Raw genomic sequence first — 57,671 nt, 5'->3', positions numbered from 1 at the left:
TATTTTCATAGGGTGACCCCTCCATTTGGCACTCATGTAGTCTCCGGCGCATCCATTCCATCATTCTTCGGAATGGCATGGGCGTTTCGGCCAGAGCGAAATAGTTCCGCCAACCGATAAGAAACTGATTCAGTTTCTTGATGCGGTCATCCATGGAAATACTCCACTTGCGGGAAGTAATAACCCGGATGCATTCTTTAGCTCGTTTGAAGGACTTTTTGTGAACCCGGATTCTCGAAAGCCCATTCGAAAAAGCAGTGAAGCTGAATCCCGGAAACTTTCCGGGGTCGGTCCACCGCGTTCTTCGTTTGGTTTACTTTCAACCGCATCGTTTTCTCCAGGGAATGCGTTATCTTCTGGAAAATGCGTTCCGCCGCTTTCCGGGACATCCAATATTTTGTTGGAAAGAAGAGGTCCCCTGCGGCGTCCCCGTCGTATTCGATGAAACAAGCCGGTTCCCATGATGCCGGTTTGAAGGTATTTCCGGATGATTCGAAAAATCCGCCCGTCCTGTATATGGTGGATTCATGTCCGCATGAGGCGGTCATGGTTGACGTGTCAAAGAGCTTCTCCAGATCAATACAACCACCCATTATTAAACTGAAATCTTTCCTTTGTTTATTATTCTAATAACTGCAATGATACCCCTGCATATTAACAATTTTAATACAATACTCGTAAATGAGTGATACCAATTCCACCCTTTTTTCCATGTAATTAATTTTGTTTTTTTGGCGGCAAAGGTTTCTAAGATTATTTGAAGGGTTGCTAATATAAGAACCTTCAAAAAAATTCCAATAGGTCTGCTGTTAAGTGTCCATTGGTTGTAGTAAAGTAAAACCAAGGGATAATGAATATAATCAAAAGGTAAATGGATTTTAAATTTTTTAAAAAGCTTATTTTTGTATTTTAAATACCCCTTTGATACCAAATAACTATCAGCAAAGTGATTACCGATAAAGCTTACAAGGTAAACAATTACCCAATCTTTAAATGAACGTTTTACGATGGCAGATGGTAATAAAACTAATCCAATTATAGTGCTTATGTTTAATAAATAATTTGGGAAATTCTTTTTTTTTATACTCATTGTTTACACCTCCATTTATCATCTTCCCCTTTTTTCGAAACGTTTATGTAAAACCTATATCTATTCAACTAACGGGAGCTTTAGTTGAACAAGACGATATAAAAAACAGAACGCTTGGTTACAAGCGTTCTTGTATGCTTAATGCTAAAGTGTCTGCGGTTTTGAACAATATTTCAACTGTTATTTTAGATTTTCATCACAGTAGGAATTACTTATCGGGATGGGACGGCATTTTTTACCAGTGAGTCTGCACCGGGGCGGCCCGTCCATTCTGCAGCCTCTTTTTCTTTTCCATTTTTTTAAACTGAACCAGCATAAATATCCGCCATGGAATGATCATGCCATAGGCCAGGATAAAAAACATCCCCGCCAGCTCTTCCACATTAATCGCATCTCCTATGATCAGCTTGAACACAATCCTTGCTGCCAATAGAAAAAACAGTAGAAATACGAAAGCTTTGGAGCGGACCATATAAATATCACCGCCCCGTATTTCAAAACGGGATGTTTTCATTAGAAGCAGGGAAAAAACAAGTCCCACCGAAAAGGCTTCTGCAATTTGTGAAGGTTCCAGGCGTGCCGGTTCATACACGAACATAAAGAAACCGGTGGACATAAAAAAGGGTGGAAGTATGATTTTTTTTACATTGGCCGGTTTTTTGATCGCCTTCATGCGGATAAAGAGGGCGGCAAGAGCCACCATCGCCGCTCCCACAGTTGATAACAGCAACATGCCACTCATGATTCAGGACAACTCCCACTTCTGACTGCCGTAAGCATCAGGGTTTTAAGTTATAATTCATTGGTTCTATCATACAACGGGAAAAAGCCAGGATGCAATGCGGACCCGGAAAAGGTACAGCTAAGGCTGCTTCCCGGGCGAAGGAATACTTTGTCCATCCACGGAAAACAGCCTCGTTTCTGTTACTTTTTATCCTGTTGTTTCTGCATTGCTTTCATCATCTGATTTATTTTCTTCTGCGATGGGTTCTGCCCCATCTGCATCATCATGACCCGGAGCATCTGCTCATTAATGGGGGGATTTTTCTTTAAGTAATTCATCATCGTTTTGCGGGCAATAAAAAACCCTAATGCCGCACCCGCCAATAGACAAACAACACCGACGAGTACAAACCAAAGCCAGTCCATCCCGTTCATTTCCTCCTTCTAATACGTTACAACGATACGTAGATAGTCGTTACTATGATTAACCTTCATAATTATAACGTATCCCCCGCGTCTTGGAAAGAGGAAGTCTTTTTTTACTTATAAAACGGAGTAGACTTTAAGCGGCTTAAGCCATCCATATGTTTCTTTTTTCATATTGACCGCAAAAAAGTACGGAGAGATTTTTTTAAGGCAGTCAAATACCTGCCATTCTTCTTTGGCCGGGCCGGCATGATCAAATATAATCTGGCGTTTTTTTAAGTAGATTGTACTGGCCGAACGGCGGCTCACATACATGTCCCGCTTTTTTTTATGAAAACCGGATTTTTTGAAATCTTCGTGCAGGGTACCGATAAAATACGGATACAGCAGGGGCTCCGTAATATAGTAGATCTGTTTTTTCAAGAGCGGCCTCGCCCATTCATAGGCTTCGTGGTAATCCAGAAATAAGCGGTAAAGCTTGTACTCTGCCTGGTAATACTGAAGAGCTACCTCTTTGGTAATAATTGTGAGTTGGAATCTTGTCATGGATATGCACTCCTTTCGTATCTTATCGGAAGCAGCTGAAGAAACATTGTTTAACAACACTATAACTGATAAGACGTGAAAGAGCTGTCATATTCTGAATATAAAAACAACTGTTTTTGTCGAAAGCGTCCTTTTTCTCGACGTTATAAGAAACGTACAGACTCCCGGAAGTCGGCATAGCGTGGAATGAGATGCCAAAAAAAGACTGCTCCTGCCGGGCGGACATCGTCCCGGAAGGAGCAGTCTTCTTTTATTCCGAATCCAGAAGGGTTTTTACCCGTGCGGTCACATGATCCACCGTAAACCCGAATTCCTTGATGTTGACGTCGCCTGGAGCCGATGCGCCGAAACGGTCAATACCGAGGACCGCGCCGTAAGCTCCGGTATATTTGTACCATCCGTGGGAGGCACCCATTTCAACAGCAAGGGCGGGGATGCCCTCAGGAAGTATTTCCCGCTGATAGGAAACCGGCTGTTGATCAAAGGAATGCCAGCTCGGCATGCTGATGACGTTTGCTTTCACGCCGTCTTTTTCCAGAGCTTCTGCTGCCTGTGCCACAAGAGACACTTCCGAACCGGAAGCAAGAAGAAGCACGTCCGGACGGGAGCTGCTTTTCACTAGAACATATGCCCCTTTCTGCACACCCTCCTCAGCGTGTTCGGCGGTTCCCGGCAGTGTTGGCACTCCCTGCCTTGTCAATACCAGAGCTGTCGGTGTATGAGTGCTCTCGAGTGCTGTTTTCCAGGCAGCCACCGTTTCATTTCCGTCTGCCGGCCGGATCACATTCAGATTCGGAACCGCGCGCAGCGCAGAAACCTGCTCGATCGGCTCGTGCGTTGGACCGTCTTCTCCAACTGCAATGCTGTCATGTGTAAACACATAGGTGAGCGGAAGCTCCATTAAAGCACTGAGACGCAGAGCCGGACGAAGGTAGTCGGAAAATACGAGGAAGGTGGACACATATGGATGAACCCCTCCGTGAAGTTTCAGTCCATTTCCGGCAGCGGCCATCGCGAATTCACGTACGCCGAACCAGATATTACGTCCTTGATAATCGTCTCTGCTGAAGTCCGTTTCTTTTTTGATTAATGTTTTGTTGGAACCGGAAAGGTCAGCCGATCCCCCAAACAGGGAAGGCACAGATTGTGATAAAGCCTGCAGCGCTTCGCCGGATACAGCCCGCGTCGCTGCTTTTTCATCCTGATAAACAGGAAGATTTTCATTCCAGCCGTCAGGAAGCTCGCCTTTGACAGCGAGACGGAACTGTTCTGCAAGTTCGGGGCAGGCTGCTTTGTATGTTTCAAATAACTGGTTCCATTCCTGTTCTTTACGGGCCCCTTCAGCTTTCAGAGCGGCAAAGTGCTCCGTCACTTCCGCCGGAATATGAAACGCTTCTTCATATCCCCATTTATAGTAATCCTTAACCAGTTTCACTTCATCCTCTCCGAGCGGAGCTCCGTGCGCCGCACTGGTGCCGCCTTTGTTGGGAGAGCCGAACCCTATTTCTGTTTTCACTTCGATAAGAGATGGACGATCGGCATTCCTTGCTTCTTCTATCGCCTTTTCGATGGCTGCAAGGTCATTGCCGTCTTCTACGAGTACCGTATGCCATCCGCAGGCTTCATACCGTTTCAACACATCTTCGGAAAACGCCTGATGAAGGTCTCCATCCAGCGAAACATCATTGGAGTCATAGAGCATAATCAACCGGCTTAGCTGCAGATGCCCTGCCAGGGAAGCGGATTCAGCAGATATCCCTTCCATCAGATCACCGTCTCCGCAGAGCACATACGTATAGTGATCGACAAGAGGAATGTCTTCGGTGTTATAAACGGCAGCGAGATGGCGTTCAGCCATAGCCATACCCACAGCCATACCAATACCCTGTCCGAGCGGACCGGTGGTCGCTTCCACTCCCGGTGTATCTCCAAACTCGGGATGGCCGGGAGTTTTACTGCCCCACTGCCTGAAATTTTTCAGTTCGTCGAGGGAAAGGTCATACCCGGACAAATGAAGGAGGCTGTATAAGAGCATCGAACCGTGTCCAGCCGAGAGAACAAACCGATCCCGGTTGAACCAGTCCGGGTTTCCGGGGTTATGGTTTAAAAAGGAAGACCACAGCTTATACGCCATAGGGGCCGCTCCCATCGGAAGTCCGGGATGTCCGGAATTTGCTTTTTCCACACTGTCCACGGATAAAGTACGTATCGTATTGACCGCCAATTCTTCTACATGATCTGCTGTCATTAGATTCCCTGCCTTTCTTTTATCACTTCTGTTATGTATCATATACTGCCTATTTTATCATAAACGGAAATGTCCGATAGCACAACCGGAGATGTCCGTTCAGCTCCGGGGACGGGGGCGCAAACATATAAAAACCCTGACGATCAACGGATCATCAGGGTTACCTTTATCTATAGGTTGAACGGATCATGCTGTCACCCGCGGAAATGAGGGTTGTTGCGCTTGGCTTTTTCCAGTTTTTGAGGTGTGACGTCATCGCCCTCCTGGTCTACTACTTTAACGGACTGGAGTTGACTTTTGAATGAAGAGCGGAACTTCGCCAGGTATTCATTACGCAGTTCATGCTGTTCCTCTTCTTCCTGTTCTGTTAATCCTGTGGTTTTTGAGCGGCGTGCCAGTTCATTAATCCGGTCAATCTTTTCCTGCGATAGCATAAGCCTTGATTAACCTCCCTTTTTCCTTGTAAGGTTCTATACTAAATGTAAATCAGGAAATTCGGGAATGCAAACAGGACTGCTCAGGATGAGAAAGGATGAAAAAGATTTCACTATACTGAAAAGCACGTTCATCAGAATTACTCCTGATTCGCCCCGTATGTATTCTGCTCCTCCATATAGGCCTGATACCTTCGATGAACCGTTGCCTTTGAGATGGAATACCCAAGCCCGCGCAGGGTGGCAGCAATATCATAGAAGGGAAGCTCCCTGTTTCGGAGTCTCACGATTTCTTCAATCGGAGCTTCTTTTTTCTTTCTTCCTCCTCCGTCATTGCCGGTAAGATTGTTCTCCGGGTGATAACCGGATGCAACAGCGCGCTTCATTCCCCGCTTTATCTTTAAATTATGAAGGCGCCGCTGCTGTTCCTCTACCAAGGACAGGATGTCCATCAGCATATTGTCGTTTTCTGAAAGCTGCATTTGCCCTTCATCCCTTACCGTATAAACGGGGATATCCAGAGCAGACAGCTGATGAAGCAGCGCAATCCTGGCGTTTCCACGGCCGAGCCGCGTTTCATCCTGAACGCAGAGCACATCTGCTTCGTTTCCCGAAAACCGCTCCATCATCTCAAGCAGTCCGTCCCTTTCCAGGGAATAACCGCCGGCTTCCTCCGTAATCGTCTGATATACCTGAAATCCCTGGTTTTGGGCTAACAGGAAAAGCTCTTCCTGCTGGCGTTTCAGGGAACTCTGCTGTGTTTGTTTCGTCGTGCTGACGCGGCAGTAAATAATGCAGCTTGTCATGTCATTCCTTCACTTTCTATTTGTAGTTGACTGTCCAGTCATAGGTCAGTATATCAGACGGCTCTTCCTCTTCTACAAGATTCATGTTTTTGTTGTATTCATCCGAAGCCTGCGACCATTCCACCACAGTAATCATCATAATAATAGACAAGATAAAGATTAGAAGAATCATCCATTCCTGTTTATTCAGCCTTTTGCATTTGGAAATCATACTACCCCTCCAGTAATGAGAATATCTGTTCCGTCTTTAGATACCACCAGTATATATAGAACTATTGTTCCCGTCAAGGGAAAATTAGAACGAGTGTTTGCGGACATATGTTTTCCATGGTACAATAAACTCAATAAATATTTGGAAAATGAGGTGCAGCCTATGCCTAAACTGTCCAGAAGACAACAGCAGATTCTCGACTATATAAAAGACGAAGTAAAAATGAAAGGCTACCCTCCATCCGTCCGGGAAATCGGAGAATCGGTGGGACTTGCTTCAAGTTCCACCGTCCACGGCCACCTAGCCAGACTGGAAAACAAAGGATATATACGCCGGGATCCGACGAAGCCGCGGGCCATTGAAGTCCTGGAACTGGAAGAAGAAAATGTTTCCATATCTGAAAGCCAGGCTGTTTATGTTCCGGTTCTCGGTAAGGTTACAGCCGGCGAGCCGATTACGGCAGTGGAAAACATTGATGAGTATATTCCTCTTCCTGATCGTATGGTTTCCGATGAAAAAGTATTCGTATTGACCATTGAAGGAGACAGCATGATTGAAGCCGGCATTTATGACGGGGATCTTGTCATTGTCAAACAGGAGCAGACTGCTGATAACGGTGATATCATTGTGGCGATGACAGAGGAACTTGAGGCTACCGTGAAAAGATTCTATAAAGAGGATCATTATATCCGGCTGCAGCCGGAAAATGCCGCCATGGACCCAATCATTCTCGATAACTGTACCATTCTCGGGAAGGTCACCGGGGTTTTCCGAACCCTGCATTAGATCATTTACCATGAGCTTCGGTAGTTCTGCACCTCAAAAAACCGCGGAGCTGTCTCAAAAGACAGTTCCGCGGTTTTTTTGATACCGGCGGATTCCTGCACCGTGAACGCTGGAAAGACCATACCTCTGTACTGGTAAGAAAAACGCAAGGGGCCCGCCTGCAAGATGTTCTTATGCTAAAAAAACCCTGCCACCATTACAGTGACAGGGCTTCTGAATGTTAGTACGTGGACATGAACTGTTCTCTTTCCCAAGGGTGGACCTGGCTTCGGAACATATCCCATTCAATCTCTTTTGCCTCGGCAAAATGCTCAATAGCGTGGGATCCAATCGCATTTACGAGAGTTTCATCGCCGAGAAGATTATCGAGCGATTCACGCAGATCAGCCGGAAGGTCTTTGATCCCTTCTTCTTCACGCTCTTCTTTCGTCATGACATAGATGTTGCGGTCTGTCGGCTCCGGAGCACTCAGCTTTCTCTTAATGCCGTCCAGGCCGGATGCCAGCATAGATGCCATAGCCAGATACGGGTTCGCAGCCGGATCCGGGCTTCTCACTTCAATGCGGGTGCTCATACCGCGGGAAGACGGAATCCGGACAAGCGGACTTCTGTTTCTCAGAGACCAGGCTACATATACTGGTGCTTCAAAGCCTGGTACAAGGCGCTTATAGGAGTTTACAATCGGGTTGGTCAACGCTGTAAAGGCCTGGGCGTGCTCCAGAATTCCTGCAAGGAACTGCATCGCTGTTTCGCTGAGCTGAGAATCGGTTTTCTTGTCGTAAAACGCATTTTCCTTGCCTTTAAACAGCGACATGTTGCAGTGCATGCCGGATCCGTTTACGCCGAACAGCGGCTTCGGCATAAACGTAGCGTGAAGACCGTGTTTTCTTGCGATCGTCTTAACAACCAGTTTAAACGTCTGGATATTATCGCAGGTTGTTACAGCATCCGCATATTTAAAGTCAATTTCATGCTGTCCCGGCGCCACTTCGTGGTGGGAAGCTTCAATTTCAAATCCCATGTCTTCAAGTTCAAGAACAATGTCACGGCGGCAGTTTTCACCGAGGTCGGTCGGCGCAAGGTCGAAGTACCCGCCTTTGTCGTTCAGTTCCATCGTCGGCTCCCCGTTTTCATCGTTTTTGAAAAGGAAGAATTCCGGTTCCGGTCCGATGTTGAAGTCTGTGAATCCAAGATTTTCCGCTTCCTTCAGAACGCGTTTCAATATGCCGCGCGGATCTCCTTCAAACGGCTTCGGTTCTTCTCCGACAGGGCCCGGTTCATATATGTCGCAGATGAGGCGCGCCACTTTTCCTTTTTCCGGCGTCCATGGAAATACAACCCATGTCTCCAGATCCGGATATAAGTACATATCAGATTCTTCGATGCGGACGAATCCTTCAATGGAAGATCCGTCGAACATCATCAGGTTATCCAGAGCTTTATCGAGCTGGTCGTACGGAATCTCCACATTTTTGATGATTCCCTGCAGGTCTGTAAACTGCAGACGAATAAATTTTACGTTCTCTTCCTCAGCCATTCTCATAATGTCTTTTTTTGTTGTGGCCATGACGTAAACTCCTCTCTTTTAAGTAAAATGGATATGAAATCTTCTACCGGCCGGCAGAAGAAGGTTCATCAAACTAATGAAAAAATCGTGAAAGCTGCCCCTGAATCATCGAAGTCCGTCCGTGTGCGCCCGCCATCATCACTTCCTTCTGAAGGTGGCGGCGGAGCTCCTTGTCACTCATACTTTCTGTGTTTTTGAGAGCTGCGGCCGGCTGCTCCTGTTCAGCACGCAGTTCAAATATTTCCTTAATGCCCGAAATATTCACTCCCCGTTCAATCAGACTTTTAATCTCCAGAAGCCTGTCAACATCGTTGAAGGAAAACTGGCGCTGATTACCTTCCGAACGGGACGGATGCACCAGACCGTGTTCTTCATAGTAACGAACCTGTCTTGCAGATAATTCCGTGAGTTTTTTCACGATACTTATGGGAAATAAAGGCATGTTACGCCGAATATGATCATTCATCTGGCTGCCCCCTTTCCTCATTGAAGTTATACTTATCCTACATGATGTGAGGTTTTTAGTCAATGACATGTTAACTATTTTTACATGGAAAATTACATAGACTGATCTTCCGGGAGAGAAAGCAGCTTTTCACGCAGCAGTACCTCAAGCCCGTAAGTGACGGCATATTTTACATGGGAAACGGTCAGCCCTCCCTGAACGTATGCCCGGTAAGGAGAACGCAGAGGCCCGTCGGCTGTGAGTTCAATACTGGATCCCTGGATAAATGTGCCTGCAGCCATAATGACATTATCTTCATAGCCGGGCATTGGCGAAGGCTGGGGCTGAACCATTGAATCTACCGGAGAGGCTTCCTGTACAGCCTGGCAGAAGCGGACCATTCTTTGTTCTTCACCGAATTCAACGGCCTGCACGATATCTGTCCGCCCCTCCCGGCTTGCTGGATAGGTTTTCAACCCGGCCTGCTCCATGAGAGCAGACGTGAAAAGAGCACCTTTCAGTGCTTGTCCTACAATGTGGGGAGCCATAAAAAGCCCCTGATACATTTCCGGAAGAGTGTGCAGCATCGCGCCTCCTTCCAGACCGATCCCGGGTGCGGCAAAACGCGATGAAGCCTGTTCCACGAGTCCGGCTTTGCCTGCTATGTAACCGCCGCTTCTGACGAGTCCTCCGCCGGGATTTTTGATTAACGATCCTGCGATTAGATCCGCTCCGGCATGGCCGGGTTCCTGTTCTTCCACAAATTCTCCGTAGCAGTTATCGACAAATATAATTAGATCCGGCCGCTCTGTCTTCAGATCAGAAATAAGGCGCCCCAGCGTCTGCATGGACAGCGAAGGCCGGTCATCATACCCTTTGGAACGCTGCAGGGCAACGACTTTTGTATTTTCCTGCAGGCAGGAGCTCAGAATACCAGGTTCCGGAAACCCATCAACACCGAGCGGAGCGGTGGTACAGTCGATTCCGTATTCCATCATGGATCCTTTTTCCGCCCCGTTGAGACCGATGGCTGTCTGTAATGTATCATACGGTGCTCCTGCATAGAGCAGATGTTCCCCTGGTCGCAGCACACCAAAAAGAGCTGCACTGATCGCATGCGTCCCTGAGATGAAATGCGGGCGCACCATCGCTGATTCTGTTCCAAATACATCAGCGTATATAGTATCCAGTATGTCCCTTCCGGCATCATCGTAGCCATAGCCGCTTGAGGCCTGCTGGATATGGATCGATGCAGCCTGGTGTTTCTGAAAAATCCGCAGCAGACGATACTGATTGGCTTCGGCCGTTGTTTCCACCGCTGCATATCCTTGTGATGCCGCTGTCTCTGCCTGTTCTTTCAATTGTTTAACACTTTCAGTTACGTTCATCCTTTGATTCCTTTCTATTTCTTCCATTGTTGAATCGTTCCCTGCACCGGATGATCCGGCAGAGCATATCCGGTGCAGATTACATACCGGCTGTCGGGACTGATTTCCTGGTTTTCCACCATGGTGAGACGCTGTATGTCGGCCAGGGATTTTCCTTCTTCAACCGGCACCTTCACTTTATAATACTGCATCTGTTCTTTCAGCACATCCTCCATCAGATACTGAAGGCTGTCGATATCCTGTTCGTTCAGCGCCGACATATACAGGACGGGATGTTCCGGCCTGGATAAAATAGGTTTATCATCCAACCGGTCGGCTTTATTGAAGACGGTGATAACCGGAATCGTATGGGCGTCCAGCTCCTTCAGCAGCTTGTCCACCGTATCCATATATTCCGGTGCTGACGGATCCGAAGAATCGACAACATGGAGCAGCACATCTGCTTCTTTGACTTCCTCCAATGTGGAACGGAACGCTGCAATCAGGGTGGTTGGCAGATTCCGGATAAACCCTACGGTGTCAGTCAACAGTACAGGATAGCCGGAAGGAAGCTGCATCTGCCGGGTTAACGGATCGAGCGTCGCAAAAAGCAGATTTTCCTGAAACGTTTCAGCTCCCGAGAGACTGCTCAACAGCGTTGATTTGCCGGCATTGGTGTAACCAACCAGCGCAAACTGGACAGCACTGTTTCTCCGTCGCTGTTTCCGGTAGCTTTCGCGGTGTTCCTTCACTTCATTTAACTGCCGCTTCAGATCATCCATACGTTTTAATAAATGACGACGGTCGGTTTCGAGTTTCGTCTCGCCGGGTCCGCGGGTGCCAATCCCTCCACCCTGCCGGGAAAGAGCTTCTCCCTGTCCGGCAAGCCGTGGCAGAAGATACGAAAGCTGGGCAAGCTCCACCTGAATTTTCCCTTCTTTGGTATGGGCCCGGTTTGCAAAAATATCAAGGATCAGCTGGGTGCGGTCAATGACGCGGACCGGGATGTCCCGGTCCAAATTCCGGATCTGGCCGGGAGACAGTTCATCCTGAAATACGACAAGATCCACCTGTTTCTCCTCTACGGCCTCTCTGATTTCTTCAAGCTTTCCTTTCCCGATAAACGTTGCCGGATCCGGTTTTTCCCGCTTCTGAATGAAGTGTTCCGCCACTTCTCCGCCCGCGGTATGAACAAGAGCAGTCAGTTCTTCCAGGTTGTATGCCAACTGCTTCTCTGAAACACCGGGAAATCGGCACCCTGCCACAATTACTTTTTCGGTCATCTTTTCACTCCTTCTTTGTCCAACGGCATATCAGACTCTTCCAGAGTCATTAATCTGTGCTTATTCATCGCTTCCCCTTCTTCCAGAAGACGAAGCGCATGACGCCGGATGATTCGTTCCACAAGATTTCTTACGTAACGGCCGTTCTGCCGAAAATCCGGTTCCCGCAGCAGATGAAAATGGCGGGAAAGCTGCTGCCATAATCTATCTGAAGCCTGGTACTGCTTTTCATCAATCTGTCTGCCGGCCAGCTGCAGCATATCGTCCTCCGAAAAATCCTGAAACGTCAATGTATTGGGAAATCTCGAAGGAAGACCGGGGTTTAGATGCAGAAACTGTTTCATTTCATCAGGATACCCTGCCAGAATTAAAATAAAATCATGCTGATGATCTTCCATTGCTTTCACCAGCGCATCCACAGCTTCCCGGCCGAAGTCTTTCTCCCCGCCTCGGGCAAGGGAATAGGCTTCATCAATAAACAGGATCCCGCCTTCGGCTTTTTTTACAATATCTTTTGTTTTCTGTGCAGTCTGACCAATATATTCACCAACCAGATCCGCCCGCTCCGCTTCGATAAAATGCCCTTTTTCCAGAACGCCCATATCTTTCAGCATAACTGCCATAATACGTGCAACCGTCGTTTTTCCAGTACCGGGATTACCAATAAAAAGCATGTGATAATTCTGCCGGGACGTTTCCATCCCCAGACTTCTCCGGCATTCATTCACGTAAACGAGCGCATACATTTCACGGATAAAAGTCTGCACCGGCTCCATACCGATCAATCCGCTCAGCCTCTTTTCCGCCTTCAAGAGCGGATAATGCCCCACACCGGAAAAAGGCTCTTCCGGATCTTCCTTCTTTCCGGTGTTGAGCTGTATCTGAATTTTTCTGCGGTCTTTCGTCTGCACCATCACAGCAATCCCCTCTTTCTGAGCACAAAATCCTGCGGGCGTTTACCCATACTATACGTTTTTGGAGCGTGATTGGTGATTGCAGTCTCTGCTATAATGTAAGCACCATTCTATGGAAAGGACGAACAGTATGCCGGAAAACAATCCGCTTCTTCCCGGACAAGCCCGGGATTTTCTCGAATTTTTAAGCTCCAGGGGAAGAAAAAAAAGTACCGTTCTCCGTTACCAATATGATCTGGAAGACTTTTTCCGATATATGGAGGTCTCCACCGGATACGAAGGATCCGAAGCCCTGAATATCATGGGAGCCGGTCATATCGAAGCTTATTTCTCCTTTCTGGCTGGGACAAGGCATTATCAGGCGCGTACGCAGAAACGTATTCACACTGTCTTAAAACAGTTTTTTGGATTTCTTTATGAAACGGGAACATTTTCTTCAAATCCGATAAAACATTTTGATCTGAACGATTTAATAACCGAAGAATTAACACCCGAAGACCTTATTCATCCATCGGAAGAAAAAACATTACTGGATTCCCTGCAGTCCGACGCCGGTCTCAGTGAAAAACAAGCAGCGGCACGCCCGCTGCTTGCTCCGAGAAATCTCGTCATCATCCGCTGGTTTCTCTGCTACGGCCTCCGTCTGCAGGAATTGACTTCTCTCTTCCTGAAAGATATCAATCAAGGGCGGGGGCTCCTTTATATTCCGGAAGAAACCGGTAATCCCCGTGTGGTTTCTTTATCAAAAAAAGATCAGTCTTTATTGTATCATTATTTTCAGGCGATTCCGAATCCAGTCCGGCCATTTCTAGAACATCACCCGGTATTTGCGGCTTTTGATTTTCAGCGGCGGACATACCGCTGGAGTTATGAAGAAGACCGGCCTAAACCGCTCACCCAGGTGGCGGTTCAGAAAATGATCAGGGAGGAGCGCAGGCGGGCGGGGATTGAACGGTCCATTTCATCCAAGCACCTCCGTAATACATGTATTATCCGGGCGTTGAAAACCGGAAAGAGTCCGGAGCAGGTTCAGGAAATGCTCGGTCTGAATACCGTCCTTACATTAAACAAGTACATCGACTATGCCGACCGGAACGGTTCTTCTTCCGCATCAACAGATCGCAGGCTCTGAGCCGGCATAAAAAAAGCTTCCAGGAAAGCCTGGAAGCTTTTGGTTACGTTTCAGCCGAAGAATCTGAAGATTCCGGCTCTATCTGCAGAGACACATGACGCTGCGGCGCAAACGTGGAAATCGCATGTTTATAAACAAGCTGCTGCTTTCCGTCACTGTCGAGCACCACCGTAAAATTATCGAAGGCCTTCACCTGTCCCCGGAGTTGAAAACCGTTCAGCAGAAAGACAGTGACAGGGATTTTCTCTCTGCGCAGGGTGTTTAGAAATTGATCCTGAATATTAACCGGCTGTTTCATGGAATAAAGTCCCCCTCATCATACTCTATATTGATACTTATTCGACAGCCGGTTTTATTTTCCTGCTGTCAAGCGGATCATTTTTTCTATTTTTTCTTCGAGAGATCCGTGTGTCATATCGAACCAGTGAACTTTCTCTTTGTTCCGGAACCACGTCAACTGTCTTTTTGCATAGTTTCTCGAATGTTGTTTTAATGTTTCCACCGCCACATCAAACGAACAGCGCCCTTCAAAATAAGGGAAAAATTCTTTATAACCGATAGCCTGCGCGGCCTGCACATGAGGGGAATAATAATCGTACAGCCATTTCGCTTCCTCCACAAGCCCCTGCTCTATCATTTGGTCCACCCTGTTATTGATTCGCCGGTACAGCACGCTGCGCTCCATCGTCAATCCGATCATTAAGTGATGATAGGGTGCTGATGCTTCCGATTCAAACGGCCGCTTTGTCTGTCCTCCGAGATGATGGATCTCGAGGGCACGTACGACTTTTTTTATGTTATTGGGATGTATCTCTGCTGCGCTCTGCCTGTCTATGTCCCGAAGTTTGTCATGCAGAGGCTGCGGGCCGTACTTCTCTGCGAACTGCTCCATTTCCCGGCGGAAATCAGGATCGGAAGGTGTATCATGAAAATCCAGGTTTCGGATAACCCCGCGGATATAGAGTCCCGTCCCCCCGGCAATAATAGGGAGTTTTCCACGTTCATTGATATTTTTAATCCGCTCTGCTGCTTTCTGCTGGAAATCAGCGGCCGAATACGTCTGGTCAGGAAACCGTTCATCGATAAAATAATGAGGAATACCGCGCCTTTCGTCCTCGGATACTTTTGCTGTTCCGATATCCAGACCTTTATATATCTGCATGGAATCTCCACTTAGAATTTCCCCGTCAACATGCGCAGCAAGCCGGACGGCCGCCTCTGACTTTCCGACAGCCGTTGGACCGGCAATGACAACGACTTTATCTTTGTTCATGATTGTTCTCCTTTTTGATATAAAGCATACGAAAACACCGAACCTGAACGCTTCCGCCAGGTAAACCCAAGATCCTGAAGAAAGGAGGGAAGCGTTCTTGTTTTTATAACCACCCGGCATGAAGCCGCGCGTACCGCTTCAAGCACCTCTTTTTTCCCCGGCTGCCGGTGGGTGGCAAATAACCGCAGCGGCGCCATATGAGGAGAATCTTCCACAGCTTCTTCAAACATCGGATCCATATACACGATATCATACCTGTTAGCAGCCAGTTGTTCCAGCACCTTTTCAGAGCTGCCGGACCTCACTTCAATGCGGCGCATCGCCTGGTTAAATTCATTCGACGATGATTCCCAGTTCTGCATTCCCTTCCCCACCAGATGGGCGGTATAAGGGTTCCATTCCACTGCTGTCACGTGCCCCGTCTCTTTTACTGCCAGACTGGCGGTAATACTGTCGGATCCAAGTCCCATCGTTGTATCAAGAACCGTCATGCCCGGATTCAGCGCCATCGCTTCTACGATCGGGTCCTGTCCACCCTTTTGTAGCCGCTGGTACCGGATCCAGGCCATGCTTGGATGAAATTCGAGCGGCTTTGCCGCAGCAGGATGATATAGTTTGTCCCCCCGGTCTCCAACCACATAAATAGGTTCTCCGGCCTGCGCCAGCCACTGCTGAAACGAACGTTTGCGGCGGGGTTCAAATACCAGGCCCCAGCTTTCAGCCAATCGCTTTGCTTCTTCTGTTTCTTCGGCAAGGGCCTTTTTCGCCGTTGTAACGATCACCCGGATCCCCCGCTTTCTATACTGCCTGGTTGATTACAGTAAAAAATCCCTTTATACGACAAAGGGATCTGCGGCAGTAAACGTTTTTAATGATCAGACTGTGATTGTTTCATTAGATAAACAGCCATGATGGTACTGATGAAAATAGCAAAGCCTGAAACGCTTAGTACGATGATTAAATCCAGCGCAGTCATTGGTCATTTCTCCTTCTCAAACCTTTTTTGTGTATTGTAACACACCGTTTATCTTCATTATCTCCGAATTTGTGACGAAGATGTAAACATTTCAGCTACATGACCCGTTTGAACATTTTTTCCATGTCATAGCCGGAGAAATGAATAAGTACGGGCCTTCCGTGCGGACAGGTGAACGGGGTGTCACATCGGCGCAGATCGGCCAGCAGCGACTGGATTTCATCGTGGCGGAGATGCCGGTTGGCTTTGATCGCTCCTTTACAGGACATCAATATGGCAGCTTCTTCGCGCAGCGCCGCCACACTGATCTGTTTATCCTCGAGCAGCTGCTGGATCAATTCACGGATGGTGCTCTCTTCCTCTCCTTCAGGAAACCAGGACGGGTGTGAAGATACGCGGTACGTACGGAAGCCGAACGGTTCAAGGTACACGCCGGCCTGCTTCAGCTCCGCCTCATAGGTCGATACCACTCTCTCTTCTTCCGGTGACAGCTCGATCGTAACCGGAACCATCAGTTCCTGCAGATGCCTGTTTGTATCGGCTATCTTCTCACGAAAATACTCATAATAAATGCGTTCCTGGGCGGCATGCTGATCAATAATGTACAGACCATTTTCATTCTGGGCTAAAATGTAAGTTCCGTGAAGCTGTCCAATCGGCTCGAGTGCCGGAACACGGTGATCCCGTCCTGAGGAAGTGCTCCGGCTTTCTTCTGCCGGCGGTCTTTTTGGTTTTTTATCTGTCTCTGAAAACGGAGCGTCCGCATTGTTTTGTCCGGATTCCGTCTGTTCTTGCGGGTACACTGCGTCCGGTGGTTCCAGTGTCTCTTCCGGAAAAACGGACGATGTTTCATTCCTGCTTCCGGTGTATAGAAAAGAGGGCTTCGCAGCTTCGGTGTTATCGCTCGTTCGGGGTGTCTCTTCCTCCAGTTCCAGTGCCGTCTGTTCCGAGCGCGGCTGTTTAGCACGGGACTGCTCCACTTCCGGAATAAACGCTTCTTTCTGCAAGGTTTCTCTTAATGCATGTTCAATAAGGGAGAGCAGTTCTTTTTCCTTGCTGATTTTCACTTCGAGTTTTGCCGGATGAACATTCACATCGATCAATACCGGATCCATTTCAATATGCAGCACAATCATCGGGTGCCGGCCGATCGGAAGGAGGGTGTGATAGGCATTTTCCACCGCCTTTACAATCGGATAATGCTTGACATACCGGCCGTTGATAAATGTAGAAATATACTGCCGGGACGCGCGGTTTACTTCCGGTTCGGCCGCCATACCGTAAATGGTATAGTCCATGGACGTTTGTTTCACAGGAAGAAACTTTTCAGCGGTGCGCCGTCCGTAAATGGAAGCCAGAACGGCTCTTATATCACCGCTTCCGTTTGAGAAAAGAAGCTGACGCCCATTATGGGACAACCTCAGAGCAACGGACGGATTCGCCAGCGCAAGGCGGTTTACGACATCACTGATGTTTCCGATTTCTGTATGGATCGTTTTCATATATTTCAGGCGGGCCGGGGTGTTAAAAAATAAATCCCGCACCGTAATATCCGTGCCTTTACGGGCTTTTGCCGCGGAAAGGGCGATCCGCTTTCCGCCCTGGTAACGGATAAGCGTCCCTTCTCCCTCTCCTGTTCCGGTCGTCATATCAAGGTTGGACACCGCGGCAATACTGGGGAGAGCTTCTCCGCGGAAACCAAGGCTCGCAATCTGAAACAGATCGCGTTCGGATGTGATTTTACTGGTTGCGTGGCGCAGAAAAGCAAGCTCAGCATTATCCCTGGTCATGCCGGTGCCGTTGTCCACGACCCGGATTTTCGATAAGCCGCCTTCTTCGACGTCGATATCAATCCGTGTGCTTCCGGCATCGACGGCATTTTCCACGAGCTCTTTTACGATGGAAGCAGGGCGTTCCACCACTTCTCCCGCCGCGATTTTGTTGGAGAGTTCGTCGGTCAGTTTTTTTACCTCCGCCATTACACATTTCCTCCTTACCGTTTCAGTTTCTGCTGGTACTCATATAGGAGTTCCAACGCCTGGAGCGGTGACATATGCAGTACATCAGCATTTTTCACTCCTTCAATAACCGATTGTGTCTCCTGGTCCCGCCTTTGTATATGTTCCCTATCTGAAGGAGGCGGATCAAACAATGCCAGCTGTTCCGCCTCTCCGGCAGAAGTACGTTCCGGAAAGGAATCCTGCTCATAAACGTCTGTATTTCGCGACGTTATATCCGCTCCTTCATTTTCAGTGGAGGCGCCGGCCTTTTCCTGTCCTTCAAACTCATGCAGCAATGTTTCCGCGCGCTCTAGCACGTTTTTGGGAAGCTCGGCCAGCTTCGCGACATATATCCCGTAACTGCGGTCGGCTTTTCCCTGTTCTACTTTGTGGAGAAATACGATGGATCCTTCTTCTTCCACGGCACGAACGTGAACATTGAATAATTTCGACAGCGTCTCCTCCAGCGTCGTCAACTCATGATAATGAGTGGAAAATAATGTTTTGGCACCGATCTCTTCATGAATATATTCCACAATCGACTGTGCCAGTGCCATACCGTCATACGTGGACGTGCCCCGGCCGATTTCATCCAGTAAAATCAGACTGTCCGGGGTTGCCATCGACAGCGCCTGTTTTGTTTCGAGCATTTCCACCATGAAGGTGCTCTGTCCGGAAGTTAAATCGTCTGATGCCCCGATCCTTGTAAAAATTTGATCAAATACAGGTAGTTCCGCGCTTTCTGCCGGAACAAAACAGCCTGCCTGCGCCATAATGGACAACAGTGCTGTCTGGCGCATATATGTGCTTTTGCCGGCCATATTAGGCCCTGTAATCAGAAGAATTTCCCTTTCACGATCGAGGTCCATATCGTTTGCGACATATTCTCCATGATCGAGCATCTGTTCGATGACCGGATGGCGGCCGTCGGTGATAGCAAGCCGCCGCTCTTTGGAAAACGCCGGGCGGACATACTGCATACGCTCACTTAATACAGCAAATCCCTGCAGGACATCGATTTCACTGATCACACGGGCTGTCTGCTGCAGCGGCTGCAGAAACTCTTTCACTTTTTCCCTGATGTCCAAAAACAACTGATATTCCAGTTCCGTGCTGTGCTGCTCCGCGCCGAGGATCATTTCCTCTTTTTCTTTTAACTCCGGAGTGATGTAGCGTTCCGCGTTGGTTAATGTCTGTTTGCGTTCATATCTATCTTCCGGAAGATAAGGGATGTTCGGCTTGGTGACTTCAATATAATACCCGAACACTTTATTGAACCCTACTTTCAATGACTTGATGCCGGTGGCTTCCCGTTCCTGTTTTTCGAGGCCCGATATCCAGTCTTTTCCGTTTTTGCTCGCTTCTTTGTATTCATCGAGTTTTTCGTGATAGCCTTCTTTAAAAAGTCCTCCTTCTGTAATCGATATTGGAGGGTCATCGGAGAGGCTGTTCTCCAACAGCGAGCGGAGGTCCGAAAAATCAGCGGCCCGTTCTGTCCACGCTTTCATATTTTCATTGGCCAGCGTTTCAAGCAGGGAAAAAAGAGCCGGAAGTTCCTGAAGCGAACGCCGCAGCTGCACCAGTTCCCGGGCGTTTACGTTGCCGTATGCGGTTTTGCCGGCCAGCCGTTCCAGATCATATACATACCGCAGCCTGTCCCTTAATTCCTCTCGTTCAAAATAATGAGCGAGAAAAGATTCAACCAGCGAAAGCCGGTTCTCGATCTCCTGCACATCCAAAAGCGGCTGTTCGATCCACTTTTTTATGAGGCGTCCTCCCATGGCAGTTACGGTTTGGTCCATGAGCCACAGCAGTGATCCTTTCTTTTTATGTTCCATCATCGTTTCTGTCAATTCAAGATTACGGCGCGCATGAATATCCAGCTGCATGCTGTCTTTCGGACGGTAAAGATGCATTCCCTGCAAATGTGATAAGGAACGCTTCTGGGTCCGGGCGAAATAATTCGTCAATAAAGCAAATGCTTTTTCCACTTTCCGGCCTGCGTTTTCCGGCAGAAGCGGCATGAATTCCTGTTTCAGTTCCGCATCTTCCTCTGTTGAACAGAGAACGGAAGCATACGGAATATCTCCCTGATCAAAAAAAGAAGGAACAATGAGCTCCTTGATACCTGTCCTCGTCATTTCACGCTGCCATTCCCTTGTATCTTTATCCAGTACCGATCCTTCGGTTTCCCCTGTTGTCAAATCAGCTTTTACAAAAGCGGCCGTTCCGTCCTCGCAAGGGTAGAGAGCGGCAGTAAAATTATTTTCGTCTTCCCGTACCGCCCTGCCTTCCATAATCGTTCCCGGTGTTATAACCTGAACCACTTCGCGCCTTACCACGCCTTTGGCCGTTTTTGGATCCTCCACCTGCTCGCAGATGGCAATCTTGTACCCTTTCTCGATTAAGGTGGAAATATATTGTTCCGCGGAATGATACGGTACCCCGCACATCGGTATGTGCTGTTCATTACTGCTCCCCCGTCTGGTAAGGGTGATTTCCAGTTCCCTGGCTGCCTCAACCGCATCATCGAAAAATAATTCGTAGAAATCACCGAGGCGGTAAAATAAAAATGTATCTTCGTACTGTGATTTTATCTCCTTGTACTGCTTCATCATTGGTGTTTCTTCGGCCACGTCTATTCCTCCACTGCTGAGTGATGTATAGTTATATTATATCATATGCCGCCCGAATAAAGGAAAAAGCCCGGTTTATGAACCGGACTTAACATCTTGGCTATTGATCTTTGTCTTCAAGAAAATCTGTATCAATCTTTTTCAGTTCTTCTTCCGAAACCTGTTCTTCCCATTTCACATTTTTATAATCATCGTCTTCGGCATCGGGATGTATTTGAATACATACTTTCGTTTCCCCTACCAGTTCCGCGGAAAACTCCTTTTCCACCTCCACTTCAACATCTTTACCTTTTTCTCCAATTGCCGCTTCCAGCGTATTCGGCTGTTTTATCACCCGTGCGATCACATCCACTTCATCGGAGATCAGTTCTTTCTGTTTCATTTTCAGCGGAACCAATTCCGTATACGTAACATTGCCCGTAGTCACATCGGTTTTCGTGTTGTCTTCGTAAGAGTACCAGACGTTCACATCGTAGCGGCCGTTCACTTCAATCGAATCTCCTCTTCGGTCCGCCTCATACTCATGATTTATGATCCAGCACCCCAGGATGCTGGAAGGTTTTTGAGGAGGTTTAATAACATGAGTATCCTTGCAGTGTTTTTTTCCTTTTCCACACACAGCCTTGGTAACAATTTCCCGGTATTTCGCATCTTTTTCCGACGGCATCGATGACCCTCCCTTTCCAACATAGGAGTGCCCTTAAGGCACTCCCTGTCATTCTTGTTTAACTATATGCAGGACAGCCGCCTAAGTTGACCATTTTATTTCACACAATAATAAGGTTTATGTTGTCTTACATATTAATACGGTACGTGAAATTTTTAATTCTTACGTCCGGATCTTCCTGACTGAACAGAAAGATCCGGGAAACATAGCCGTATTACTGGTTTTTTAAGTCCATAAATGGAGAAGGACCGGTCGTTCCTTTTAATTTGTCGCCGCCGGTGGATTCGATGATTTCATCGGTAACTTTATTGGAAATCGTCGTGGATACCAGCTGCAGCAGTTCATTTACATCTTTCTGACTCTGCTGGAATTCCTGCACAATGGGAATACTTTCAATCTCTTCATTTAAAGCAGCCAGTTCGTCTTCTGCCTGTTTCAACGCTTCCTTTTTTTCATAGTGCTGCAGATTCACGGCCTGCTTCTGCTTGTTTTTTATTTTCTGGATAAGCTCCTGTACACGTACATTACGGTTGATCTGGGCTTCGGCCCGCTTAAAAAAATCCACTTCTTCCGTTTCGGAAATAAGGCTTCCCAGCTCCCGCGCCTTGTCCAATACTTCCTGCCTGGAATATACAGATTCACTCATTATTTTTTCACCTCTGCTGTTTCCACCATCTCGCCGTTGAGCGACCAGGTTTTTGCTTCATGAATACGGGTATACACGATGTCTCCAATGGATGATTTCGGTCCCTCAAAGTTTACAAGTTTGTTTGTTCTCGTACGTCCGGATAAAATATCGGCATTTTTCTTGCTTTCTCCTTCCACAAGAACCTCCACCACTTGTCCTTCCAGTTCTTTATTCCGACGCGCTGAAATCTCATGCACGACGTCATTGAGCCTCGCCAGACGGTCCTTTTTGACCTCCTGCGGCACGTTATCTTCAAACTGGGCGGCAGGCGTCTTATCCCGCGGAGAATAGATATAGGTGAATGCACTGTCGTAATCCATTTCTCTCATTAATGAAAGAGTGTCCTGGAACTGTTCTTCCGTTTCATTTGGAAAGCCTACGATAATATCCGTTGTAAAAGACGCATGCGGTATCGCTTCCTTGATTTTACGCGCAAGTTCCACATATTCTTCTCTTGAATATTTACGCCCCATTAATTTCAGGACTTCATTGTTGCCGGACTGCACCGGCAGATGAATGTGTTCCACAAGATTTCCGCCTTGGGCGAGCACCTGCACAAGATGATCGTCAAAATCGCGCGGATGGCTTGTCGTAAAACGGATACGAGGAATATCAATGAGACGGAGTTGATCCATCAGATCAGCAAGACCGTAATTTTCTTCCAGGTCTTTTCCATATGCATTGACATTCTGCCCCAGCAGTGTAATCTCTTTATATCCTTGACGTGCCAGATCCCGCACCTCGTCAATTATATCCTCCGGACGGCGGCTCCGTTCCTTTCCGCGCGTGTAGGGCACAATACAGTACGTACAGAATTTGTCGCAGCCGTACATAATATTAACCCAGGCCTGTGTATTTCCAGCCCGTTTACGCGGCATATTCTCGACAACATCGCCTTCTTTGGACCATACTTCGATAACCATTTCTTTGCCCTGAATCGCATCCCATAGAAGGTCCGGAACCCGGTGAATATTATGGGTGCCAAATATCAGGTCAATATGCTGGTGTTTCTGCATAATTTTATTGACGACGGATTCTTCCTGTGACATGCAGCCACATACCCCGAGAATAAGCTCCGGTTTTTCTTTTTTCAGTTTTTTTAAATGACCAATTTCACCGAACACTTTGTTCTCAGCGTTTTCGCGGATTGCACAGGTGTTGAGAAAAATAACATCAGCGTCTTCCGCTTCCGTTGTTTCCGTGAAACCCATTTCCTCCAGGATCCCGGCCATGTTTTCCGTATCATGTACGTTCATCTGACAGCCGTATGTACGGATTAAATACCGTTTTCCGGCTCCAATGCTTTTCATATGCGGCGGAATGGAAAAATCGTAGTGGACTTCCACTTCCTCTCGTCCTCGTTTACGCCCTTTTTTATAATCGGGCTGGTCATTGATTAAAATGCTGCGGCCGCCGATTTTCATATACTGCCGACCGTCTTCTTTCTCTTCCATTTCCGCTCCGGAAAAATCAAAGTATTTACTGAAGTCTTTATTCTCCGCCGGGTTTCCGCCGCTGCTGGATTTTTGGTCCGAGGGCAGGGAACCGGCAGATGTCTGCCGGTTTTCTTCTTCGTTCATCAGAAAGTCACCGTTCCTTTCCAGTCTAAATGATGCCGCTTTATCTATATTCCCTTATTGAATGCCGGGACTCATGGTTCCCTTGAAATTATACCGCCTATAATGCTGGAAAACAACAGTGCGCTGCGGATGCAGCGCACGTGAAGTGTTTATTTTATCTGAAGCGGGCGGTAGCGGTTGATGGCAGCGGCCAGTTCATAGCGGCGCGGACGCGCCAGGTCTCCGGGATGCTGTCCCTGAAACGGGGAAACTGCATCCAGTCCATGCTCATCAAGTTCCTGTTCGATGAGAGACAGAATATCTTCAAGGGGAGCTTCTCTGCCCAGTTTCCGAACAGCGTGACGAATCATTTCAGCGACAGCATTGGTCTGGCTCGGATTGATCAGCTGTTCAACCCCGGAAACATCAATATTATCTTTGCCGTACATGATCGAATAAAGACCTTTTCCGCCGACTTTTTCCTTTTTTCCTTTCTGTGCCTGAAAACTGGTCAACTGCACCGTCCTCGAAGTAATATCACCAAAGGAGGACCCTGCTTCTTTTCTGCGGTCCGTTCCGAAACGGGAAGCGATATCTTTCGCCTGTGCGGTTACGTCTTTTGGAAGATACTCCTCCATCATGACGACACGGTCGGCAACGTCAAAGTAATCCCCGGCTCCACCGACAACAAGGATCGTAGATACGCCATGCTGTTCATAGAGCGCCCTTACTTTGTCAATAAACGGTGTAATCGGTTCTTTCTCTTTTGCGACAAGCTCCTGCATCCTGCCGTCCCGGATCATAAAGTTGGTCGCACTCGTGTCCTCATCCATTAACAGACACTCTGTGCCCGCCTCAAGACTTTCCATGATACAGGCCGCCTGTGACGTACTGCCGCTCGCATTATCTGTCGTAAATGTCCGGGTATCTTTTTGAATAGGCAGATTGGCAATAAAAGGAGAAATATTCACGCTGGAAACGCTTCTGCCGTCTTCGGCTCTCACTTTGCAGGCAGAATGGTTGGTTAACACAAACTCCCTGCCGTCTTTGGCCCGGTGATTGTATACCCCCCGCTCCACCGCTTCCAGCAGTGTGCTTTTCCCGTGGTAACCGCCGCCTACGATGATATTGATGCCTTCCTTCAGTGCCATTCCTCTGATCGGTTCCCGATGGGGCAGCTCGATCTCCACTTCCATGGATTCCGGAGACTGAAAGGAAACCACCTCGCTTCCCTGAAGCGGTTTGTTACTGATACCGCTCTGTCTCGGAAGAATGGATCCATTGGCGACAAATGTCACATACCCGTGGTCTTTCAGAAAACGGCGGATGGCTTCCTGCTGATCGGCAAGCTCCAGACAACGATGCAGTTCTTCTTTATTATACCGGCTGACGGCCTGGTGAATAATGTCCGGAAGATCTTTTGTCAAACGTTGTTCCGCCTGCTTTCCGAGAATGGTCCTTCCTTTGGCGGGCAGATGAATGGAAAGACGGATGCTCAAATCATCGTTTCCAAGAGCAGCAGCTGTCCTGTCCATCACCTCCTGACCGGGGCCATCAATCTCTATCGCTTTTTTCTGGTTATCTTTGTACAGCTGCTTCTGGACCTCCCTTGCGAAGTAATCAACCACAGCAATCCTTCTTGCTTCTGTCTCATCACACTCCGGGCCGAGGCCGAGGCTGTCTCTTTTCAGTACCACTCTTGCACGGGAAGGACTGGCAAATGGATCCGCCTGCACATGATCCAGATGGAACGTAAATGCGTTAAAAGCGTACGAGCCTTTCAGATCGTTGTATGCTTTATATCCTTTATTATCTATTCGTTTTAAAATATTGGTTAACTGCTGCATCGTCCGGCTCACTCCTTTATGTTTTCCTTTTTGCGGTATTTCCGGTTCCGCTTTCGGTTAAACACCGAAATGAACGGCCCCGCCCGGAATCCGTCCGAATATAAAAACCGGTTCCGTTGTGGTGCAGGCAGGAACCGGCAGGGCCTCGGATTACCGGGGCTCTATAATTAATTTAATTGCCGTACGTTCTTCACCGTCAATCTGAATATCGGTAAAGGCAGGAATACAGATCAGGTCAATACCGCTTGGAGCTACAAACCCCCGGGCAATCGCTATCGCTTTAATAGACTGGTTCAGGGCACCCGCGCCGATAGCCTGAATTTCGGCAGCGCCTCTTTCCCGGATAACTCCCGCTAATGCGCCGGCGACGGAATTTGGAGTGGATTTAGCTGATACTTTTAATACTTCCATTCGTAGTACCTCCTTGTTTGGTATAATGCCCCTCTTCCTTGTATATTCCAGCTGCTGCCTCCGTATTCCTGCTGCATGGTTTTCTTTCTTTATTTATTTGTTTTACTCGTCAAAAGGATGTTCCTCACTGATCTGGATGCGCTCTATTTTTCTGGTCCGGCCGGTTTTTGGATCAATATGAAACAAAACCCCATTTAATTGTTCCCGTCCGCCGGCCACTTCAAACCTTACCGGAAGATTCGTTAAAAATTTGTGAATAATATCTTCCTTTTCCATTCCGAGAATACTGTCCATCGGTCCTGTCATCCCGGCATCACTAATATAACCCGTGCCGTTAGGCAGAATCCGGTTATCCGCTGTCTGAACGTGGGTATGAGTCCCGGTCACCGCCGTTACCCTGCCGTCGAGGTACCAGCCCATTGCCTGCTTTTCGCTTGTCGTTTCGGCATGAAAATCTACAAAAATGTAAGGAGTCCTTTTCCGCAGTTCTTCGATAATCTGGTCTGCTTTTCGGAATGGACAGTCATTCGGCTGCATAAACGTTCGGCCGATAAGATTCACAATGCCGATTTCCAGATCATTGACCTTTAGAAGCAGATAACCCCTGCCCGGGTTATTATCCGGGTAATTCGCAGGGCGTATCATAGAGGAAGCACTGTCTATGAAGTCAAAAATTTCTTTATTGTCCCAGGTATGATTGCCGAGTGTTACCGCCTGGGCTCCCTGTTCGAGGAATCCTTTATAAATTTTTTCAGTAATTCCTTTTCCGGCGGCGGCATTTTCACCATTAATCACCGTCACCGTTGGTTTGTGTTTTTTCTTCAATTTCGGCAGATATTCCTGGACCATGTTCCGTCCCGGCCGGCCGACGACGTCCCCGATAAATAATAGTTTCATCCTTCTATCCTTTCTACTGTTACTATCGGATCCATTCCTATCCAGGAACCGTATCCACGGTATACAGCTGGTCTCATGCACCTCGCGGCTCCTTGAAAAAAACGGATCTATTAAAATAAAGCGGCAGTGCGCCGCTTTATTTTGCATATTCCACTGCTCTGGTCTCCCGAATCACGGTCACTCTGATATGCCCCGGATAATCCAGTTCACTTTCAATCTGTTTGGTAATATCGCGGGCGAGCCGGTGGGCAATCATATCATCCACCAGATCTGGTTTCACCATAATACGAACTTCTCGTCCGGCCTGAATCGCATAAGTTTTTTCAACGCCTTCGAATGATTCTGCAATCTCTTCGAGCTTTTCCAGGCGCCGGATGTAAGTTTCCAGTGTTTCCCTCCGTGCGCCCGGTCGTGCTGCAGAGAGCGTATCTGCCGCAGCCACCAGTGTGGCAATCACGGATGTCGCTTCCGTGTCACCGTGGTGGGAAGCGATACTGTTTACAACGACATCGTTTTCCTTATACTTCTGGGCAAGTTCCACCCCGATTTCTACGTGGCTTCCCTCCACTTCGTGATCGATCGCCTTTCCGATATCGTGAAGCAGGCCGGCCCGTTTTGCCAGCTGTTGATCTTCCCCGAGTTCGGCTGCCATCAGGGACGTGAGATGAGCCACTTCCATGGAGTGCTTCAGCACGTTCTGTCCGTAACTGGAGCGGAACTTCATCCGGCCGAGAATTTTAATCAGATCCGGATGCAGACCGTGAATACCCATTTCAAACGTGGTTTCTTCGCCGTATTCACGGATCGCATCATCCACTTCCCGTCTCGATTTTTCTACTGTCTCCTCGATTCGCGCGGGATGAATGCGGCCGTCCTGTACCAATTTATCCAGTGCCGTTCTTGCTATTTCACGACGGATTGGATCAAATCCGGATAAAATAACAGCCTCCGGCGTATCATCAATGATAAGATCGATCCCTGTCAGTGTTTCCAGGGCCCGGATATTGCGGCCTTCCCTCCCGATGATCCGTCCTTTCATTTCATCGTTTGGAAGATTTACAACGGATACGGTCGTTTCGGCAATATGGTCGGCAGCACACCTTTGAATGGCAAGGGAGAGGATCTGGCGTGCTTTTTTATCCGCCTCTTCCTTTGCCTGTTCTGTATATTCCTTGACCATAAGTGCCGAATCATGCTCCAGTTCCTGCTTCATATCGTGCTTGAGCATTTCTTTGGCCTCTTCCCGGGTCATGCCGGAAATTCTCTCCAATTCTTCCTGCTGTTTAGATAAAATCTCCTCCACTTTGCTGTTTTGTTCTTCCACCTGTCGTTGTTTATCGGCGAGAGATTCTTCTCTCTTTTCCAACGATTCTTCTTTTTTGTCCAAAGTTTCGCTTTTACGGTCGAGAATCTCTTCTTTCTGCATTAAGCGGTTTTCCTGCTTCTGGACTTCATTTCTTCGTTCGCGGAGATCTTCTTCCGCTTCTTCGCGAAGCTTGTGCGCTTCATCTTTGGCTTCCAGCATCGCTTCTTTCTTATCGGCTTCCGCCTGCCGGTGCGCATCATCGACGATCTGCCTGGAAGCCTGTTCCGCACTGGCTATTTTCGCTTCAGCTGTCGATTTACGAACAAAATAACCAATCAATCCACTCAAAGCTGCAACGACAATAAGCAAAATGGAGATGAGAAAGATATTATCCATGTCTTTTCACCTCCTCTTGCTATCTTTTTGTGCCCTTCTTTCCGTCCTCAGGAAAAAGGGATGGTTTGTTTTCGGAATCCATACCGCATAAAACATGAATGACATTATTGAATGAATGTTTCTCTGCCGTCGTGTCGGCCGTCAGCGTCCCATTGCTCAGGGTCCCGGCCCTTCTGCTTTTCAAATAAATAAGAGAACGCAAAAACGGTGAACATTACATCATGCTTGAAAAGCATCATTCCCTTTAATTGTATCCTTCCGCCTACACCATGTCAAGACTTGCCAGAGCGCGGTTCCGGACGCAAAAAGACGGAAACCTCCCCGTCTGGAGAGGTTTCCGATTATTTATCCGCGTTCTTCTTCGGTATCGAGCGGAAGACCTTTTTCCTCTTCTTCCGGTGCGGGCTGCGCTGAATCCAGCTCATAATGGTCCCGGATGTTCTGCTCGATCGCGTCGGTTACCTGCGGGTTTTCTTTCAGGTACTGCTTGGCGTTTTCGCGCCCCTGACCGAGCCGGTCTCCTTCATAGGAATACCAGGCACCGCTTTTCTGGATAATTTCGAGTTCCGCTCCCATATCGAGAACCGACCCTTCCCTGGAAATTCCTTCTCCGTACATAATATCCACTTCTGCCTGTTTAAACGGCGGAGCCACCTTATTTTTTACGATTTTAACCCTCGTTTTGTTGCCGACCATCTCATTTCCCTGTTTCAATGTCTCCGCACGGCGTACCTCGAGACGGACACTGGAATAAAATTTCAGTGCGCGTCCGCCGGTGGTCGTTTCGGGACTTCCGAACATGACCCCTACCTTTTCACGGATCTGGTTGATGAACATGGCAATCGAATTGGACTTGCTGATTGCCCCCGACAGCTTCCGCAGTGCCTGGGACATCAGGCGGGCCTGCAGCCCTACATGGCTGTCCCCCATTTCCCCTTCAATTTCCGCTTTTGGTACAAGCGCAGCAACAGAGTCCACTACAATAATGTCAACAGCCGCACTGCGGACAAGAGCTTCGGCAATTTCCAGTGCCTGCTCTCCTGTGTCCGGCTGGGAGAGAAGCAGCTCGTCAATATCCACGCCGAGGTTTTTGGCATATACCGGATCAAGCGCATGTTCGGCGTCGATAAAGGCGGCCTGGCCGCCCTGCCGCTGAATTTCAGCAATCGAATGCAGGGCAACTGTCGTTTTACCGGAGGACTCCGGACCGAAAACTTCTACGATCCTTCCGCGCGGGTATCCGCCTACTCCAAGCGCTACGTCCACTGCAAGCGCGCCGCTGGAGAACGTGGATACTTTCCGCTCGGTCTGTTCCCCGAGTTTCATAATAGAGCCTTTGCCAAACTGTTTTTCGATATTTTTCAGCGCCTGGTCGAGCGCTGTTTTTCGTTCACTCATCAAAATCTCTCCTTTTCGCACCCGGGAAACTGTTTTCCCCTCCCCGCCGCTTCGCTTCCCCCTGCGGCGGCCGGAAACAGTCCGTGTATGCAGATTATGTTTGAACGGGGACCGTTTTAACTTATCACCATGTTCATCATATCTTTTTTTGGAGCATTTGCCAATAGGATTTACGAACATTTATTCGTTTTTTCAGAAGAAATCCACCCGGTATTTTCCGGTACATGAAAAACTGTTCAACGGCAGGGCCTTGAACAGTTTTTCAGTGTTTTACCGGGAAGCCCGTTTTTCTTTGGGCCCTCCTGATTTTTTCGGGCGCGGCTTGGCCGGTTCCAGGTTGACACGCGCCCCGTTAATGCGGGAATAGCGGAGCGCTTCATATACGAACGGAGCCGACTCCTGCGGCACTTCCACAAATGTGAAGTTTTCAAAGATATCAATGCGTCCTACTGCTTTCTCGGAGATACCTACTGCTTCGGCAATCTCCTGGACGAGAATTTTCGGGGTCATCCCCACGTTGCGCCCGACATTGATAAAGAAACGGATCATCCCGTCGGCAGCACCGGTTTCCCCGAAGTGATAGCCGTCGTTTGTTTCATTCAGGGACGCAGAAAAATTCATGGTCATCAATGAACGGATAATGTTTTTTGCGTCATACTCCGCAAGCAGTTCATCAGCAATATCATCAAATAGCGAAAGACTCTGCTCATCCTGGAACTGGTCAACAACCATCTTCTTCCATGATTCCTGCTGTTTTTCCACCACTTCTTCAATGGTAGGAACGCTCTGGGTCGGAATAGTCATTTTAATTTCTGATTCAATCGAACGCAGATGCTTCATTTCCCTCGGTGTCACAAGGGTCAGTGCCTGCCCTTTGCGCCCGGCCCGTCCGGTTCTGCCGATTCTGTGGACATAACTTTCCGGATCCTGCGGAATATCGTAGTTGATCACGTGGCTCACGTTCTGAACGTCAATGCCGCGTGCCGCCACGTCTGTCGCTACGAGAAATTCAATAGTGCCCCGGCGGAACTTATTCATAACTTCATCACGCTGGGACTGGGTCAGATCCCCGTGCAGCCCGTCGGCGAGATACCCACGTGCCTGCAGAACTTCGGTCAGCTCAGCTACCCCTTTTTTCGTGCGGCAGAAAATAATGCCCAGTTCCGGATCCTGGCTGTCCAGAATGCGGCAGAGGGACTCCTGTTTGTTGCGTTCCAGCACTTTATAATAGACCTGGTCAATGGAAGGAGCGGTTACTTCACTTTTGTTCACCGAAATGGTTGTCGGGTCTACCATGTACCGCTTTGACAACTTCCGGATCGCCGGAGGAATGGTAGCAGAAAAAAGCAGCGTCTGGCGGTCCACATTAATCTGTTTCAGGATCGTCTCGATATCATCGATAAAACCCATATCGAGCATCTCGTCGGCTTCATCAAGCACCACCGCACGCACCCTGTCCAGCTTCAGCGTTTTACGGCGCAGATGGTCCTGAACACGTCCGGGTGTTCCGATGACAATCTGGACTCCCTGCTTCAAGGCCTTGATCTGGTGCCCGATCGACTGGCCGCCGTAAATCGGGAGCGTACGGATATTTAAATGCCTCGACAGCTTCTGAAGCTCCCCGGACACCTGAATCGCCAGTTCCCTTGTCGGCGTCAGGATCATGGCCTGAACATGATCTTCATCCGTGATCCGGTTGATCAACGGTATTCCGAATGCCGCAGTTTTACCTGTTCCGGTCTGGGCCTGGCCGATTAAGTCGCTGGACTGCAGAATTTCCGGAATGGCTTTTTCCTGAACAGGGGATGGTTCTTCAAATCCCATTTCGCGCACGGCCTGTTTTATTTCTTCTTTTACATCAAAATCGTCAAAGTACGTCATTCATTACCACCTTTTCTTTTTAAAAAGCCCAAGAAGTGCTGCGTCACGCAGCGAAAAGGGCGGGTTTTGACCGGCTGATTTTTGCGCCGGCTTTATTTGTTCAGTAGATACCAGCACCCGTAATATACCGCCATCCGGCGGATATGTTCACGGCTTCCTGACAGCTGAAGCCGGTGCGACGTCACGTTTCCGTCCACCGATATTCCGATCCAGACAGTGCCGGGCTCTTTTCCTTCAATGGTTCCAGGCCCTGCGCTTCCGGTAAAACTGATACCGGCAGCCGTACCGTAAACAAGACGGACCCTTTCGGCCATCTGTTCGGCGCATTCCCTGCTCACCGTGCCGAATTCCGCAATAACGTCCCGGTCCACTCCCAGGACGTTCGTCTTTGCTTTTTCGGTATAAACAGCTGATGCACCTTCGAACACGGCAGAAGCCCCCGGAACATCCACAAGAGCCTTGGAGAACCAACCTCCTGTTATACTTTCAGCAGCAGCTATGGTGTGCTGTTTCTGTTTCAGTACGGTAACGACCCGGGAAGGCAGGCTCTCCTGATCTTTTCCATAAAGATAGGTGCCTGCTTTCCGGGTAATATCGGCTTCCACTTGATCAAGCATTTCTTCTGCTTTCTTTCGATCCGGTGCTTTTGCAGTCATCCGCACCGTCACTTCCCCGTCTGAGGCGAGAGGGGCAATGGTCGGATTGGTCTGATGCTGAATCAAATCGGACAGCTGTTCTTCAAGGCTCGATTCCCCGATCCCAAAAAAACGGAGAACACGGGAATGCACCACCGCGTGTTCATCCATCCGATCCAGCAGATACGGCTTTATACGATGTTCAAACATATGTTTGAGTTCACGGGGAGGGCCCGGAAGCAGCAGAAACAATGTACTTTCCCAAACTTCTCCGATCCCGCAGGCAAAACCGGCTTCATTATAAAACACATCACTGCCTTCTGTATAGAGCGCCTGCTTTTTATTATTGTCCGGCATGATCCGCCCTTTTTCCGCAAAATAATCCTGGATTTTTTTTAGAGAATCATGGTGCGTACATAATGGTTTCCCCGTCAAACGGGCGAGCATGTCCTTGGTTAGATCATCCTGCGTCGGGCCGAGTCCTCCCGATACAATAACGACGTCGGCACGCGCGGAAGCTTCCCGGAAAGCTTCCAGAAGACGGGTTTCGTTATCTCCGACCACGGTATGACGGTATACATTGATCCCAACACCCGCCAGTTCTTCCGACAGATAGCGCCCGTTAGTATTGGCAATCTGGCCGAGCAGCAGCTCTGAGCCTACAGCAATAATTTCAGCATTCATGAATTTCCCCCATTCTCCGGCTGCATGGAACTGTTGAATACATGACGGTTTTTCACAAAATAGTCCACGCCCGACAGGATCGTTAACAGAACTGCTGCCCACATCAGCATCATTCCCACCGGAATATTCCAGGCCGCAAATGGGACGTTATGCAGAAGCAGCACAGCCATAGCCGCCATCTGGAAAACGGTTTTCCACTTGGCGAGACCGCTCGCAGCGATAACCGTGCCATCGGATGCTGCCACCAGCCTCATACCGGTTACGGCAAACTCACGGCTTAAAATGACGATGCCCATCCAGGCTGGAACGAGCTGCAGCTCAATGAGAGAAAGAAGAGCCGCTGTGACTAACAGTTTATCCGCCAACGGATCCAGAAATTTCCCGAAAGTGCTGACGAGCTGGTATTTTCTGGCCGCATACCCATCAAGCCAGTCGGTCGCTGCTGCGATGATGAACAGAACAGCTCCGGCAAGATGAGGATAGGGCAGGGAAGCCTCGTTTATTGCAATCTGTCCCGTTGAAAAAGGAACAAGCATCAATACCATAAATACGGGGATCAAAAGGATCCGGGCTATCGTTATCTGGTTCGGCAGATTCATCATGTTTCCCCCGCTTCTTTCTATTATACGTGGTGCCGGCAGAAATCCATTTTTCATTGTATCATACTGCCGCCGCAAACGAGACGGAGAAAACCTGGATTCTTTCAAAGAAATACCCGGGAACGCTGTCGGATCCCGGGCCTGCTCATTATTCTTCCGCCTGTTTTTCGAAAATAAGGTGCTGAAGTACACTGTCAACCGGGTATTCAACTACTTCCCCGTTAAACCTTACAGTGGCATTGGGGGAACTACCAATGATTAACCTGACATAATCCTGGTCACTCAGATCCATTTCAATACTGTTTCCCGGCTGAAGTCCGGATACATCCTCAAGACTGTTTCCGTCTTCATCCTGCACCGCAAGCCAGGAGTCTCCGTCTTCGGAAAGAGATAATTCAATGATCATGTCTTCCGCCCCGGACACATCAAAAACAGAGCGGTTCCCCTGGGTAGTTTCGACAAATTCCGGCGTTACGGCGTCTTCTGTTTCAGAGGAGCTGCCGGATTCTTCTTCTGAAGATGACGAATCCCCATTTTCCGTTTCACCGTTGGAACTGCTGTTTTCAGATGTATTATTCTCTGAGTTTTCCCCGGACGTTTCCGTTTCGGAAGAATCTGATGTTTCTTCGGCACTTTCCTCTGTGTTCGAATTCCCTTCATTCGAATCCATTTCAATACCCGGTTCTTGCTCAGGAGAAGCCCCTTCCTGACTGCCCTGGTCCGTTCCCTGCACGACAAGATACACACCGGCAGCAACAACCAGCAGAAAAAGGATGCCGACAAGCGCCGGGAGTACCGTCGATTTACGCCTCCGGTTTTTCTGGACTTTTGGTTTGGCCTTGTCCGCCCGGGATGGCAGATCCGTCGTCTGCTGCTTCGGACGGGGAAGTTCATTGCCGTATGTTTCAAATACGTCGTCCGGATTCAGGCGCAATGCTTCGGCATAACTTTTAACAAATGCTCTCGTATAGAAAGAGCCGGGAAGGGAATCATATCTCCCTTCTTCAATGGCAGTGAGATACCTTTTCTGTATCTTTGTCATTTCCTGAAGTCTTTCCATCGTGATGCCCTGTTCTTCTCTTTTCGTCTTTAAGTACTGACCAAGCTCTGACACTGTTAACACCTACCACCTAACTGATATCGAATGACGAAAAACCAGATTCCACCACGTCATATGTAATCTCTTCCGATTCTTTGTTCCGCAGTTCTATCATACAGTCAAAATCGTCCAGCGTATAGCGTGATTCCCGGACAAAAATGTCCGGATGTTCAACGACCTTGACCGCAGGCTGTTTCATAATATCATGGACCAGCTGCCGGTGGCCCTGTGATGCTCTCATCATCGATACAATGCCGTCGATAATATAGATATGACCCTGTTCCAGTTCATCTTCGGCAAGTTGATTCCGAACCGTCTGCCTAAGCAGCGTCGACGAAATAAATGACCAGCGTTTGTTGGCGCACACACTGGCAGCCACAAGGGATTCCGTCTTACCGACTCTCGGCATTCCCCGAATGCCGACCAGATAGTGGCGGTCTTTTTTAAACAGTTCAGCCATGAAATCGACAAGCAGCCCCAGTTCGTCACGGACAAACCGGTATGTTTTCTTATCATCTGCATCGCGCTCAATGTAGCGTCCATGCATAACCGCAAGACGATCCCGCAGCCGCGGTTCTCTCATTCTGCGTACCGTAATATTATCAATCGTTTCCAGTATCGCACCAAGACGCGCCACCTGGTCATCATGGCCGCTCCGGATCAGCATCCCGCGTCTCCCGTCTTCCACGCCGTTTATGGTTACAATGTTAATGGAAAGAATGCCGAGCAGAGAAGAGATGTCTCCGAGCAGTCCCGGACGGTTCTGGTGAATCTCATATTCAAGATACCATTCTTTTTTCTCTTCCATGCCGTTTTCCCACCTCTTCAAACAGCCAAATGTCTCAGATATATGTCATTTTACGCTATTTTGTTCTATTTGAATAGTGATATTCCAATTTTAAGAATAATGTCTACCCCACAGCGGGTTAAAATAAAGAAACGACAGGCTGCCGGCAGCACAGCCTGTCGCTTCTTTATTTTGAAGAATCGGATTGAACCAGTTTGACCATCATGTTGGCAATAGCATGCTGTTCCTGTTCGTCAGCCACATGCCAGAGATCGGAAAGAATCCGTTCCTGTTCGTTTTTCGGATCGACGGAATCGGCCAGATATTCCCCTACTTCATAGGCCACATCCGATACAACACCTTCATTCATTCCTTCATGTTTCGCCTGATTCAGTCTGCCGTCGAGAAACTGCTTCCACTGATCCCAGTTATCTAAAACCGACATCTCTATATCCTCCTTCCAGAACATTTCATTTCTAGTCTGCTCCGGAGAAAGAAATATATGTATGATACCGGCTGTCTTTTTACCACGCCCCATTGACATCCAGGATATGCCCGTTCACATAACCTGCTGCAGGATTCAGCAGAAACATCACAGCCTCAGCCACTTCTTCCGGCCTCGCAAACCGTCCTGCCGGCACTTCTTCTGCAAGGCCGCGCTGCTCTTCTTCTGTAAACTCCTGCATCATGGGTGTATCCACCATCCCGGGAGCCACCGCATTGACCCGGATGCCGGAAGGAGCTGTTTCTTTTGCAAGAGCCTTCACAAAAGCGTTTATTCCGCCCTTCATGGCGGAGTAGGCTGATTCGAGCGCAGCTCCTCTCTCCCCCCAGATAGACGACATCAGGACAATCGATCCGCTTTTATCCGAGATCATCGCCGGCAGCAGGTCATGAACGAGCCGCATGGCATTCAGCAGATGAAGATGAGCAAGTTCATACAGTTCTTTGTCTTCCAGCTCCTGAAAAAAACCGTACGATGGCGAGCCGCAATTATACACCAGCTGATTAATGGAGCCGTGAAGCTGCTGCATCAGATGGTCTGTACCGCCGGAAGCGGAAAGATCGGCTTCCACAAGGTATACGTTGCTGCCGAGCTGCTCACACTGCTTCTTCAACTTTTCCGCCGATTGTACGGAATGGTGGTAATGCAGAAACAGGGTGTTCCCTTCAGCCGCCAGGGAACGGGCAACAGCACTGCCTACCGCACCACTCGCCCCTGTAATCAGTGTCCCGGCAGTCACGACGTCTGTTCCTGCTTCTGTGTAATTTGAGAAACAGCCCGGTTTTCCGCCTGGAATAAATCCGGAAGCAGGGTATGCATTTCCTGTGCTGTGATATCTTCCAGCATGGGAATCACATCGAAAAGATGAAGATCAAAAAACGCGTATTCCGTATACTGGTTCGCAAGGAATTCCGGCGAATTCAGCTGTTTCAGAAATGCCCCGATTTTTTTACGGCGCACTCTTTCGATATTCTCCTGGTCCAGTCCACGGGAGACAGCGTCATCAACAGCTGCTGTAATACGCTCCGCCAGTTTGTCCGGGTCTTTCGTGTCCCCGCCGATGGCCGCAAATGAAAAAGAACGTTCAAGCATAAATTCAGACGAAAACGAATCATCAATCAGCCCTTCCCGGTACAGCGACTCGTAAATGTCCGAACCGGCTCCGAACATCGTTTCAAGAAGCATTTCAACAGTCAGGTCGTAACGAAGGAAATCCTTCCCCTGTTTATCCGGTACCGGCAGCTTATAACCAACCATGCATTTCGGTGTATTGACGCTCATCGGCACAGCCGATACTTCCTGTACCGATTCCGCCGGTTCATCTTCCACGATCCGCTCCACCGGTTCCGGCGTTTTAAATGATTTAGCGTTCTGGTTTTCTCTCACAAGCTCCATAATATGAGCGGGGTCTGCATTTCCCGCCACACAGAGAATCATGTTACCGGGATGGTAAAAGGTTTCATAGCATTCATACAAATCTTCCTTCGTGATCCGTTGAATAGAATCCACCGTGCCGGCAATATCGATTTTAACAGGATGGCGGTGATAAAGAGAGGCAAGCAGATTGAAAAACAGCTGCCAGTCCGGATTATCATCATACATCCTGATTTCCTGGGAGATGATGCCTTTCTCTTTTTCCACGGTCTCTTCGGTAAAATACGGATGCTGGACGAAATCAAGGAGCGTCGTTAAATTATTGTCCACATCCTGAGTACTGGAAAACAAATAAGCGGTCTTTGTGAAACTCGTAAAGGCATTCGCAGATGCACCCTGTTCCCCGAAGGTCTGGAATACATCCCCGTTTTCATCTTCAAACATTTTATGTTCCAGAAAGTGGGCAATTCCATCCGGTACGTTTGCCGGTTCGTTTTTTCCGATCGGAACGAATCGGTTATCAATCGATCCGTAATTTGTCGTAAACACCGCAAAGGTTTTCTGAAAATCCTGCTTTGGTATCACCAAGACCGTTAATCCGTTCGGCAGCACTTCTTTATGAACTGTTTCCTGCAACTGATCAAACGTAAGTGCTTCACTCATGCCTGTTCCTCCTCGTTTCTCAGAAAGTATACCGTATCCAGCATGGTTACAGCGGCACAACCGGTAACGTCCTCTCTTGTTACATTGTCGACGGCTTTGAGCCATTCCTCAAAAGGACGGGAGTGCCCGGCAGTGCGCTGCTGGTAATACAGTTCCACCAGTCCGCGTGGATGATCCATTGTTTCCAGCAGCTGATTTTTCACCATGATCTTCGTTTGTTCAAGGTCCTCATCCGTAAACGAGCCGCTCTGGATATCTTCCATCTGTTTTTTAATGATGGAAGATGCTTTTTCATAATCCGCAGTTTCAATGCCTGCCATCACCATCACAATACCTTTCTGGCTTTCGTAGCGGGATGCAGCGTAATACGCCATGCTTTCTTTTTCCCTGACATTAATAAATAGTTTAGAGTTTGGAAAACCTCCAAACATACCGTTCATCACCTGCATGGCGGGAAACCGTTCATCGGAAAACGTAACCGGCGTGCGGTAACCGAGATGCAGTTTGCCCTGTTGAATGTCATCCGACTCCTTCAGTTCCTGTTCCCGGGCGTCTTGTACCGGATGGTACTGTTTGGTTTCGGGTTGTTCCCCGTTAGACTCCGGAGAGACAGTAAACACAGATACGGCTTTTTGTGCTTCACCGGTCGTTACATTTCCGACGATATACAGGCAGATGTCATCCTGCTGAAGCATACGCCGGTATTCCTCCATAAGCTTCCCGGCCGTCAGATTCTCTACATCCTCCACTTCTCCATAAGGATGGACGGCAAACGGTTCCCCGCTGCACATGTTTTCAATCAGCCGTTTATTGGCATAGCGCATTTTATCGTCATAAATGGACTGGATTTTCTGGATCAGGGTCCGTTTTTCCTCTTTTATGACCTGCTCATCAAATGCGCCGTCCGGAAGATACGGGTGTTCCAGCACCTGCTGGAGAAACGATATACTTTCCCGGAACAAGGAAGGAGCTTCCCGAATATAATTTTCATCCGCTATCTCCATCTTAACGGCAATCACATGGTGTTCGCCTTTTTTCTGTACATCGGCGTGAAAGGAAGCGCCGTAAAGCTCATCAAGATAAAGACGGATTGCTTTCCTTGAAGGATGGGTATCGGTCGCACTCTGCAGAACATTGGCAAGCAATGCGCGGGGAGCTGCCGTTTCCCTCGTTAACGATGTTTTCATCTGCAGGACAAGCGTTGTCGTTTTATATTTTTTAGTCGGAATGAGCCGGACATCCAGAGCGCTGCTTTCTACTTTTTTTTCCTCAAGCATGATTTATTATCCTCCTTCTTCTCAAGCCCGTTCCCCCGAAGGCGGTTCTTCCCCGGATTCACGGGATGTACTGACAAGGACTTCTCTCGGCTTACTGCCGCCGTAAGGCCCGACGATGCCGCGTACTTCCATTTCATCAATCAGCCTTGCAGCCCTCGTGTACCCGATCCGGAACCTGCGCTGCAGCATGGATACAGACGCACTCTGCATATGTACGACAAGATCCACCGCATCCGGATACAGGTCGTCATCCACCTCATCCTCTGTTTCGGGCTGTTCCTCGGGTATCATTTCTTCCTGATAGGATGCTTTCTGCTGAGCTACTACGGCTTCCACTACTTGTTCCACCTCTTCATCCGACACGAAAGCTCCCTGCACACGGGTTGACTTGTTCGAACCTACGGACTGAAAGAGCATGTCCCCTTTGCCGAGCAGTTTCTCTGCTCCTCCGGTATCCAGAATCGTCCTCGAATCGGTCTGACTGGAGACCCCGAAAGCAATTCTGGACGGGATATTGGCTTTGATAACGCCGGTTATAACATCCACCGAAGGGCGCTGGGTGGCAATAATCATATGAATGCCCGCCGCCCGTGCCATCTGGGCGAGTCTTGTAATCGCGTCTTCTACTTCACTGGAAGCAACCATCATTAAGTCGGCAAGTTCGTCCACGATAACGACGATGTAAGGAAGTTCCGGCTGCTGATCATTATTTTTTTCGTTCTGTTTTTTCACCCATTCGTTATAACTTTCCATGTTTCTTGTCCCGGAATGGGAAAATAAGTCATAGCGCCGTTCCATTTCCGCGACAACCTTTTTCAACGCCTGGGCTGCTTTTTTGGGTTCGGTAACGACCGGTGAGAGCAGGTGGGGAACGCCATTATACACATTCAGTTCCACCATTTTCGGGTCGATCATCATGAGCTTGACTTCGCTCGGTTTTGCCTTCATTAAGATGCTTGTAATAATGCCGTTGATGCACACACTTTTTCCGCTTCCGGTTGCTCCGGCGACAAGAAGATGCGGCATTTTGTTCAGCGAAGCAAGTACCGGTTCTCCGGAAATATCCCGGCCGAGCGCTGCTGAAAGGACATGATCATCGCGGCGGTAACCTGCTTCAATCACTTCCCGCAGCGTTACCATGGCGACTTCCGTGTTTGGCACTTCGATGCCGATAGCAGCTTTGCCCGGGATCGGTGCTTCCATCCGGATATCTTTAGCTGCCAGTGCGAGCGCCAGATCATCCGCCAGATTTACAATTTTACTGACTTTCACACCGGTATCCGGCTGTACTTCGTATTTGGTTACCGCCGGTCCGAGATGCACTTCATTAACTTTGGCTTTCACACCAAAACTCTGCAGGGTTTCTTCGAGCTTCCTCGCATTGGATGAAATAAGATTCCGCTCCTGGTCCTGGGAATTATAGGTGGAAGCACCGAGTATACTGATTGGAGGAAGTTCATAGTTTGCATTCTCCATTTCCTCCTGGAGAAGGGGGACTTCCGTTCCGTCTTCATGGTTTTCAGAAGATGTGTTTTCAAACGATGATTTCGTTGGCTCCGGTTCTGCTTTATTATTATGAACGTCTCTCTTCTCCCTATTCGCTGCCTCCTGTTTTGATTCAGCAGCGGAATAAGCATTTTCGGCGAAATTATAAATGACTGGAGCCTCTTCTTCTGCTGAAACAGGCGTTTCTGCAGGTGCTGTATCCGAAGGTGAAGGGCGGGCCGGTTTAGACTGCTTCTCTGTCTTTTTCGACTGCTGCTGCTTTTTTTCCTTTAATGTTTTTGTTTTTTCACGAAAAAAGGTAACAAGATTTTCCCATACAGGGGCTCCTTTTGTTCTCACATACCGGGCGACATCCTGTAGGGAAAGCCCGGTGACGAGCAGAAACGAAAGAATGAATAAGAAAACGGAAATAATTCTTGTTCCGGCCGCATCAAATAAAAACCGGCTGAAAACAAACAATACTCCACCAATCATCCCGCCTCCCAGATCATCAACCACACCGCTGCCGAAAGGATCCAGCATAAATAGTTCAAAAGTGGTCACTACTGCCGAATCCTCCGGATAAATCCCTGTTTCGCCGAGATTTTCAAACATCTCGACATGGCTCAAAAGCATAATTGTAAGTACCGCCAGATACATACCGCTCATTCGTCTGCCGGCGAGCGGCGGCATCCTCCTTTTCACGATGAAAACAGCTGCCATCCATAAAAGTCCCACTGTCAGCAGTACCGCCCATTCCCCGGCAAGAAATCGAAACATCGACTGAATGACCGCACCGGCGCGTCCCAGATGGAATAATGCCAGAATGCCGGCGGTAAACAAAATCAGCCCGGTTAATTCATATTTCAGCTGCGTTTTCCATTGTCTTGATTTTTTTGTTCCTCTCTTTTTCCGTTTGGATTTTTGAGCCATTTCCTTTCACCTGCCTTTTCGGTTCCGGTTTCCTCCTGTATATGTAAAGAACGAATCAGGCTGCCTCCATGATGAAAAAGAGACAGCCTGCTTCTGCTTGCGCCCTGTTGTTTATTATAGCATACCTGTTTGTTCATTCCTTCCCTTGTGGGGAAGATCATTTCGATTATTTCCAGATTTCTCCCGGCTGGCAGGCAGGGTCGAGATAATCCTGGGGGTCGCTGCTCTGTAGGGATTCCACCATCCAATCCCCTTGGCCGTTTTTACACAGAGTCACAAAACCGGAGCCTGTCCGTGCGGTCATTTTTTCGCTGCCTGATTCCTCCCAGGACGGAAAGATGTCTTCGGGGCAGAGTGGTGTATAAAGAATCATTGAAGCATGTCTCCTTCCCTTTCTTCCATTAACTCATTTAACCTTGAGAGGGCGTTTCCTATCCCGCCGACAGCATCGATCAACCCGTACTTCACGGCATCTTCACCGATGACGTTGGTCCCGATATCGCGGGTCAGGTTCCCCTTGGCAAACATCAAATCTTTAAACGTTTCTTCATGAATATCGGAATGCCGGGTCACAAAGTTAATGACGCGCTCCTGCATTTTTTCAAGATATTCAAATGTCTGCGGCACTCCAATAACCAGCCCGTTCAGTCGTATCGGATGGATCGTCATCGTCGCGGTTTCAGCAATGTGGGAATAGTCAGCGGCAACAGCAATCGGCACCCCGATGGAATGGCCTCCGCCAAGAACGAGTGTTGTTGTTGGTTTACTCATGCTTGCCACCATCTCAGCGATCGCAAGACCCGCTTCCACATCGCCTCCAACCGTGTTCAGGACAAGCATCAGGCCTTTGATTTTGGGGTTCTGCTCAACAGCTACCAGCTGCGGAATGATATGTTCGTACTTTGTGGTTTTGTTCTGCGGAGGCAGCTGCATATGCCCTTCAATTTGTCCGACGACTGTGATGCAGTGAATATTGGAATGTTCCATTTCGGCCACGTTGGTCTGACCCAGTTCCTGTATTTTATTTACGAGACTGTTTTTCTGATCGTCCTGTTCCGTACGTCCAGGCGGATTTTCCGGCCGGGGTTCCGGGGCTTTTCCCGGCTCCGGCGGCCCGGAAGGATCCTGCTCGTGCGGCATAGTCAAACCTCCTTTGTTTTTCCTCGTTTTAGTATGAGTCAATCTGATTGTCCTCATGCGTTTTTCCCCGCACCAAAGAATAAAAAAAGAAGCTCTCCACCAAAGAGAGCTTCCAATCTGTCAGACTTCCATAATAATCGGAAGGATCATCGGACGCCGTTTTGTTTTTTCATAAAGAAAACGACTCAGCACATCCCTGATATTGCTTTTCAGAGTGGACCATTCTTTTACATTATCATTCAATGCTTTTTCCAGTGTTGTTTTTACTTTTGTATTTGCTTCTTCCATCAGTTCTTCTGATTCACGGACATAAACAAACCCTCTTGATATGATATCCGGCCCGGACACGATACCGCTTGTTTTCTTCTGAAGCGTGACAACGACAACCAGTATGCCGTCTTCAGAGAGCAGCCGCCGGTCACGCAGTACAATATTACCAACATCCCCGACGCCGAGTCCGTCTATCAAGACGTTCCCCGACGGAACTTTGCCGGCGCGTTTTGCTTTTTTGTTCGTGAATTCAACGACTTCTCCTTTATCGAGAAGATACGTATTATCAGCGGGAACACCTGATGCTTCCGCCAGTTCAGCATGTGCCTGCTGCATCCGGAACTCGCCGTGTACCGGAATAAAGTGATCGGGCTTGAGCAGATTAAGCATCAGCATTAATTCATCCTGGCAGCCGTGACCGGTGGCATGAACATTTTCCCGTCCGTAAATGACATCAGCGCCGATTTGATAGAGAAAATCAATCAGGCGGGACACGGACTTCTCATTTCCTGCTTTCGGATTGGCCGCAATGACCACCGTATCTCCTTCTTCCACAGCCAATTCATGGTGGGCTCCTTTTGCCATCTGCGTGAGCGCCGACATCGGTTCCCCCTGGCTGCCGGTACATAAAATAGCTGTACGCTCCGGATCGTAATCGGCGACACTCGATGTCTGAATAAAGATATCTTCCGGACAGTGCAGGTAGCCGAGGTTTTTCGATATTTCAATTACTTTGCTCATCGCATGACCAACGACTGCAATTTTCCGCTCCTGCTTTTCTGCGGCATTGATGACCTGTTGAATGCGGTGGACATTGGACGCAAAGGTTGTGACAACGATCCGTCCTTTTGCTTCCTGAAATACATCAGCAATGCCGGCTCCGGTTGACGTTTCCGAAGGGGAAGTTCCCGGAATTTCAGCATTGGTGCTGTCGGAGAGAAGACACAGCACTCCCCTTTTTCCGATGCGGGTCAGCTTGTCTATATCTGTATAAAGGCCGTCGACCGGAGTCTGGTCAAATTTAAAATCACCGGTATGAACGATTAAGCCCTGCGGCGTTTCAATACTCAGCCCGACCGAGTCAGGTATGCTGTGGGTAGTCCGGAAAAAGTGAATCGGAAACCTGCCGACTGTGATCCTGCTTTCACCGTGAATCAACCGCAGATCCGCTTTCTTCCGGAGCCCTTTTTCTTTTAAATGATCCTCTACGAGTCCCAGGGTTAATTTCGTTCCGTATACCGGAGCGTGAATTTTGCGTAAAATGTAAGCCAGTGCCCCGATATGGTCTTCATGACCGTGGGTTAGTATAATGCCGCGCACTTTTTCTTTGTTCTGTACAATATAGGAAATATCCGGAATAACAACATCTACACCGAGCATATCATCTTCCGGAAACATCCATCCTGCGTCGATAATAAGTATTTCTTCTTCTGTTTCAATAACATACATGTTTTTGCCGAGCTCTCCCAGCCCTCCGAGCGCAAATACACGTATCGTTTCTGACTGCTTTGCCAACGTTTTTTCCTCCTAATCGTTCATTCTTACAATGTACTGCATAAAACCATATTATCTGTTTTCCGGCGGCGTACACACTTCACCCCCGGTTTTCTTTCCCCTGCGGCGGGAAAGACTGGACAGCGTATGAAATTTTCGAACCCGAACAGATCACTTCTTTGTAGTATAACTCAAACAGAAAACAGAATACAAGTCTCTTTCCCTGCCGGGCAGAGAAAAATTAATAACCTATGGCAATACAGCCTGTCCTGGATACGCCTGGAAGAGACACCCACTTCAAAAAAGCCCGGCTCTATGCCGGGCTGAACGTTTTTTCCAGCTGTTTCATCTCCGCTTCTGTCAAGGGCAGCAGCGGGGCTCTCGTATACCTTGATATCAGTCCGATCTGTTCGAGCATACCTTTCACCGGAGCAGGGTTAGGGGTCATGAAACAGGCCTGCATTTTCGGCAGCAGCATACGGTGCATTGCAGCAGCAGCCGCCGGGTATCCATCTGCAAAACTGTCAATCATTTTTTTGAGTTCGCTTCCGATGATATGCGAAGCAACAGAGACGACACCGCTTCCGCCGATCGACATTAAAGGCAGCGTAGATGAATCATCCCCGCTGTATACATGAAAATAATCCGGGCTTTCTTCCAGAACATACGCCGCATGATCCAAATCTCCGTTCGCTTCCTTTACCGACCTGATATTGGAAATACTCGTCAGCGACAGCAGGGTGCCGGGCTCCAGATTCACGATACAACGACCCGGAATGTTGTAAATCATGACCGGGAGCGATGGTGCGGCTTGGGCTATCGTTTTGAAATGAACATACATTCCATCCTGACCAGGCTTATTGTAATAAGGGGTTACCGCCATCACTCCGTCTACACCGGTGGAGACTGCTTTTTCCGTCATTTGCGCTGAATACGCCGTATCATTCGTGCCGGTGCCCGCAATAACAGCCGCACGGCTGCCGGCAATGTCTTTCACCCTTCGGTACAGGGCCAGCTTTTCTTCTGATGACAGAGTGGGGGATTCACCTGTCGTACCGGCAACTACCAGCCCCTCTGAGCCGGTGTCAAGCAGATGCTCCACTAGCGGTTCCAGTGTCGTCCAGTCAACAGCGCCGTTCTTGTCAAACGGAGTGACCATGGCGGTAATTAAACGACCGAATTCCAAACTATTTCCGCCCCTTTCCTTATGCCTGTTCCTTGTCCTGCCTGCTTATGCGGTCCAGCTGAAACGCTTTATGCAGTGCTGAAACTGCTTCTTTTTCATCTTCGGATTTTACAAGCACCCAGATCGTTGTATGGGAGTCTGCTGCCTGGTATATCGGGATATCTTTTTCACTGAGAGCATCGATCATTCCCGCAGCAACACCGGGGACCCCGGACATACCCGCGCCGACTGCCGAAATTTTCGTGCATCCTTCCAGGCACTCCGGATCATATCCCTGGTCCCGTAATAATGAAACCGCTTCCGAACTGCGCTCTGAGGGAACGGTATACAGGACGGCGGAAGGCTGTATCGTAATAAAGTCAACGGAAATGCCTGCATCCGCCATGACCCGGAACACTGTCTGCTGCAGAGTAATACTCTCCCTGCAGCGGACGGTAATCCTAGTCAGTCCGGATTTATGGGCGATGCCGGTGACCTGTCTTCCGCCGTGACCGGATGCCGTACTGTCCGCTGAGATCCACGTCCCCTGCTTTTCAGAAACGGTCGAGCGGATGCGCATCGGAATCCCCGCCTGTCTCGCCGTCTCCACCGCTTCCGGATGGACGACCCGGGCGCCCTGTACAGCCATATTGCATACTTCTTCGTAGGTTACCTCCGGAAGCAGGGAAGCTTCTTTAACAAAACCCGGATCTGCAGTCATCACACCTTCTACATCGGTGAAAATATCCACGATATCCGCCTGCAGCGCACCAGCCAGTGCAGCCGCGGTCGTATCGCTGCCGCCCCGGCCGAGCGTTGTTATTTCATTGTCTGCCGTTCCCTGAAACCCTGCGACAACAGCCGCGTCTATATGTTTCAGCGCATGCTGAAGACGTCCGCATCTCACTTCTTCAATATCGGCTCCGCCAAATGTTTTCGTAGTCTGTATGCCGGCCTGCCCTCCGGTGAAAGCCATCGTTTCCAGCCCCTGTGCACGCAGCTGTTCACTGAAGACAACCGCTGAGATCGTTTCCCCGCAGGATAGAAGCATATCCTGTTCCCTTCGTGCGGGGCCGTTCTTATTTTTTTCGAGAAGTCCGAGGAGGGTATCTGTCGCATATGGACTTCCTTTTCTTCCCATCGCTGATACGACCACCACTACTTTTGCACCGCCGGCCACGGCCTTTTTGACGTGGGCACAGGCGGCCGACCGCGTTCTGTCATCCTGAACAGAAGTTCCTCCGAACTTTTGAACAATGACCTTCATGACCAAGTCTCCTTTTTATTTCATGCCGTGGACGTACATCTCAACATATACCATTCTCCATGTGTTCTGTTGGAGATTGCTTTCGGGCAGCACAAGACAGCGAATGTCTTTTCCGAAGTTTATCCGTATCTTTTGAACCTTATTTGATGAGGCCGTATTTCACGATGCTTTCTGCAATCTGAACAGTGTTATACGCGGCTCCTTTCAGTAGATTGTCGGAGACGACCCAGAAATGATAGCCGTTGTCAAAATCAAGGTCCCTGCGGATCCTTCCGACAAAAACATCAGGTAGTCCCACACTGTCCACCGCCATCGGATACTCCTGTTCCGCCGGATTGTCCTGAATGGTTATCCCGTCCCCGGAACCAATCGTCTCTTTCAGTTCTGATGCATCCGGCGTGCCGTGTTCCACCTCTATATATACGGATTCGGAATGGCCTGTTTCCACCGGCAGACGTACGCACGTCGCTGCCACGGGAAGCTTATTCTCATGCATGATTTTTTTCGTTTCATTGATCATTTTCATTTCCTCGAACGTGTAGCCGTTATCCTGAAATTTGTCAATCTGCGGAATCGCGTTAAAGGCGATCTGATAATGTTTTTCATCGCCTCCCACCGGCAGAATTTCCGGATTGGCGGGTTTGCCGTCAAGTACGTTCTGCGACTGTTCTTTCATTTCGTCAACGGCATCCAGACCTGCTCCGGAAACCGCCTGATACGTGGATACAATCACCTTTTTCAGACCATATGCCCTTCGTACCGGTTCGAGGGCCGCCACCATCTGTATCGTGGAACAGTTCGGATTGGCGATGATTCCGTTATGGTTTTTTACATCTTCCTCATTAACCTCCGGTACGATAAGCGGCACCTCTTCATCCATACGGTATGCACTCGTATTATCAATAACGATCGTCCCGCGTTTCACCGCTTCCGGGGCAAGCTGCTTTGAAATGGAACCTCCAGCCGAAAAGAGGCCGATCTGGATTCCTTCAAATGATTCCGGTTTAGCTTCCTCGACCGTATATTCTTCCCCCCGGAACGTCATTTTTTTTCCGGCTGAACGTTTTGATGATAATAATTTCAGTTCTTTTAACGGAAAGTTTTTATCTTCCAGTGTTTTTAGTATCTGCTCTCCAACCGCTCCGGTTGCTCCCAAAACGGCTACTGAATATCCTGTTTCTTCTGCCATGAATGATTAACTCCTTCCAGCTTCCTGTCAAAGTATTGTAATCTGTTTTCTATTAACGTCTATTGTAACATAATAGATGGAGCTTGAAGAAGCAACCACGGTGACAGCTTAATCATTGAATTTTTCTACGATAACCGGCTGATACTGACGACCAGAAAGAGCTTCTTCCAATGTTGCAGCGATATCTTCCATTCTGGCAACCAGTGATGTCGGTTTTCCCGCAGGATTATCCTGGCCGAACGGTACGAAGTAAATATTTTTGGCATTCATCAGTTTCATGATATTTCCCCCGTTTAATCCAAGCGCGTCATTGGTAGAAATCGCAAGAACCACCGGATTGCTGTTGCGCAGCGTTGCCTTGGCTGCCATCAATACGGGGGAATCAGTGACGGCATTGGCGAAACGGCTGATCGAACTCCCGGTCATGGGAGCGATGAGCATGGCATCCAGCGGTTTTTTCGGGCCGAACGGTTCTGCTTTGACAATCGAATCCGCGATATCTTCTTTCCCGGAGGCAGTTTTAATTTCATTCAACCATTTTTCCGCCGCTCCGAATTTGGAATCTGTTTTCAGTACGGTTGAAGTAATGACCGGATAGATATCAGCACCTTTTTCCCGGAGCTGCCTCATATAGGGAATAGCTTCTTCCAGCGTGCAGTGCGATCCGGTCACTCCGAATCCAATTTTTTTGTTTTCAAAAGGCAGCATACATTACGCCTCCTTTATCTTCTCGTTTTCTCCCAGCTGCTGCAGGAGAACTCTGCCGAGAATACGTCCGGCTGTTTTTGGGGCAGTCTTTCCGGGAATTCCGGGAGTCCGGAGCGCATGAATGCCTTTTTCTTCAGCATATCTAAAATCTGTCCCCCCCGGCCGGGAAGCGATGTCAATGATCAATGTACGTACCGAAACACGCCGCAGGATCGTTTTCGTTAAAAGGAGGGCCGGAATCGTATTAATGCATATATCGGCACGCTCAACAGCCTCCGCCAACGCATCAAGGTCGAAAACAGAGTGTCCTGAAGTCTCCGCCCTCGCTTTTTCTAAGGGATCTGACGTCCCTGCTTCTGTATATGCACCCAGCGCGGAAAAAGTGTCAGCTATCACGCTCCCTGTGCGGCCGAAACCAAGAATCACAACGCGGGAGTGGTGGATGGTATGGTTTGTTTCCTTTATCGCTGTGAGTAAGACCCCTTCTGCTGTCGGGACGGCATTATATATCGCTGCTTCTTCTTTTTCCAGGAGAGCGGTATACGTTCTTTCCGCCCTTTTCATCAATTGATCCGCTTCTTTGGTGGACACGCCTGTACAGATCAAGGTTTCCGGAGACAGCCGCTGTAACCAGCCGCACTCTATCTTCAGCGGAGCATCCGCATATGGTGCTTCCACAGTCCACTCCCGGCCGATACCTCCTGCCGGGAACACGACGGCGTCCAAGCTCTCCCATGCCGGTTCTTGGCCCGTGCGATATATGCTTATGCCATCCTGCATATCAACCAATTCCGCAAAGCCAAGCATCGATACGGTAAAACCGTGTTCCATCAGAAAGCCGGCGGTTTCGATCTGTCTTTCATCTCCTCCGGCGAGCAGTACTTCCTTTTTCATGAACCGCGCCGCCTCCCTTTCCCTCATTTCGTTCTCTATGTATCCTATGACCGGACGTAGAATGGGTGAGACGATCAGACTATCTTTTTAAACCGTAAAAAAAGAGCTGTACCTTTTTGATACAGCTCCCGTGTGTAGTTTAATTTTTTCGATCGAAATACCGTTTATCCGTATCCATGATCAGAACGTCCTCACCGATTTTTATAATATCTTCCCATGGAAATCTCCAGCCGCCTGCTTTTTTTCGAAACGGAGAAGACAAGATAACCAGTTCCCTGATCTGTCCGCTGTTCTCATCAAACACAAGATCAATCTGCCCCGGCAGTCCGAGCTTTTTTGCCTGGTTACCGTCCACGATCTCTTTTTGGGACATATCACTTAACAGCACGTGAACCATCCTCCTTCCAGATCGTTCATGAATGGGAACTTTCCTGTAAAACGGAAGGAAGCACACCGCTTTTTGTAATATAGGAAAACGCATAATCATCTCCGAAAATGGAAGACGCTGTATTCTGGATATCTTCCGGACGGACAGCTTCCAGCCGGTTCACCACGTCATCGAGCGTCCGGTGCCTGCCGAGCAGCAGCTCATTTCTGCCATTTCTGGACATGCGGCTGCTTGTGCTTTCCAAACCGAGCATCAAATTTCCTTTCAACTGTGCTTTCCCATTTTCCAGTTCTTTGTCCGTCAATCCGTCCACAGCAATTTCTTTCACGGTCTTCAAAACAGCGTCCATCGCTTCTTCCTGCTGGTCCATGCCGGTTCCGGCATAAATAGTGAGCAGCCCCGTGTCGAGAAACGGAACATGGAAAGAAAACACTGAATACGCCAGTCCTTTATCTTCACGGATCCGCTGAAACAGACGGCTGCTCATACTGCCGCCGAGCGCATTGTTCAATAACATCAGAGGATACGTACTCTCCTCATCCATGGCCGCCCCGGGAAATCCGATACAGAGATGGGCCTGTTCTGTTTCTTTCGGGATGCCTTTTTTGCCGGGCAGAAATATCGGTTTCTGGAGTGTCTGCTCCCGTGATCCCGGAAAAAGCCCGCCGAACAATGCTTCCAGATATTCCAGCAGTCCTCCTGTGTCATTTCCGGCAGCTGAGATAACAATGTTTCCTGCTGTATAATATCGTTCCATGTAATCAAGCAGCCCTTCCCTTGTAAAGGCGCGTACCGTATCTTCCGTTCCGAGAATCGGGCGTCCCAGCGGATGACTGCCGAACGCCTCCCGGTCCAGATAATCATGGATCACATCATCAGGCGTATCTTCCACCATTTTGATTTCCTCCATGATGACCTGTCTTTCCTTTTCGATTTCTTCAGGGTCAAAACGGGAGTGAAACAGCATATCGGCAAGCACCGATAATGCCTTCTCTGTATGTTCATCGAGCACTTTGGCATAAAAACAGGTATATTCTTTGGACGTGAACGCATTGACCTGCCCGCCGATTTTATCAAAGCTCTCTGCGATCTCTGCAGCGGACCGGTTTTTTGTCCCCTTAAAAAACATATGTTCCAGAAAGTGCGATATACCATTTTCTTCTGCGGTTTCATACCTGGACCCCGTACCGATCCAGATTCCGATCGTCATGGAGCGCACGGTTGGAATATGTTCGGTCACCACCCGCAGCCCGTTTGACAGCCTGTTTCGTTCCATCAACAAGATTCCTCCTTCTCCGTTGCACCTATCCATCAATGCGGGTTTCATCCAGTACGCCCGACACAGTGTCCAGGCGTATTCCCTCTGCCTTGATTTTTTGTATCATATCTTTTAAACCGGCGGATGCTGCAGCAGTAGGATGCATTAATATCAATGAACCATTATCGACCTTTGATGCCGTCCGGGAGGCCATCGCTGCAGGATCCGGATCTTTCCAGTCCACCGTATCGACCGTCCAGAGGATGGTATGCATGCCGAGGGCGTCAGCTGTTTCCACCACTTCATCGTTATAACTGCCCGACGGCGGGGCGAACAGTTCCGGTTCTTCAGATAATACTGCTTTCAGAACTTCATCCGTCTGTGTCAGTTCCCGCTTTATGTCTTCTTTGCCGGAAGCAGCCAGATCAGGGTGCGAAAACGCGTGGCTGCCGATTTCATGGCCTTCTTCTTCGATCATTTTAGCGGATCTGGGCTGATTCTGCACCCACCGTCCTTCGAGAAAAAAGGTCGCCTTTACCTTTTCTTCCCGAAGAATTTTGAGAAGGCGGGGAATGTAACGGTCTCCCCAGGATACATTAATCATCAGCGCTGCTGCCGGCTTGGCCGGGTTTCCTTTATAAACCGGAGCTGGCGGAAGGTCACGGAGGTGTACCTGCGGAGGAATCTGCTCGATGACTAATTCATCCTCCCGGAATTCGTCCTCCTCCTTCATTGCTTCAAACGAAGCCTTCATGTTCACCATCCTGCCGTTATAGCCGGGAACAGCCTTCCACACTTTATCGATCACCGCATCACGGGGCGGTTCATTTAGTTCGTCAGCGGCTTCTTCCAGTTTCTCATAGATGGAACCGCCCGGTGAATCCGCAGATACCGGAGCAGACTCTTCCTTATGTATCGAAAACACCGTATGATACGGCAGGCTCTTCTCCAAAATGATAATCAAAATAAGCAGAAAGAAAGGCAAGGAAAGCAGCACCTTTTTCATGATATCTCCCTCCTGCTTGTACAATATGATCACAAGAGCAGGAGTTAGAACATGAAAAAGAACTTGGCATCCGCCAAGTCTTTCCTTCCTGCCGATCGTTTAGTTTTGATTCTGCTCGTTCAAAAGCGCCTTTCTGGACAGGTTCACTCGTCCCTGATTATCAATTTCCGTTACCTTCACAAGAATTTCATCTCCGATCTGCACGACGTCTTCGACTTTATTCACACGTTCTTCCGCCAGCTGGGAAATATGGACAAGCCCGTCTTTGCCTTTGAAAATTTCCACAAACGCGCCAAATTTCTCAATGCGTTTCACTTTGCCGAGATACGTCTCGCCGACTTCGACTTCCCGGATCAGGTCTTCGATCTGTTTTTTCGCGTTATCATTGGCAGCCGCATCTGTCGATGAAATATAGACCGTGCCGTCCTGTTCAATATCGATCTTCACACCCGTATCTTCAATGATCTGGTTGATCGTTTTGCCGCTTGGCCCGATCACGTCCCGGATTTTATCCGGAGAAATCGACATGGTTAGAATTTTCGGTGCATATTCAGACAGTTCACTTCTCGTCTCGCTAATAGCCGAAAGCATATTCTCCAGCACTTTCAGTCGTGCGCTCCGTGCTTTTTCCAGTGCGTATTCAAGCACTTCCCGGTTGATGCCGGCTATCTTAATGTCCATCTGCAGAGCGGTCACGCCCTCTTCTGTTCCGGCTACTTTAAAGTCCATGTCACCAAGCGCATCTTCCATTCCCTGAATATCAGTCAGAACCGTAAGGTCTTCTCCCTCTTTCACAAGCCCCATTGCAATTCCTGCCACCGGTGCTTTAATTGGGACACCGGCATCCATCATGGCAAGAATGCTGGCGCAGATACTGGCCTGCGATGTCGATCCGTTGGACTCCAGCACTTCCGATACGAGACGGATTGTATATGGAAAGTCTTTTTCCGGCGGGATGACCGGTTCAAGGGCCCGCTCCCCGAGCGCACCGTGGCCAATTTCCCGGCGTCCCGGTCCACGCATCGGACCTGTTTCCCCGACGCTGAAGGAAGGAAAATTGTAATGGTGCATGAACCGCTTTGATTCTTCCATGCCGAGGCCGTCCAGTACCTGCACATCGCCGAGAGGACCAAGTGTGCATACACTGAGCGCCTGCGTCTGGCCGCGTGTGAACAAGCCGGAACCGTGGGTGCGCGGCAGCAGCTGTACCTGGGAGGCAAGATTTCTGATATCTTCAGGTCCTCGTCCATCCGGACGAATCTTTTCTTCCGTGATAAAACGCCGGAATTCTTCTTTTTCAATATTCTTCAGTATCTCATTTACATCGTCCTGCTCTTCTTCATCAAACTGCTCCATAACAGCTTCTTTTGCTTCATCCACCGCCTGCTCGCGCGATTTTTTTTCTTTTACGAGGACGGCTTCCTTTAAGCGTGCTTCCCCGGCTTCACGGACTCTTTCAGCAAGCTCTTCTGCCGGCTGTTTCAGCTCAATCTCCATCTCTTCGCCGGTGCCGGCCTGGGCTGCAATATCCTCCTGGAATGCCACAAGGCGCTTGATTTCTTCATGACCGAACATGATCGCTTCGAGCATATCTTCTTCCGGTACTTCAGAAGCGCCGGCTTCCACCATATTAATTGCATCTTTTGTTCCGGCAACGGTTAATTCAATATCGCTTTTCTCTTCCTGTTCAACCGTTGGATTAATAACAAATTCCCCGTCCACTCTGCCTACCTTGACACCGGCGACAGGTCCGGAAAAAGGAATGTCCGAAAGAGTAAGTGCCAGCGATGAACCAAGCATCGCCGCCATCTCCGAAGAGCAGTTCTGGTCCGAACTCATTACCATGCTCACAACCTGCACTTCATTCCGGAAACCGTCCGGAAACAGAGGGCGGATCGGCCGGTCGATCAGACGGCTTGTCAGCACCGCTTCATCACTGGGACGCCCCTCCCTTTTAATAAAGCCTCCAGGTATTTTTCCCGCCGCATAAAGACGTTCCTCATAATTCACGGTCAGCGGAAAAAAGGGAAGGTCTTTCGGGCTGTCGGAAGCGGTGGCGGTGGAGAGCACAGCCGTATCTCCGTACCTTACCATCACAGCACCGTTTGCCTGTTTGGCAAGCTGACCGGTTTCGATCGTTAATTCCCTCCCGGCCCAGTCAAATGTAAATGTCTGCATATTCTGTTCCATCTCCAAAGGATCTTCCTCCTGTACAATAATAATCTTTACGTAAAGTGTATCCTTCTGCCTCTTATTTTACAATCCGGCCATGGAGGAAGAAAAGTTTATGGTTCCTTTTCCTCCCCGCGTGAACGGCAGATCGAAGGCTGCAGCATGAGCAGGACAGCGATGTCGTAAACAGCCGCCCCGCACCTTTTTATATCAATAACAAAAAGCGGGATTACTCCCGCTTTTCGCTCTTTATCGACGCAGACCAAGCTTGTTAATAAGATTGCGGTATCTTGTAACGTCCTTTTTCCGCAGAAAGGTAAGCAGGTTACGGCGTTTACCTACCATTTTCAGAAGGCCGCGGCGGGAATGATGGTCCTTTTTGTGATCCCGCAAATGCTGGTTTAATGATGTAATCTGCTCTGTAAGGATAGCTACCTGTACTTCCGGAGATCCGGTATCATTATCATGCGTCTTGAACTCCTTAACAAGTTCCTGTTTTCTTTCGATTGTTAATGCCATGACTGGCACCTCCTTTTTCTTTTATAACCGCCGATTCCCCAGTCATACGCCGGAGGAACGTCTTGACCGAGCAATGGCTGGCTTCCTTGTTACAGTCACTAGAATACCGGTTTTTGAGGCAGAATGCAAGAGAAGATTTTTGTTACACCCGGGGGACATCAGGATCTTTGGCGAGTACGGCACGGGCTTTTTCTGTATCCTGGTTCATTTCTTCTATCAATGCTTCCACGCTGTTAAACTTTTCTTCTCCGCGGATAAATGTGTAGAAACAAACTTCCACGTTCCGGCCGTAGATATCATCGTCAAAGTTAAAAATGTACACTTCAATCACCGGCTCGTCCGGTAAGTCATCATGAAATGTAGGATTGAATCCGATGTTGGATACTCCATCCAGCCATTCATCCCCGAGCTTCAGCCGGACAGGATACACACCGGCTGCGGGTATGACATAGGGATGCTGCGTTTTGATATTGGCTGTTGGAAATCCGATCGTCCGTCCCCGCTGTTCCCCGCTTTCTACGATACCACGGACACTGTAGGGACGTCCCAGCAGATGATTGGCTCTCTCTATATGCCCTGACTGAATATATTCTTTAATTCTGGTGGAGCTGATTTTTTCACCGTCGTCCGCAATCTCCCGCACCACTGTCTGTCCGAACCGGCTGCGGGAATGAAACGGGAGTGTTTCCATCGTACCTTTTCCCAGGCGTCCGTAAGAGAAATCAAACCCTGCCACGACATGAACGACTTCGAGCGGGAGAAGGTAGCGGTCGACAAATTCCTGTGGTTCCTGGGACGCAAAAGACGCATCAAACTGCACAACAAACAGGTAGTCCGGCCCTTCGTGCTGCAGGCACTCCTCTTTGTGTGGAAGCGGCGTAATGTAAGCCATGCTGTCTTCTTTTGTTTCCGGTGAAAGAACCACTTTGGGGTGAGGATGAAACGTCATCACTCCGAGCGCGCACTTTTTTTCAGCTGCAATCTCTGCTGCTGTCCGGATCACTTCCTGGTGACCGGTATGCACGCCGTCAAAATAACCGATCGCAAGCACCATCTCCGGAAACGAAGCAGAAAGTTCTTTTTGTTGTGAAAGATAAAAGGTTTGCAACGGTTTTCACCTGCCGATCATGAATTTCCTGAAGAAGGATGCTGTCCTGCAGGTTCCAGCATCGTTTTCGGTTTAATAAGTCCGGGCTTTTGTGGATGGTTTTCGTACACGGCAATGGCCCTGCCTTGATACAGAAACACAAACGGAGGATCTTCCGCCCCTTCTTCTTTACGAAGCAGACCTCCGTTCCGAACCTTTTCCGCCGTCTTTACAGACGCTTCCACGAAAGGAAGGTGCTGGAGCGCTTCTTCCACAGACAAGCCTGTCTCTTCAAGCTTCCCATTCTCTTTTATCTCTTCCAGCTGCTCCAATGTAAAACAGTCCTTTTCTTTCACCGGTCCGGAACGTGTCCGTTTCAAATCGGACATATGAGCAGGGCTGCCGAGAGCACGTCCGATATCTACAGCCAGGGTGCGTATGAATGTTCCTTTGCTGCACGCTACGCCGATCCAAAACGAGGCAGTCTGTCCATCGGAAGTAATCGATCTCGGAAGGTACTGCAGCGAGTAAATATCGATGTCGCGCATGGGCCGTTCCACTACTTTTCCTTCGCGCGCGTATTCATACAGTTTTTTTCCGTTTACTTTTACGGCCGAATACATCGGAGGAAGCTGCTTCTGTCTGCCCAGAAAGGATTGCAGTGTATCGTTTATGCTTGGTTCCGAAGGAGGAGCTCCCAGCTCCTTCTGCTCTGTGATCTCTCCTCCGGCATCTTCGGTGGAGGTGGCATATCCGAGTGTGATCCGTGCCTCATACTGTTTCCAAAAATCGGTCATGTAGTCTGCGATTTTCGTTGCTCTGCCGATACAGACCGGCAGCACTCCTTCTGCATCAGGATCCAGCGTACCGGTGTGGCCCGCTTTTTTCACCCCATACAGGCGCCGGATACGGTCCACACAATCGTGGGAGGTTAATCCACGGTTTTTATAAAGGGGAATGACCATGTCTTCCATATGTATACCACCCTTTTTCAGAACAGGAAAAAGGCTTGAGCGGCCCAAGCCTTTTACTCCTGATGTTCTTCATTCAGTTCTTTCAGCAGACGCTCAATCCTATTGCCGTAATCAATGGATTCATCAAAATGAAAAGAGATGTCCGGCGTTTTCCGAAGGTGGATACGGCTGCCGATTTCACTTCGT

56 protein-coding genes (3 of these 56 only partly in view) are annotated in these 57,671 nt (G+C 48.8%); 3 read left to right on the top strand and 53 right to left on the bottom strand.

What is annotated here, in order from left to right:
- Positions 1-11, top strand: the final stretch of a protein-coding gene (locus ACW9JV_RS08850; RefSeq protein WP_457333385.1) for a DUF2621 domain-containing protein. The gene continues 418 nt to the left of window position 1, outside the view; 11 of the gene's 429 nt are visible here — the last part of the coding sequence; its start codon lies beyond the left edge, outside the window; its stop codon occupies positions 9-11.
- Here the strand turns inward: ACW9JV_RS08850 and ACW9JV_RS08845 are convergent.
- The 9 genes from ACW9JV_RS08845 to ACW9JV_RS08805 form a co-directional block, all read right to left on the bottom strand.
- On the bottom strand, positions 1-232 hold the 5' portion of the coding sequence (locus tag ACW9JV_RS08845; RefSeq protein ID WP_457334682.1) for a group II intron maturase-specific domain-containing protein. Its footprint begins 62 nt before the window's first position; 232 of the gene's 294 nt are visible here — the first part of the coding sequence; it begins with the start codon at positions 230-232; its stop codon lies beyond the left edge, outside the window. The genes ACW9JV_RS08850 and ACW9JV_RS08845 overlap by 73 nt on opposite strands.
- A gap of 363 nt (positions 233-595) precedes the next feature.
- Positions 596-1,090 (bottom strand): CBO0543 family protein, encoded by a 495-nt coding sequence (locus ACW9JV_RS08840; RefSeq protein ID WP_457333383.1) that lies wholly within the window; start codon positions 1,088-1,090, stop codon positions 596-598.
- A gap of 235 nt (positions 1,091-1,325) precedes the next feature.
- Positions 1,326-1,832, bottom strand: coding sequence for a CcdC family protein (locus ACW9JV_RS08835; RefSeq protein WP_457333381.1), 507 nt, complete (start codon positions 1,830-1,832; stop codon positions 1,326-1,328).
- Positions 1,833-2,014: 182 nt separating this feature from the next.
- Positions 2,015-2,239: a YneF family protein gene (locus ACW9JV_RS08830; RefSeq protein WP_306897663.1), complete on the bottom strand. Its 225-nt coding sequence runs from the start codon at positions 2,237-2,239 to the stop codon at positions 2,015-2,017.
- A 117-nt stretch (positions 2,240-2,356) separates the two neighbouring features.
- Positions 2,357-2,785: a sporulation inhibitor of replication protein SirA gene (gene sirA, locus ACW9JV_RS08825; RefSeq protein WP_457333379.1), complete on the bottom strand. Its 429-nt coding sequence runs from the start codon at positions 2,783-2,785 to the stop codon at positions 2,357-2,359.
- Between the two features lie 250 nt (positions 2,786-3,035).
- Positions 3,036-5,033 carry a transketolase gene (gene tkt, locus ACW9JV_RS08820; protein WP_457333377.1) on the bottom strand — a complete coding sequence of 666 codons (1,998 nt, stop codon included), beginning with the start codon at positions 5,031-5,033 and terminating at the stop codon, positions 3,036-3,038.
- A 194-nt stretch (positions 5,034-5,227) separates the two neighbouring features.
- On the bottom strand, positions 5,228-5,467 hold the full coding sequence (locus ACW9JV_RS08815) for a DUF896 domain-containing protein (protein WP_457333375.1): 240 nt from the start codon (positions 5,465-5,467) through the stop codon (positions 5,228-5,230).
- A 140-nt stretch (positions 5,468-5,607) separates the two neighbouring features.
- Entirely contained in the window at positions 5,608-6,273 is a 666-nt protein-coding gene (locus tag ACW9JV_RS08810) for a YneB family resolvase-like protein (RefSeq protein ID WP_457333373.1), read from the bottom strand.
- A 16-nt stretch (positions 6,274-6,289) separates the two neighbouring features.
- Positions 6,290-6,484: a hypothetical protein gene (locus ACW9JV_RS08805; protein ID WP_457333371.1), complete on the bottom strand. Its 195-nt coding sequence runs from the start codon at positions 6,482-6,484 to the stop codon at positions 6,290-6,292.
- 162 nt (positions 6,485-6,646) lie between these two features.
- Here ACW9JV_RS08805 and lexA point away from each other — a divergent pair, with 162 nt between their 5' ends.
- The gene (gene lexA, locus ACW9JV_RS08800; protein WP_457333369.1) at positions 6,647-7,270 is read left to right on the top strand and encodes a transcriptional repressor LexA; all 624 of its coding nucleotides are present in this window, start codon (positions 6,647-6,649) and stop codon (positions 7,268-7,270) included.
- Between the two features lie 220 nt (positions 7,271-7,490).
- Here lexA and glnA read toward each other — a convergent pair whose 3' ends face one another.
- The 5 genes from glnA to ACW9JV_RS08775 all read right to left on the bottom strand — a co-directional run bounded on the left by glnA (position 7,491) and on the right by ACW9JV_RS08775 (position 12,855).
- On the bottom strand, positions 7,491-8,837 hold the full coding sequence (gene glnA / locus ACW9JV_RS08795) for a type I glutamate--ammonia ligase (RefSeq protein WP_457333367.1): 1,347 nt from the start codon (positions 8,835-8,837) through the stop codon (positions 7,491-7,493).
- A 73-nt stretch (positions 8,838-8,910) separates the two neighbouring features.
- The gene (locus ACW9JV_RS08790; RefSeq protein WP_457333365.1) at positions 8,911-9,303 is read right to left on the bottom strand and encodes a MerR family transcriptional regulator; all 393 of its coding nucleotides are present in this window, start codon (positions 9,301-9,303) and stop codon (positions 8,911-8,913) included.
- 92 nt (positions 9,304-9,395) lie between these two features.
- Entirely contained in the window at positions 9,396-10,670 is a 1,275-nt protein-coding gene (locus tag ACW9JV_RS08785; protein ID WP_457333363.1) for a methionine gamma-lyase family protein, read from the bottom strand.
- 14 nt (positions 10,671-10,684) lie between these two features.
- Complete coding sequence (gene hflX / locus ACW9JV_RS08780; protein WP_457333361.1) at positions 10,685-11,932, bottom strand: GTPase HflX; 1,248 nt, start codon at positions 11,930-11,932, stop codon at positions 10,685-10,687.
- Positions 11,929-12,855, bottom strand: a complete 927-nt coding sequence (locus tag ACW9JV_RS08775) for an AAA family ATPase (RefSeq protein WP_457334680.1) — start codon at positions 12,853-12,855, stop codon at positions 11,929-11,931. The genes hflX and ACW9JV_RS08775 overlap by 4 nt, the downstream gene beginning before the upstream one ends.
- Positions 12,856-12,976: 121 nt before the next feature.
- Here ACW9JV_RS08775 and ACW9JV_RS08770 point away from each other — a divergent pair, with 121 nt between their 5' ends.
- Positions 12,977-13,978: a tyrosine-type recombinase/integrase gene (locus tag ACW9JV_RS08770; RefSeq protein WP_457333359.1), complete on the top strand. Its 1,002-nt coding sequence runs from the start codon at positions 12,977-12,979 to the stop codon at positions 13,976-13,978.
- Positions 13,979-14,021: 43 nt separating this feature from the next.
- On the opposite strand, the gene hfq is transcribed toward ACW9JV_RS08770, so the two are convergent.
- The 39 genes from hfq to rbfA all read right to left on the bottom strand — a co-directional run.
- Entirely contained in the window at positions 14,022-14,276 is a 255-nt protein-coding gene (hfq, locus tag ACW9JV_RS08765; protein WP_457333357.1) for an RNA chaperone Hfq, read from the bottom strand.
- 54 nt (positions 14,277-14,330) lie between these two features.
- A complete protein-coding gene (gene miaA / locus ACW9JV_RS08760) occupies positions 14,331-15,251 on the bottom strand; it encodes a tRNA (adenosine(37)-N6)-dimethylallyltransferase MiaA (protein ID WP_457333355.1) in 921 nt (306 codons plus the stop codon).
- Complete coding sequence (locus ACW9JV_RS08755; RefSeq protein ID WP_457333353.1) at positions 15,248-16,033, bottom strand: class I SAM-dependent methyltransferase; 786 nt, start codon at positions 16,031-16,033, stop codon at positions 15,248-15,250. Before ACW9JV_RS08755 ends, miaA begins: the two co-directional genes overlap by 4 nt.
- A gap of 289 nt (positions 16,034-16,322) precedes the next feature.
- Positions 16,323-18,206, bottom strand: a complete 1,884-nt coding sequence (gene mutL / locus ACW9JV_RS08750; RefSeq protein WP_457333351.1) for a DNA mismatch repair endonuclease MutL — start codon at positions 18,204-18,206, stop codon at positions 16,323-16,325.
- Between the two features lie 14 nt (positions 18,207-18,220).
- Positions 18,221-20,863: a DNA mismatch repair protein MutS gene (gene mutS, locus ACW9JV_RS08745; protein ID WP_457333349.1), complete on the bottom strand. Its 2,643-nt coding sequence runs from the start codon at positions 20,861-20,863 to the stop codon at positions 18,221-18,223.
- Between the two features lie 100 nt (positions 20,864-20,963).
- The gene (gene cotE, locus ACW9JV_RS08740; protein ID WP_457333346.1) at positions 20,964-21,530 is read right to left on the bottom strand and encodes an outer spore coat protein CotE; all 567 of its coding nucleotides are present in this window, start codon (positions 21,528-21,530) and stop codon (positions 20,964-20,966) included.
- Between the two features lie 214 nt (positions 21,531-21,744).
- The gene (locus ACW9JV_RS08735; protein WP_457333344.1) at positions 21,745-22,176 is read right to left on the bottom strand and encodes a RicAFT regulatory complex protein RicA family protein; all 432 of its coding nucleotides are present in this window, start codon (positions 22,174-22,176) and stop codon (positions 21,745-21,747) included.
- Positions 22,176-23,798 (bottom strand): tRNA (N6-isopentenyl adenosine(37)-C2)-methylthiotransferase MiaB, encoded by a 1,623-nt coding sequence (gene miaB / locus ACW9JV_RS08730; protein ID WP_457333342.1) that lies wholly within the window; start codon positions 23,796-23,798, stop codon positions 22,176-22,178. Before miaB ends, ACW9JV_RS08735 begins: the two co-directional genes overlap by 1 nt.
- A 149-nt stretch (positions 23,799-23,947) precedes the next feature.
- The gene (locus ACW9JV_RS08725; RefSeq protein ID WP_457333340.1) at positions 23,948-25,624 is read right to left on the bottom strand and encodes an ABC-ATPase domain-containing protein; all 1,677 of its coding nucleotides are present in this window, start codon (positions 25,622-25,624) and stop codon (positions 23,948-23,950) included.
- A gap of 150 nt (positions 25,625-25,774) precedes the next feature.
- Entirely contained in the window at positions 25,775-26,035 is a 261-nt protein-coding gene (locus ACW9JV_RS08720; RefSeq protein ID WP_026701128.1) for a stage V sporulation protein S, read from the bottom strand.
- Between the two features lie 102 nt (positions 26,036-26,137).
- Positions 26,138-26,932, bottom strand: a complete 795-nt coding sequence (locus ACW9JV_RS08715) for a TIGR00282 family metallophosphoesterase (protein WP_457333338.1) — start codon at positions 26,930-26,932, stop codon at positions 26,138-26,140.
- Between the two features lie 136 nt (positions 26,933-27,068).
- Positions 27,069-28,634, bottom strand: coding sequence for a ribonuclease Y (gene rny, locus ACW9JV_RS08710; RefSeq protein ID WP_457333336.1), 1,566 nt, complete (start codon positions 28,632-28,634; stop codon positions 27,069-27,071).
- A 345-nt stretch (positions 28,635-28,979) separates the two neighbouring features.
- A complete protein-coding gene (gene recA, locus ACW9JV_RS08705; RefSeq protein WP_457333334.1) occupies positions 28,980-30,032 on the bottom strand; it encodes a recombinase RecA in 1,053 nt (350 codons plus the stop codon).
- Positions 30,033-30,302: 270 nt separating this feature from the next.
- On the bottom strand, positions 30,303-31,913 hold the full coding sequence (locus tag ACW9JV_RS08700; RefSeq protein WP_457333332.1) for a DEAD/DEAH box helicase: 1,611 nt from the start codon (positions 31,911-31,913) through the stop codon (positions 30,303-30,305).
- Between the two features lie 92 nt (positions 31,914-32,005).
- Positions 32,006-33,232 (bottom strand): competence/damage-inducible protein A, encoded by a 1,227-nt coding sequence (locus ACW9JV_RS08695; RefSeq protein ID WP_457333330.1) that lies wholly within the window; start codon positions 33,230-33,232, stop codon positions 32,006-32,008.
- The gene (gene pgsA, locus ACW9JV_RS08690; protein ID WP_457334678.1) at positions 33,229-33,831 is read right to left on the bottom strand and encodes a CDP-diacylglycerol--glycerol-3-phosphate 3-phosphatidyltransferase; all 603 of its coding nucleotides are present in this window, start codon (positions 33,829-33,831) and stop codon (positions 33,229-33,231) included. The genes ACW9JV_RS08695 and pgsA overlap by 4 nt, the downstream gene beginning before the upstream one ends.
- A 148-nt stretch (positions 33,832-33,979) precedes the next feature.
- Positions 33,980-34,954 carry a RodZ domain-containing protein gene (locus tag ACW9JV_RS08685; protein WP_457333328.1) on the bottom strand — a complete coding sequence of 325 codons (975 nt, stop codon included), beginning with the start codon at positions 34,952-34,954 and terminating at the stop codon, positions 33,980-33,982.
- Between the two features lie 7 nt (positions 34,955-34,961).
- Entirely contained in the window at positions 34,962-35,738 is a 777-nt protein-coding gene (locus tag ACW9JV_RS08680) for a YmfK family protein (RefSeq protein ID WP_457333326.1), read from the bottom strand.
- Positions 35,739-35,904: 166 nt separating this feature from the next.
- On the bottom strand, positions 35,905-36,162 hold the full coding sequence (locus ACW9JV_RS08675) for a DUF3243 family protein (RefSeq protein ID WP_457333325.1): 258 nt from the start codon (positions 36,160-36,162) through the stop codon (positions 35,905-35,907).
- Between the two features lie 79 nt (positions 36,163-36,241).
- Positions 36,242-36,961, bottom strand: a complete 720-nt coding sequence (ymfI, locus tag ACW9JV_RS08670; RefSeq protein ID WP_457333324.1) for an elongation factor P 5-aminopentanone reductase — start codon at positions 36,959-36,961, stop codon at positions 36,242-36,244.
- Positions 36,958-38,259: an EF-P 5-aminopentanol modification-associated protein YfmH gene (yfmH, locus tag ACW9JV_RS08665; protein ID WP_457333322.1), complete on the bottom strand. Its 1,302-nt coding sequence runs from the start codon at positions 38,257-38,259 to the stop codon at positions 36,958-36,960. The genes ymfI and yfmH overlap by 4 nt, the downstream gene beginning before the upstream one ends.
- Complete coding sequence (gene yfmF, locus ACW9JV_RS08660) at positions 38,256-39,536, bottom strand: EF-P 5-aminopentanol modification-associated protein YfmF (RefSeq protein WP_457333320.1); 1,281 nt, start codon at positions 39,534-39,536, stop codon at positions 38,256-38,258. Before yfmF ends, yfmH begins: the two co-directional genes overlap by 4 nt.
- Positions 39,537-39,557: 21 nt before the next feature.
- A complete protein-coding gene (locus ACW9JV_RS08655; RefSeq protein ID WP_457333318.1) occupies positions 39,558-41,954 on the bottom strand; it encodes a DNA translocase FtsK in 2,397 nt (798 codons plus the stop codon).
- A 166-nt stretch (positions 41,955-42,120) separates the two neighbouring features.
- Entirely contained in the window at positions 42,121-42,327 is a 207-nt protein-coding gene (locus ACW9JV_RS08650; protein WP_457333316.1) for a YlzJ-like family protein, read from the bottom strand.
- Entirely contained in the window at positions 42,324-43,094 is a 771-nt protein-coding gene (locus ACW9JV_RS08645; RefSeq protein WP_457333314.1) for a ClpP family protease, read from the bottom strand. Before ACW9JV_RS08645 ends, ACW9JV_RS08650 begins: the two co-directional genes overlap by 4 nt.
- A gap of 120 nt (positions 43,095-43,214) precedes the next feature.
- On the bottom strand, positions 43,215-44,879 hold the full coding sequence (locus tag ACW9JV_RS08640; protein ID WP_457333312.1) for a ribonuclease J: 1,665 nt from the start codon (positions 44,877-44,879) through the stop codon (positions 43,215-43,217).
- Positions 44,880-45,171: 292 nt separating this feature from the next.
- A complete protein-coding gene (gene dapA, locus ACW9JV_RS08635; protein ID WP_457333310.1) occupies positions 45,172-46,044 on the bottom strand; it encodes a 4-hydroxy-tetrahydrodipicolinate synthase in 873 nt (290 codons plus the stop codon).
- 19 nt (positions 46,045-46,063) lie between these two features.
- Positions 46,064-47,290, bottom strand: coding sequence for an aspartate kinase (gene dapG / locus ACW9JV_RS08630; protein ID WP_457333308.1), 1,227 nt, complete (start codon positions 47,288-47,290; stop codon positions 46,064-46,066).
- A gap of 139 nt (positions 47,291-47,429) precedes the next feature.
- Complete coding sequence (asd, locus tag ACW9JV_RS08625) at positions 47,430-48,479, bottom strand: aspartate-semialdehyde dehydrogenase (RefSeq protein ID WP_457333306.1); 1,050 nt, start codon at positions 48,477-48,479, stop codon at positions 47,430-47,432.
- Between the two features lie 108 nt (positions 48,480-48,587).
- Entirely contained in the window at positions 48,588-49,184 is a 597-nt protein-coding gene (locus tag ACW9JV_RS08620; RefSeq protein ID WP_457334676.1) for a dipicolinate synthase subunit B, read from the bottom strand.
- Positions 49,185-49,190: 6 nt separating this feature from the next.
- Positions 49,191-50,081: a dipicolinate synthase subunit DpsA gene (gene dpsA / locus ACW9JV_RS08615; RefSeq protein ID WP_457333304.1), complete on the bottom strand. Its 891-nt coding sequence runs from the start codon at positions 50,079-50,081 to the stop codon at positions 49,191-49,193.
- 139 nt (positions 50,082-50,220) lie between these two features.
- The gene (locus ACW9JV_RS08610; protein ID WP_457333302.1) at positions 50,221-50,469 is read right to left on the bottom strand and encodes a YlmC/YmxH family sporulation protein; all 249 of its coding nucleotides are present in this window, start codon (positions 50,467-50,469) and stop codon (positions 50,221-50,223) included.
- Positions 50,470-50,494: 25 nt separating this feature from the next.
- A complete protein-coding gene (locus ACW9JV_RS08605) occupies positions 50,495-51,748 on the bottom strand; it encodes a M16 family metallopeptidase (protein ID WP_457333300.1) in 1,254 nt (417 codons plus the stop codon).
- A 25-nt stretch (positions 51,749-51,773) separates the two neighbouring features.
- Entirely contained in the window at positions 51,774-52,733 is a 960-nt protein-coding gene (locus ACW9JV_RS08600) for a polysaccharide deacetylase family protein (RefSeq protein ID WP_457333298.1), read from the bottom strand.
- A 99-nt stretch (positions 52,734-52,832) separates the two neighbouring features.
- Positions 52,833-54,923 carry a polyribonucleotide nucleotidyltransferase gene (locus ACW9JV_RS08595; protein WP_457334674.1) on the bottom strand — a complete coding sequence of 697 codons (2,091 nt, stop codon included), beginning with the start codon at positions 54,921-54,923 and terminating at the stop codon, positions 52,833-52,835.
- Positions 54,924-55,154: 231 nt separating this feature from the next.
- Positions 55,155-55,424 (bottom strand): 30S ribosomal protein S15, encoded by a 270-nt coding sequence (rpsO, locus tag ACW9JV_RS08590; protein WP_457333296.1) that lies wholly within the window; start codon positions 55,422-55,424, stop codon positions 55,155-55,157.
- 142 nt (positions 55,425-55,566) lie between these two features.
- Positions 55,567-56,532, bottom strand: a complete 966-nt coding sequence (ribF, locus tag ACW9JV_RS08585; RefSeq protein ID WP_457333294.1) for a riboflavin biosynthesis protein RibF — start codon at positions 56,530-56,532, stop codon at positions 55,567-55,569.
- A 17-nt stretch (positions 56,533-56,549) separates the two neighbouring features.
- Positions 56,550-57,485, bottom strand: a complete 936-nt coding sequence (gene truB, locus ACW9JV_RS08580; RefSeq protein WP_457333292.1) for a tRNA pseudouridine(55) synthase TruB — start codon at positions 57,483-57,485, stop codon at positions 56,550-56,552.
- A gap of 53 nt (positions 57,486-57,538) precedes the next feature.
- A protein-coding gene (gene rbfA / locus ACW9JV_RS08575; protein ID WP_457333290.1) for a 30S ribosome-binding factor RbfA crosses the window boundary here: on the bottom strand, positions 57,539-57,671 show its 3' end. It continues 221 nt past the right edge of the window; 133 of the gene's 354 nt are visible here — the last part of the coding sequence; its start codon lies off the right edge, out of view — the gene reads right to left on this strand; it ends in the stop codon at positions 57,539-57,541.

The organism is Salibacterium sp. K-3 (assembly GCF_054052005.1).
Note: the sequence above shows the minus strand (reverse complement) of the source record. Positions and strands in the feature narration are given on the sequence as shown.

Excerpts from the sequence above, each read along its gene's own strand:
- ACW9JV_RS08600 (WP_457333298.1), bottom strand. The coding sequence starts at position 52,733 with ATGAAAAAGGTGCTGCTTTCCTTGCCTTTCTTTCTGCTTATTTTGATT.
- ACW9JV_RS08650 (WP_457333316.1), bottom strand. The coding sequence starts at position 42,327 with ATGATTCTTTATACACCACTCTGCCCCGAAGACATCTTTCCGTCCTGG.
- lexA (WP_457333369.1), top strand. The coding sequence starts at position 6,647 with ATGCCTAAACTGTCCAGAAGACAACAGCAGATTCTCGACTATATAAAA.
- ACW9JV_RS08725 (WP_457333340.1), bottom strand. The coding sequence starts at position 25,624 with ATGCAGCAGTTAACCAATATTTTAAAACGAATAGATAATAAAGGATAT.
- sirA (WP_457333379.1), bottom strand. The coding sequence starts at position 2,785 with ATGACAAGATTCCAACTCACAATTATTACCAAAGAGGTAGCTCTTCAG.
- ACW9JV_RS08735 (WP_457333344.1), bottom strand. The coding sequence starts at position 22,176 with ATGAGTGAATCTGTATATTCCAGGCAGGAAGTATTGGACAAGGCGCGG.
- rny (WP_457333336.1), bottom strand. The coding sequence starts at position 28,634 with ATGGATAATATCTTTCTCATCTCCATTTTGCTTATTGTCGTTGCAGCT.
- ACW9JV_RS08695 (WP_457333330.1), bottom strand. The coding sequence starts at position 33,232 with ATGAATGCTGAAATTATTGCTGTAGGCTCAGAGCTGCTGCTCGGCCAG.
- yfmF (WP_457333320.1), bottom strand. The coding sequence starts at position 39,536 with ATGCTTGAGGAAAAAAAAGTAGAAAGCAGCGCTCTGGATGTCCGGCTC.
- truB (WP_457333292.1), bottom strand. The coding sequence starts at position 57,485 with ATGGAAGACATGGTCATTCCCCTTTATAAAAACCGTGGATTAACCTCC.
- ACW9JV_RS08720 (WP_026701128.1), bottom strand. The coding sequence starts at position 26,035 with ATGGAAGTATTAAAAGTATCAGCTAAATCCACTCCAAATTCCGTCGCC.
- ACW9JV_RS08675 (WP_457333325.1), bottom strand. The coding sequence starts at position 36,162 with ATGTCGGTTTTAGATAACTGGGATCAGTGGAAGCAGTTTCTCGACGGC.
- ACW9JV_RS08645 (WP_457333314.1), bottom strand. The coding sequence starts at position 43,094 with ATGCCGCACGAGCAGGATCCTTCCGGGCCGCCGGAGCCGGGAAAAGCC.
- ACW9JV_RS08815 (WP_457333375.1), bottom strand. The coding sequence starts at position 5,467 with ATGCTATCGCAGGAAAAGATTGACCGGATTAATGAACTGGCACGCCGC.
- asd (WP_457333306.1), bottom strand. The coding sequence starts at position 48,479 with ATGGCAGAAGAAACAGGATATTCAGTAGCCGTTTTGGGAGCAACCGGA.
- mutL (WP_457333351.1), bottom strand. The coding sequence starts at position 18,206 with ATGGCGGAGGTAAAAAAACTGACCGACGAACTCTCCAACAAAATCGCG.
- ACW9JV_RS08835 (WP_457333381.1), bottom strand. The coding sequence starts at position 1,832 with ATGAGTGGCATGTTGCTGTTATCAACTGTGGGAGCGGCGATGGTGGCT.
- ACW9JV_RS08805 (WP_457333371.1), bottom strand. The coding sequence starts at position 6,484 with ATGATTTCCAAATGCAAAAGGCTGAATAAACAGGAATGGATGATTCTT.
- yfmH (WP_457333322.1), bottom strand. The coding sequence starts at position 38,259 with ATGAGTGAAGCACTTACGTTTGATCAGTTGCAGGAAACAGTTCATAAA.
- ACW9JV_RS08785 (WP_457333363.1), bottom strand. The coding sequence starts at position 10,670 with ATGAACGTAACTGAAAGTGTTAAACAATTGAAAGAACAGGCAGAGACA.
- cotE (WP_457333346.1), bottom strand. The coding sequence starts at position 21,530 with ATGCCGTCGGAAAAAGATGCGAAATACCGGGAAATTGTTACCAAGGCT.
- ACW9JV_RS08830 (WP_306897663.1), bottom strand. The coding sequence starts at position 2,239 with ATGGACTGGCTTTGGTTTGTACTCGTCGGTGTTGTTTGTCTATTGGCG.
- ACW9JV_RS08680 (WP_457333326.1), bottom strand. The coding sequence starts at position 35,738 with ATGGAAGAGAAAAAAGAATGGTATCTTGAATATGAGATTCACCAGAAC.
- ACW9JV_RS08840 (WP_457333383.1), bottom strand. The coding sequence starts at position 1,090 with ATGAGTATAAAAAAAAAGAATTTCCCAAATTATTTATTAAACATAAGC.
- hfq (WP_457333357.1), bottom strand. The coding sequence starts at position 14,276 with ATGAAACAGCCGGTTAATATTCAGGATCAATTTCTAAACACCCTGCGC.
- miaB (WP_457333342.1), bottom strand. The coding sequence starts at position 23,798 with ATGAACGAAGAAGAAAACCGGCAGACATCTGCCGGTTCCCTGCCCTCG.
- ACW9JV_RS08715 (WP_457333338.1), bottom strand. The coding sequence starts at position 26,932 with ATGAAACTATTATTTATCGGGGACGTCGTCGGCCGGCCGGGACGGAAC.
- tkt (WP_457333377.1), bottom strand. The coding sequence starts at position 5,033 with ATGACAGCAGATCATGTAGAAGAATTGGCGGTCAATACGATACGTACT.
- dapG (WP_457333308.1), bottom strand. The coding sequence starts at position 47,290 with ATGAAGGTCATTGTTCAAAAGTTCGGAGGAACTTCTGTTCAGGATGAC.
- recA (WP_457333334.1), bottom strand. The coding sequence starts at position 30,032 with ATGAGTGAACGAAAAACAGCGCTCGACCAGGCGCTGAAAAATATCGAA.
- hflX (WP_457333361.1), bottom strand. The coding sequence starts at position 11,932 with ATGACCGAAAAAGTAATTGTGGCAGGGTGCCGATTTCCCGGTGTTTCA.
- ACW9JV_RS08700 (WP_457333332.1), bottom strand. The coding sequence starts at position 31,913 with ATGACGTACTTTGACGATTTTGATGTAAAAGAAGAAATAAAACAGGCC.
- pgsA (WP_457334678.1), bottom strand. The coding sequence starts at position 33,831 with ATGAATCTGCCGAACCAGATAACGATAGCCCGGATCCTTTTGATCCCC.
- dpsA (WP_457333304.1), bottom strand. The coding sequence starts at position 50,081 with ATGAAAAAGGAAGTACTGCTCGCCGGAGGAGATGAAAGACAGATCGAA.
- ACW9JV_RS08770 (WP_457333359.1), top strand. The coding sequence starts at position 12,977 with ATGCCGGAAAACAATCCGCTTCTTCCCGGACAAGCCCGGGATTTTCTC.
- ACW9JV_RS08595 (WP_457334674.1), bottom strand. The coding sequence starts at position 54,923 with ATGGAACAGAATATGCAGACATTTACATTTGACTGGGCCGGGAGGGAA.
- miaA (WP_457333355.1), bottom strand. The coding sequence starts at position 15,251 with ATGAACAAAGATAAAGTCGTTGTCATTGCCGGTCCAACGGCTGTCGGA.
- ACW9JV_RS08810 (WP_457333373.1), bottom strand. The coding sequence starts at position 6,273 with ATGACAAGCTGCATTATTTACTGCCGCGTCAGCACGACGAAACAAACA.
- ACW9JV_RS08790 (WP_457333365.1), bottom strand. The coding sequence starts at position 9,303 with ATGAATGATCATATTCGGCGTAACATGCCTTTATTTCCCATAAGTATC.
- ACW9JV_RS08655 (WP_457333318.1), bottom strand. The coding sequence starts at position 41,954 with ATGGCTCAAAAATCCAAACGGAAAAAGAGAGGAACAAAAAAATCAAGA.
- rpsO (WP_457333296.1), bottom strand. The coding sequence starts at position 55,424 with ATGGCATTAACAATCGAAAGAAAACAGGAACTTGTTAAGGAGTTCAAG.
- glnA (WP_457333367.1), bottom strand. The coding sequence starts at position 8,837 with ATGGCCACAACAAAAAAAGACATTATGAGAATGGCTGAGGAAGAGAAC.